The sequence below is a fragment of the Sediminibacterium sp. GW821-FHT12F12 genome (assembly GCF_058806635.1).
On sequence record NZ_JBXAPW010000009.1, the window covers coordinates 1 to 57,671 of the forward strand.

Genomic DNA, 57,671 nt, shown 5'->3' on the forward strand with positions numbered 1-57,671 from the left:
CACTGGATAAATTATTTAAATGGAAGAAAACTGGCTCAGATCAAACATGCTCTGAGTTTTCAATAGCACAACACGTTCAAATTTAATAAATCTCCAAAACCGTATCAAAACGGTTTCAGACCGTTTTAAAACCGTATTAAACAGGTTACCCCGTCCATCCTTTTCAGCTTTGTGGTACAAAATCGCAAAGCACCATGAAAACACAAAACTCAGTTCAGTTAATCGGCTACCTCGGACAGGATCCGGTCCTGCGCACCGCTGTAAACGGCTCCAAACTGGCGCGTTTTACCATAGCCACCGACTACTTCCGCCGCCGTAAGGACGGTAGCATCATAAAAAAAGTTACCTGGCACCAAATTCTTGCCTGGGATTTCCTGGCGGAAAAAGTTCCGGGCAATTTCATCCGTGGAAGCCATGTCCTTGTCAAAGGCGAGATCCGCCACCGCAGCTTTAAAAACAAAGCGGGCGAGATCAAATCCATCACCGAAGTGCGAGCCTCTGAACTCCTGAACCTCGACCGTTGATTCCTCCACGATAAAACCTTGAAAGCCATGCCAGCCAAGCGAAATATTATGCCATACCGGGGCGTGAAAAAACTGTCCGGTTGGGGATGCAGGTTTGATTCCCTCACCGAACTCAAATACGCCATGAGCATTATGGAGGATTACTATTTCCTCCGCTCACCCGTGTCCATTTATTATCATCCCGGAACAAAAATCACCCTTGACAAAATCCGAAGATGCCACCTGCGGTATACGCCCGATTTCCTGGTGCGCAACAAGCAGACTTTCGAAGCGCATTTGATCGAGATCAAACCGCGTGTTTTTCAAAACCATCCGCAGCTCGACTTACGAAAAGCGGTTGCAGAGAATTACATCGCCCGTAAAAACCTCGACTGGAAATACAAAATTGTTTTCGATGATGAGATCATTCTGGACGAACAGCAACTACATGACTTCGAATGCGCAGCTTCCTTAAATACCGTTGCAGAAGTAACGCAATGGTTCAATGAATACTGCCGCCGCATAGGTCATGCTTTTCCGGATAATTTATTAACCGATCTCATCATCAGTGGCCGGCGTCCGCAGAACCCAAAATGGAAACAGATGCGTTTACTATAAATTTTTAACACCATGTTCAACCACTACCAATATAAATCCCAAACCGTTTTTTACAACGGAAATATCCTCGACTCATTGCTGGAGTTCCGCTTTGTATTGATGATCGAAGAAACACATGCCTGGCTGCGGAACGGTTTTGAAATGTATTACAATCTTGATAAGCTAACACCCGGCATGAAAGAGGACCTGCTTTGTTATCGCCCTGATTTTTTTAACCGCAATTGGCAGACCGGCAAAGCCGAATTGATAGAACTAAAACCTTTAGGTTTCATCGACGATCACAAGAAACGTAAGATCCGCATAACCTCCTGCTTTATCAATGAATTTCAATACGACTGGACCTACCGTTATATGAGCGATGCGGACATTCAACTTTCGAAGACACAGCAGCGCAAATACCGAACGGTTCTTCGCGAACAAAACACTTGGCAGCACAAACCCTGCAGCAGCTTGTTACAGAATACTTCCTCTCTCGATGATACGGACTACAGGCGGTTTGTAATGAGTGGGTTGTTACCGGCCACTGTACATCCATCAGTCTTCGTTGCGTCGCACTCTTGTACTTCCTATTCCCTGTTACCGGCTACCCATTAAATACGATCACAGCCGGATGCTTATCAACCCCTCCGTTTCACTTGCGCGAGGGGATTGATAAGCCCCCTCGCGCCCATCATTCACTATAAAATATTTGAATGAGCAACATCATCGAGCACACAAAAACATTTTCACAATATCCAAACGGGCGCTTATACAGGCGTCAATTCTTTCCACAGCAAAAACGGCTGGTGAATCGGCGGTTTCTTATCAACCCCCGCTGTTTCACTGTGCGCGGGGATTGATAAGAAAACCCCGATTGCAAATTATTAAACAAAAAAAACAAATGTTATGGAATTCACAGGAAGGATCACTGCAGACGCAAAAGTAAACACAGTAAAAGGAGACAAAGAAGTTGTCAACTTTTCAGTAGCCATCAATGATCGCTACCGCCCGAAAGGATCAACGGAAACAAAAGAGTTTGTTACCTACATCAACGTAGCATGGTGGATGGGAACAGGCATCACAAAGATCTTACGCAAAGGAGCCATCGTAACGGTTTCCGGTCGCGTGTACGCCAATGCCTACAATGATTTGCAAGGAAATGCAAAGGCAAGCATCAACTGCCACGCCAGCGAAATCAAACTCGTTCACTCGAAAAAAATGGAAGCCGCATCTACAGCTACTGCCGCAGAGATTACCGAACCGGTAGAAGACCTGCCGTTCTGATTTGCTTACACAACATTATTCATTTAAAAAATTACGACTATGGCACATCAACTCCATTTCAACGATGCCACCGGCAAACACAGTTTCTTCTCCGTAAAGGAAAAAGCATGGCACGGACTGGGAACAATCGTAGATCAGTATCCGAGCAGCAGGGAAGCGCTGCAATTTGCCGGGCTTGATTACACAGTAGAGAAGCGGGCGATTTTCACTTACGATAATGAGAACCAGAACGCTGACGATGAAACCGGTATCAAAATTCCTGAAATACAGGTTCCGGATTATTTCGCAACGATCCGCACGGATAACGAAACAGTCCTCGGTGTAGTCGGCAAGGATTATGAAATCGTGCAGAATGTAGACGCATTCTCCTTCTTCGATTCGATCGTCGATGGTGAAGGTATCATGTATGAAACTGCTGGAGCGCTGGGTAAAGGAGAGCGCATTTTTATTACGGCAAAACTGCCCGGCTATATCCGCGTTGGAAACGATGATTGCCTGGAGAAATATTTATTTCTCACAACATCTCACGATGGCTTCGGTAGCATCATGGCAGCATTTACACCGATCCGCATTTGTTGTAATAATACGCTCAATGCCGCATTGCGCAATAATACCGGTGCGATCAAGATCAGGCATACAGCTAATGCCAAAGAGCGCTTGGAACAGGCGCATAAACTGATGGGCATCAGCAACAGGTTGTCTGCGGAAATGGAAGAGATCTTCAACCAATGGACTAAAGTGACGGTATCAGATAAACAGATAAAAAGTTTGATACAGCAAACACTTGTACCAAATAAAGAAGCACTCGCTGCATTGCAGGCTGGTAAAAACGATGAGTGTTCCACCTATTACCAGAATATGTGTGACAGCGCTTTTACATACGCGATGGTCAATGACACACAACAACTGGAAACCACGCGCGGAACACTCTTTGGGGCCTACAACGGCATCACCGGTTATTTCCAGAATGTCCGCAAATACAAGGACGATACCGCCAAAATGAAATCAGTATTGTACGGAGGCTTGGCGCAGCAACGCGGACAGGTGGCATTCGATCTCTGCAACAGTTTCGCTAAAGGTGAACTAATCCTCAATTGATCACAAGGGCGGCGATCAACATCGCCGTCCTTAAATATCTTTTTATGCACATCATAGATAGCAACGGTAAAAAAATAACGATTACGAACCTGCACGCAGCCATCGATCAGGCAAATGTATTTGTCGGCTATTTCGAAACGGACGAAAGGTTCCGTGATTTCGAAGAGGTTCAGAAATCCTATTGGATTGACATTCTCGAAAAGCTACAGGAGTTGGCAAAACTCAATTAACCAATTGTTCAATTCTAAAAAGAATAACGATGAAACACGACTATGAAGAAAGAAAACGCAAACGTATAGAAAACGCAAAAAAACAGGCGGATAAAAATGAAAAGTTATCAGGCGAACTTTTCGATAAAGCAAAACAAATGGCATCCATGATTCCATTTGGACAACCGATTATGGTAGGCCATCACAGCGAAAGTTCAGATCGCAATTACCGGAGCAAAATTCACAACACGTTCGGTAAAGCATTTGAGGCGGAAGACAAAGCAAAGTATTACCAGGAAAAAGCGGAAACCATTGAGTCCAATGATGCGATCTCGTCCGATGATCCCGACGCGATTAAAAAATTGAAAGAAAAGCTGGCAAGTCTTGAAAAAAATCAATTGTTCATGAAAGCTGCCAACCAGTGCCTTCGTAAAAAAGATAAAGCAGCATTTCTGGCACTTGATATGGGTACTGAAACCATGTGGGAGGAATTGCACCAGCCGAACGATTTCGGTTTCGCGCACTACAAATTTTCGAACAATTCAGCAGAGATCAGGCGGGTAAAGGATCGCATTACGCACCTCGAAAAACTTCAGGCGCTTGAAACCAAAGATATCCGCATCGGAGATGCCCGTATCGTCATTAATGTGGAGGCCAACCGGGTGCAGATATTATTCGATGCAATTCCCGCAGAAGAGATGCGAAAAAAACTCAAATCAAATGGCTTCCGTTGGTCGCCTTCACAAGGCGCATGGCAGCGCCACATCACCAACAATGCCATCTATATCGCAAAGCAATTACTGACTCCTCCAACTGACCAACAAATTATAAACCAATAAACCTCGTTGTATGCAAACCAATTTCTTTTCTACACTCGCATCACTGAACCTTGACGGTAATTTTCGCCTGAACATTCAACGTCAACCGGATAATAAAATGCTTGTCTCTGTCTTACTTGTACATGATGATATCAAAGACAAGTCTGTTAAGCAGATACCAGCCCTTGTACTCGCTGGTTTTACCGATGATCTGGACAAGGGATTTTTCGATTCTATTGGGCAACCTGTGCAAAAACAGAACACACTCCTTTGCAACCTGTCCGCCCACGAAAAAGCACTGGACAAAACGAAGAAGGATAATGAAACAAGGAATAACGTCACCTCGACTGGTTCAAGTGGCAAACGTAGAAAATTTGATGAACAGATGAAGAAAGTGACTGAACTGGAAAAACAACAAAAATATGGTCAGGCTATCGCACAGTTACCAAAAGAAAAAGAGTATCCTGAATACGCTGCTGAAATCGCCAAAAAGACGCAGGAGCTGAAAGGAAAACACGGGTCACTTTCCCTCTTTGGCGCTGACGAGGAGGTAAATCCGGAACATGACGCAAGCCAGGAAGAAAACAATGAGGACAGCGATGAAGACAATGACAAAGAGGATCAGGATGAGGAGGATGCCGGTGAGAATGAAGAAGAAGAAGAAGAAGAAGAGGACAACAACTAATCATTAAAATTTTAAAATGAAACGTTATGTTATTAGCAACACAACTGCCACGAATATTCAGGTTTGATAACAAAGGTAACGAAGTTGAATTGCCGGATCCCGAACCAAATTTTACACCGGAATCGGTTTTAAACTTTTTCTCCGGAGCATATCCCATTCTCACTACTGCTAAAATTGAAGGGCCTGAAATCGCCAATGATCGTATAGAATACAAATTTGTAACCACGCTTGGCACAAAAGGATAAAGATGAAAAAACGAAAACAAAGAACATTGATTAAGGAAAAACAAAAAGAGCTATGGAAACAATACAGACAGATCGCAGACTGGGCAGAAAGACTGGATTACTTAGGCGACGCCGCAACCATAAGAAAAACAAAACAGCAAAGCCTGCCGCCATCGATGCTTCCTATGCTTTTTTAAAACAGGAGTTTACTCCGGTAACACACCTTGCACTAAACAACAAAGTGACAATTGCTGCAATCGAAACGTCTTACTATGCGAGCCTCGATCATTTGTCAAAACTTTATCACTTCAGGCCAAGACGATTCCTGAATCTGCCATATCCTTCTAACATCGCCAATTCTTTTGAACATGCCAAACAACGACTGGCAAAAAAAGACCGCTTACTTGAATTGGTGATCGTTTCCAAAATTGATGGATCAGTATGCCTCGCCACTGCCCGTGAATACGACACGAACTTAACACTACTGATGATGCCGATGGACGCACTCGGCCGCTTACATCATGCCAGGAATTTTCAGTCTTTCAGATTGCTGTTATCGTGTTACGCTTACCTGTACCAAAAAACAGGCATGGAACTGTGTGATCAGGGGAGTTATGTTTTTGGTTGCTATGAAACCAACCAGGAGTGGATCGAGAATGAAGAATCATTCATGGAAGAGGAAGAATACAAGGGATATTACCTGCTCTATGCCTACATGAAACGTTGTTTAAAAATCCTTAACCGGGAGGTTGAAAAACCGATTCATCTTGATCAGTTTTCGCAGCGCATTCTATCCTTTGAACCGGTCAATGAATTTGATAGACGACTTCTCAGCTCTGCTCAAACGCTGTTTGATTTGTACACGAAATATCCTGACCGTTCATTTACAGATAATAGCAGCGGAAAATTTCTACACTCAGAGATCGAAGAAATGGGTTACCTGTACCAGTATTTTACTTTCTGCTGGTCCACTGAAGGCATCCTGATCGACCAGTATACAGAATATGTGAACTCGGACCTTCAGGAGCGCGAAGCATTGGATCAACCAATGGCGTTGCAATTATTTGACACGGAGCAGGAAAAACAAATACATGATTTTTCATTTGAAGAAGCATTACAGGATGCGATCGGTTCTCTCGCAGAAATCTTAAATCAATTGACATGAAAAATATTTCAACGCGTTTTACAAAGGAATATCTTCCTTTTAAATCAATCGTCATCTACCAGTCGTCAGGGCGAAATAAAGAAAGCTTCGTCGAAGCCTATGATTTTTCACCTGAGAACAGGATGATTAATGCACATCCATTGAGCCTTCGGGAAAGCCAGAAACTGGGCAAGATACTTTCCTCCGGTCTCGAAAAACAAACTCATTGTTTCGAACCACTGGGAGTCCTGCCAGCTAATATACTTTATGTACGTTCAAAAGGAGACGGCATGGTAGTATGGTACACGCAGTCGGGTAAACGTGAACTGCTTTTCCGTAAGTCACTTGGGATTGCTTCCCAGGCCTATCATTTGCCCGCACTACTTTGGAAAGCAACAAAGGATCACCTGTATGTCTTTGCGTTGAAATCAAATAAACGTCCGACTGATAAAACACATCTTTTCAAAGCTCCTTTTTTCAATATTCATGAAACAGGTCAGGTATGCATGGGAACAGTAGACATTGCCTTAGAAGAGGTAGATAATTTACAGTCGCTGATTAATACTTGGGAAAACTATTTTTTCAACAGTCACTTCTCGCACCTGATCGGCGAGGTTTCACCCGTCAAAGGCAATATCATTCAACTCTACCATACGCTTAGCAAACCCGGAGCAATCTTTCCTGTCAATGAACTTCTTCCATTTAACGAAACCGTAAAAAATACCATCAATGAAAACCAATAAACACTCAGTCCATTTTACGGCTAAATACCTGCTCGCACCAACCAATCCGGTATCAGTAACGCTGATAGGTGTAGGCGGAACGGGAAGCAAAGTATTGACCGAATTGGGCCGGATCAATTATTCGCTCAATGAACTGGGCCATCCTGGCCTTTTTGTAAAGGTCTACGACGATGATATCATTACCAACGCGAACCGGGGCAGGCAGAATTTTGCGCAGTCGGAAGTCGGCTTGCCGAAGGCCGTTGCGCTGATCAACAGGATCAACCGTTTTTATGGTACAAACTGGAAAGCTTTCCAGCACAAAGTTTCAGCGAACGATCACCATAATTGGGGTAACATTATCATTACCTGCGTCGATACAGCAAAGGCGCGTTTTGAGATCGCTGCAATGCTTTCCAAATGCAAAAATTACAACCATCGAGATCGCTCTTTGTACTGGATGGATTTTGGGAACAGCCGGTTCACTGGTCAGGTTGTTCTCGCCAGCGTTTCAAAAATTGAACAGCCAAAATCCAGGAAGTTCAAAACGGTTTGCAACCTGCCATTTATTACGGATGAATACCGGGATTTACTCATCGAAGCAGACGACAGCAATGAACCCAGTTGTTCGCTGGCGGAAGCATTAAACAGGCAGGACCTTTTTATCAATAGCAGCCTGGCTTCCATCGGCGGATCTTTATTGTGGTCTTTGTTCCGCGAAGGAATGGCATCTTACCGAGGCTTTTTCCTGAACCTGAAAACCTTTTCAACCAATCCTATACCAATTGTATAACCATAAAATAAAGCCATGAAAAATCTCGTATTCATGCTCATGGAAATCGATCCAAATGATCCGCCCGATGATGGTCCGTTTTATGTCATTAAAAGGTTCCACGAACCTGCTTTTGTTCTGGACGAAAACGGTGATCTGAAATCATTTGACACCTACCTTGAAGCAGCTGCCGAAGCAGCCGATTGCCAGGATGGTTATGTGCTCTCATTTTAGCAATTTTCTCCGCTTAGACTTATCTCCAATCCGCGTTAATTTTTATCCCACCTGCCCGAAATTCAGGCAGCTTGCTCCACATCTTTTTATCTTCAATAATTTTATAGTATCAATTCCAGTGAGCTTTAAAAAAGCTGCCTGAACCTCGTTCATCTCAGCCGTCTTGGCGCCGGCTGCAAGATGTACAAACGTTACACGTTTGGGTTCATCGGCACTCACTCGGAACTCGTTCGTGCTTGAAGAAAAATAAAATATGTGAAGATGGATAAGACGAGAAAAGTGCGCGACCGATGGGTCAACGTGCGCATGAACCAGGAAGAATTCGATAAACTCGAAACAAACCGCAAAAAAACAACAGAGCGAAACAACAGCGACTACATCCGCAAAATTGCTTTCGATCAACCCGTAAAAATTCTCACGCGTGATGCATCGCAGGATGCTCTCACCAACGAGATCATCCGCCTGCGCAAAGAACTCAATGCCGTCGGTCAGAATTTTAACCAGGCCGTACGAAAACTGCACACCTTAAAAATGATCCCGGAGTTCCGCAGTTGGATCAATGAATACGAAGGCACACGCAAACAGATCACACTAACTGCCGAGATCATCTGCACAACGATTCCAAAAAACAACGCCTGATGGTCGCACGCATCACCACACCTGCGAGTATGCAGGAAACGCTCAATTACAACGAACACAAAGTGAAACGTGGCCTGGCGATATGTATTGCAGAAAACCATTTTCCACGCGCTGTCAACCAATTAAATTTTTATGATAAACTTTATTGGCTGCAGGAGCGAAACGATCTCAACAACAGGGCAACTACCAAAACACTGCACGTCTCGCTGAATTTTGATCCCTCGGAAACACTCTCCAATGAACGTTTGACAGAGATCGCAAACGACTATATGCAGCGCATGGGTTTTGCAAATCAGCCTTATCTCGTTTACAGGCACGATGATGCAGGTCACCCGCACGTCCATATTCTTGCCACGCTGATCCACGAAGACGGTTCTCGAATTGACACGCACAACATCGCCCGCGATCGTTCCGAACCTGCCCGCAAAGCGATCGAAGAAAAATACAATCTCGTGCGCGCAGAAAATAAAAAAATACTGAATGAAGTTTCTCACACTCCATTGATGAAAGCAGTGTATGGAAAGAACGACACCAAGCGCACGATCTCAAATGTACTGAAGCAGGTAGTGAACGTTTACAATTATACATCGCTTGCCGAACTCAATGCCGTGCTGAAAGGTTTCGGTGTGGTGGCCGACCGCGGCAACAAGGACAGTTTTACTTATCGCAAAGGCGGCCTGTTGTTCCGCCTGCTCGACCGGGACGGAGCGCCCGCCGGGGTTCCCATCAAAGCGAGCACCATCGCCGGGAAACCAACACTTAGCCACCTGGAAAAACGATTCGAAGAAAACAAATCGGATCGCGAACTACCGCGTTTATCGTTGCAGGTGACACTCGACAAAATACTGAACACGCATCCACCCACACTCAATGCCTTGATCGCTGCACTCGAACGAGAAAACATTACCACGGTACTTCGTCAAAACGCAGAGGGCCGTATCTACGGTATCACTTTTGTCGACCATCGCAACCGTAGCGTATTCAATGGCTCCGAAATCGGAAAATCGTACAGCATTGCAGGATTGTACAAACAGTTATCCGAACACTCAAAGGATCTGCACATCGTAGCGAACGAACAGCATTTATCAAACCATCCTTCTTTACTGGAACAAATGCTCTTACCCGAAAACGAACTCACTAACACGCCGAAAGAACTATTGAACAAACGAAAGAAAAAGAAACGAAAACTATAACCTAAAAATCAATCATTATGTCAACTGGAGAAAACGAACAGGACTTACGCAAGATATTGGACATGACCAGGTGGCTCAGCATTGCTGTATTGCTGCTGAATTTTTATTACTTCTGTTATGGTGCATTCGTGCACTGGGGTCTCTATTCAGAATTTTCTGATAACCTGCTGCTCGGCGTTGCACGGACAGGATTGTTTGCTGACCTTCAAAATGCAAAGATCATCTCGCTGATTTTACTCATTGTTTCTTTATTAGGTGCGCAGGGAAAGAAAGATGAAGACAGTAACATTAAAATACTCTTGGCATTGATAGCTTCCGGGCTGCTGATTTATTTCTTAAGCAGTTTCATTTTAAAAATCAATGGGCAAAAAACAACCATCGGTTGTGCATACATGCTCACCACTACTCTGGGCTATTTTCTTTTTATGGCAGGTGGAACACGCGCATCCCGGCTGATTCAGCAACAGTTAAAAAAAGATGTATTCAACGAGATCAACGAAACCTTCCCGCAGGAAGAACGATTGCTGACCAATGAATTCTCGATCAACTTTTCAGGAAGCTACCGTTTGCAACATGCAGTACGCAAAAGTCGCGTTAACATCATTAACCCTTTTCGCGGCCTGCTCGTTACAGGAAGTCCGGGTGCAGGTAAGAGCTGGTTCGTGATCCTGCCACTGATCAAACAACAGATCCAAAAAGGATTCGGTATGTTCATTTATGATTTTAAGTACGATGATCTTTCCAGGGCTGCTTACAACTGGTTGCAGCAAAACCAATCGGCGTATGTAAACCCACCAACTTTTTATGCCATCAATTTCGATAACCTGCTTTGCTCACACCGCTGCAACCCGCTTGACCCCGAATCCATGTACGACATTACCGATGCAACAGAATCCGCACGAACGATACTCTTGGGACTGAATCGTGAATGGATCAAAAAGCAGGGAGACTTCTTTGTAGAATCACCTATCAATTTTGTTACGGCTGTGATCTGGTTCCTGCGCAAATTTGAAGATGGCAGGTATTGTACGCTGCCTCACGTGATCGAACTCATGCAGGCGCAGTACGATGATCTCTTTCCTGTGCTCAATACCATTCCCGAAATTGAAGTGCTGGTGAACCCTTTTATTACCGCCTTCCAGAACGATGCGATGGAACAACTCGAAGGCCAGATCGCAAGTGCCAAAATTGGAATGGCGCGTCTTGCATCACCTCAGATGTACTGGGTTCTATCAGGCAATGATTTTACGCTCGACATAAATGACCCTTTCAAGCCGAAAGTAATTTGTGTCGGAAACAATCCTGAAAAACTTTCGACCTATGGCGCAGTATTGTCGCTGTATATTTCAAGGTTGATTAAGATCGTAAACAAAAAAGGAAAACAGAAATGCTCGCTGGTCTTTGACGAGTTTCCAACTATCTTCTTTAACAATATGGATGGACTCATTGCAACAGCGCGAAGCAATAAGGTAGCAACAACACTGGCCATGCAGGACTTCAGCCAGCTTCGCAAAGATTACGGGAAGGAACAGGCAGATGTGATCACCAATATCTGCGGGAACATCATTAGTGGGCAAGTGACGGGTGATACCGCCAAAATGTTATCGGAACGTTTCGGAAAGATCGTACAGCAAAAGGAAAGTATGTCCATCAATCGCACTGACACTTCGACAAGTAAATCGTGGCAGTTAGAACATGCCATGCCTGCTTCAAAAATTGCAGCACTTTCCTCAGGCGAATTTGTAGGTATGGTGGCAGATGACCCGAATGAAAAAATAAAACTGAAAATGTTTCATGCAGAATTTGTTCAGGATACCGATTTGATCAATGCAGAGATGAAAGAGTTTAAGCCTATTCCAAAAGTGTATGATTTGTCTAACCAAGATGTGCTCGATAATTATTTCCAGATCAAGCTAGACATCAAGAACCTGGTGGAAAATGAAGTGGACCGATTGATAGCGGAAAGAGATGCACAAAGAATGATGCAATAGATCGCTGGAGGATGTATTTTTCCTTGTCAAACACCCTAGGGGGTTTTTACGGGTGGTTGCCAAGGAAAAAACAAGGGGGCAGGATCGTATAAAGGGACGTTGGCGGTGCAGCCTGTTGAAAGTGCGGTTGTCTGCTCCGGGTTGGTTAAACGGAATACGCATAGTTGATGGATAATTTGTAAATTGAATTCAGTGAATCAGCCATTGTACATACCACCGACACGTAAAGCAGTATTGATCGGCTCGCCCGGTCGTGGTGAGGACAGGCTGCATGGGGTTGAAAATGATATTGAGAACTACTACCAGTTCCTGCTTTCTCCCCGTGGTGGTGCATGGCGCGAGCCAGAAATAATTGTGTTGGCGGATCCAACAATGGATGAAGTCCTGAATGCAATTCATAGTAGTTACGCAGATTATCAATTCGTTTATTTTTCAGGGCATGGCAACCAGGATATTTACGGTAACAATTTCATTTGTTTGGACGGAAATGATTTGCAAGATGATTACCTCTTTAATGCAGCAGGTCCAAGACAATTTTTATTGCTGGATTCCTGTCGTAAATATTACCATACCATCAGTGGCTTCCCGAAAGAAATGGAGCGGTGGAAACATGCGGATGGTTACTCAGCTGCGCGTGAAATGTTTGATCGTTACATCCTGAACTCGCCTCCGGGTAAAATGAAAATGTATGCAGCTTCTCCGGGACAAGTTGCGATTGATAACCGTGACGGACATGGTGGTGAATTTACACTTGCACTATTGAAAAGCATTTACAACGTCAATATAGACAGTGGCTACCACGCCATTTTTCCTGGCGCAGCTTTGAATGATGCAAAAAGAATTTTACAGTCGGAAAGGCTCAAACAAATTCCAGAGCTGGTGAATATTGAGGGAGATTTACAGATTCCATTAGGTATTGCTTCACCTCAATTCATTTCGAAGGAGTTGGTGGAGCAACGCAGGCATCAAATGAACATTAGACAGCAGTTCGAACGATCCCGTAAACGTCAATCGAATCAAACTGCTGCAGGTTTTATCATCGCAGGACTCCTTATTTGGGGCTTGTCGAAATAATAGTCTTATAACAAATTAGATAACGTGTTTTGATCGGGCAATATTCCCTTTAATTGGTCAGGCATTTTCTTCGAGGTACTGAACGTTGCTGCACCCATTCCTTTTTCTACGTTCCTGAAAGCATATTCAACTACCGTATTGTTTTTTTCTTTGCAAAGTATCACGCCGATACTTGGATTTTCGTGTGGCTTCTTTTCTTTTTCATCCAGTACATTTAGATAGAAATTCATCTGCCCTGCATGTTCGGGTCTGAATCTTCCTGTCTTGAGTTCAAATACAACCAGTGCGTTTAAGACACGATTGAAAAACAACAGGTCAATAAAAAATTCTTCACCAGCCAGTTCCAGCCTGTACTGATTACCAATAAAACAAAAACCTTTTCCCAGTGCCATGATCGTATCACGGATCTGCGAAACCAGTTTGCCTTCAAATACCCGCTCGGTATCTGATTCTTCCATCTGGATAAAATCAAACAGGTAATTATCCTGGAAAACATCGAGCGCGTTCAATTTGGAATTGCCCTCTAAAGATTGGTTGAAATTGTTGGGTAATTGTCCGCGCTGTTGAAATAAACTGGCTGCTATATGATGTTCAAGATCCCGTTTTGACCATCCGTTAGTTGCTGCATTTTGTATATAAAACCAGCGTTCTTCACTGGATTTTGCTGCTGTAATGATAACATAGTGGTGTGTAAAACTTATAGCAAAAAACAATTCAAAGTCTTGATTATTACTTTCTTGTAATTGGGCCGCCACTGACGGCCCAATTAGGGAATTTCTTTCTCCCTTTAATTTGTTCCCCACTGGGGAGCAAATTGGCAAGTCATGGTAAATCTCATAAAACAGCCGCATTTTTCGCATGCTTCCATAAGAAAACCCTTTCAATCCTGGCAATTGCTTCTGGAGATCGTCCGCCAGTTTCTGTAATACATTTTCACCCCAGTTTTCCGATTTAACCTTTTCCGATAATGATTTGCCGGCATTGAAATATAGAAGCAGTTGTTCCCTGTTTACCAATTTAGCCGCATTGTAGCGGCTTTGGATGATTTGTTGTTTGATGTCCTTTATAAAATTGATATAACTGTTTTCCATTGTTGAAGTTTTTGAAATAATGAATGACCTAAACCGCACGTAGTTGTTTCGCGCGGAATTGGTCGCGTTTTTGATCGAGCCTTTCTTCGAGTCTGCCGAAGTCGTCTATGATCTTTTCTTCATCTACATCCGCATAAATCTGTGTAGTCGTAATCTTTGTGTGGCCCATAATCTTCTGTATAGTTTCCATCGGAACGCCGTTTTTCAATGCGACTGTTTTGGCAAATGTGTGCCGCGCCACATGGAAAGTCATAGGTGTCGTGATCTCGCAGGCGTTCTGAATGACATGCAGGCAACGGTTCACATATTGATTGGAAAGGAACGGGAAGATGGTATTCCTTTCCTGGAAGGTTTCCTTGTTACGGTATTTATTCAGAATCCGGGTAGCCGTTTTCAGCATTAAAACCCGTTGCAATTCGTCTGACTTTACACGGTATTTCAGGCACCATATTTTGTCGTCCACGGTAAATTCAAAATCTTCCTCTGTCAAAGTCATTACATCGATGTAAGCGAAGCTGGTATAGCAGGAGAAAATAAAAAGATCACGCACATAGTTTAAGTTCTCGTCCTGGAAATGTTTGCTTTCCAGTTGCAGCACTTCCTGCATGGTGAGTTTTTTACGGTGCGTTTTTTTGACCGGGCATTTATAATGATCAATTTCATTGATCTTGACCCATTTGATTTCTGCAGCCCAATTCATAATTCTTTTGAAACGCTGGATATGTTTGGCAACACCATTGCCGAGGCAGGGATCAAATTCCTTTAAAGGCTGGTTGCGGATGTAAAATTCAAGATCCGTTGCAAATTGCATATCAACCTGTTTTAAGTAAACGGTTTGATTATCGAATTGCTGGTTAGCAAACGCTTTGATATATGCGACGGTTGTCTTATAGTTTTTGAACCCGCCGTGTTTTAATTTGTCTTCAAAGATTTTCGAGAAGTAATCCAGGAGGTCGAATAATTGTTTGCCTTTCTGTGGAATGGCTTCTCCCAGGTAATATTGTTTAACAGATTCTGCTGTGATGTCAATTTCTTCCGCTCGCATCCACCGGTATTTATGCTTGATGCCATCCCTGGTTTCAGCAATCGCATTATTAATTGATTTTACTCGGAGAGTTTTACCGGTAACGGTTTCTGTTTTGCTGTCCCATTCTGAAACGGCAATACTTTCTTTTAATGAAATTTCTTTGGCTTCTCCATCCACTGTGATCCGGGCATAGATCAGCGCTTTTTCTTTGTCAGATTTGTTGCGGCGGATGATAATATCAACCGCAAAAGTGTGTGTCGTTGTCATGACAGGCTTTTTTGAGTTTCGTTTTGAAATGATTTGATGCTTTCTGCACATTTTCTACGTGTCCCGCAGGTTCGAATCCAAGTCGGATTACGCCTAATCAAGTCAAATAAAATTTCCTTAATTAGTTGCAAACCAATCTGTTATCGAAAAATCCTTGAGTTCAAGTTGTGTGCCTGAAACGGCTCAAGGATTTACTCAAATCAAGCCTGATATTTTTTGATATTTTCTGCCATTCTTATGCAGAAAAATCAAGTTGATATTAACATTTTGTAAGAGGAGAAAGCCAATTTGTCGCAAGGAAAAAACAAGACGAATTGGCTGAAACACGCGCTGGATAAGGGTTCCAGTACATGCACGAATCACTGACTTCAGGAAATAAAAAAAGACCAATCTTTCGATTGATCTTCTCTTTGGTCGGGAAGACAGGATTCGAACCTGCGACCCCCTGGTCCCAAACCAGGTGCGCTACCGGCCTGCGCTACTTCCCGATTCATCCGCCCGAGCGTCAGCATAGGTGGATCTCTTACTTCCGGTACCCAATCCGCCTTCGCTGAAGCTTTGGCGAATGAGAGCGGTGAGGGAGGGATTCGAACCCTCGGTACAGTTTAACCCGTACGGCAGTTTAGCAAACTACTGGATTGAGCCACTCTCCCACCTCACCGTCCTTCTCTTTTCAGAGAGGGTTGCAAAAATAGGTTGCCAATAGTTAACTGCCAAAAATGTATCCCAAAAACCTGAAAAATAAACATCCCGAACGTGGTTACGCCCGGGATGTTTTTATAATGCGTTGTATAAATATGCTTACATAGCCGCCAGCTGCACTTTCTGGGTCAGTTCCATCACGTTTTCGCGGAAGATAGAATCTGTGTCCATCAGGTCTTTTACGGTCTGGCAGGAGTGGATCACCGTGGTATGATCGCGGCCACCAAAATGCTCTCCGATGGTTTTGAGGGAGTTTTTGGTAAAAGCTTTGGCCAGGTACATCGTGATCTGTCTCGCCTGCACGATCTCACGTTTGCGGGTTTTCTGCAATAATTTGTCGTAAGACACATCAAAATACTCACATACCATTTTCTGGATCGCATCGATAGTGATCTCTTTGCTGCTGGTCTTAACAAAATTGCGGAGCACTTTTTTAGCCAGTTCTACATCAATGTCTTTTTTATTAAGGGAGGACTGGGCCAGCAATGAGATCAATGCCCCTTCCAGTTCACGAACATTGGTATTGATATTATAGGCTACATACTTTACTACTTCTTTGGGCATGTCAAGACCATCGTTTTTCATCTTCTTTTCCAGAATCTCAATACGGGTCTCGTAATCGGGGATCTGCAGATCGGCACTCAATCCCCAGCGGAAACGGCTCAGCAGCCTTTCCTGCATGCCATCCAGGTCTTTCGGTGGTTTGTCTGACGTTAATACCAATTGCTTGCCGCTCTGGTGTAAATGGTTGAAGATGGCAAAAAACGCATCCTGGCTTTTTTCTGCGCGACTGAAGAACTGCACATCATCAATGATCAGTACATCTATCAGCTGGTAGAAATGAATAAAGTCGTTGATCGCGTTATTACGGCTATGATCCTGAAACTGGTTAATAAATTTCTCACTGCTTACATACAGCACTACTTTGCCGGGATGCAGTCTTTTCACCTCATTACCGATAGACTGGGCCAGGTGGGTCTTACCCAGACCTACACCGCCATAAATCACCAATGGATTAAAGGAATTGGCACCGGGTTTTTCTGCCACCGTTTTACCGGCTCGGCGGGCTACACGGTTACAGTCGCCTTCGATGAAAGAATCGAACACATACATATGGTTCAGCTGCGGATCGATCTGCATTTTTTTCAGGCCCGGAATCACAAAGGGATTCTTAACAGGATTATCGATCACCAACGGGAAATTCATCTCGTTGTTATTGTATGTTTTCATGTTGCTGGCAGGTACATCCATAGAGCCATTGCGTCCATTGGTATTACCGCTGTCAACCATGATCCTGTATTCCAACCTCGCTTCTTTTCCAAGTTCCCTTTTTAATGTTTTTGCCAGCAGGTTCACATAATGCTCTTCGAGGTATTCATAAAAGAACTGACTGGGAACCTGTATCATTAAAACATTTGCTTTTAACTCAACAGGTGTTATCGGTTCAAACCATGTTTTAAAATGTTGCCATTCTACAATGTCTTTGATGATCTTTAAACAATTGCTCCAGACTGATTCAGCGTTCTTAGCCATACAAAAAGAAAGAATTTATAATGAGTTATACTATTCTGCTTTATTACTTATCCCAAGCCTTCAAGTTATCTATTTTTTTCCACATGTGGATAAGTAAAAAAATAAATTGGGGCTGCGAATATGTAGACTTTATGTTGAAAAAAAAATTTTTTATTCCCTTGTTTTTTTCCCTATAACTACAGTATGGGCATTAGACAGATTTTTCTTTTTGTAGCCTGAAAAACTGTAGTCCAGCCGCCCCAGCTGAATCCCCGCCCAACCTACCTGGTTTACCACGGTATCTCCCCCTCTCCGGTTCCGGTATTTACGGGGTTCTGTGAAGAAACGGTGGGTATGGCCCCCGATAATCAGGTCTATATCAAAGGATTCTTTGGCCAATATCTCATCACTGACCTTATCATCATCGTATTTATCGCCGAGGTGTGAGAGGCAGATCACCATATCACAGCCTTGTTTACGTAACAGATCCGCTGTTCGGTTGGCAGATTCTATGGGATGCAGGTACACCGTTTTTTCATAGAGGGTCTCAGGCACCAGCCCTTTCAGTTCTATTCCCACACCCAACACACCGATCTTCAGATCGCCTTTCTGGAAAATTTTATAAGGTTGGAACTTTGATTCCATTACCGTTCCCGAAAAATCGTAGTTACAAATGATTATCGGGAATTGTACATGGCGTAATTGGGTGGCAAAATTTTCCAGTCCTGCATCAAAATCATGGTTACCCATCGTAGCTGCATCGTAACCCATTTTCTGCATGGCTTTCATTTCCGGCTCTCCCTTATACATATTAAAGTAAGGGGTTCCCTGAAAGATATCACCTGCATCCAGCAACAGCACTTCTCCTCCTTCGTCGCGGATCTCCTGTATCAGGGCTGCCCGGGCAGCTACACCACCCAGTCCCTGGTTACGGCTGCCATCCATCGGAAAGGGATCTAACCGGCTATGCACATCATTCGTATGTAAAATGGTAATTCGTTTTACCACCGGAGGTTCCGCCTTGGCTAATAACGGCGAAATTGCCAGCGCACCACCCGTGATGGCGGCCTGTTCTAAAAATTTTCTCCTGTTAATTGACATTGACAACCCTTTTTTCGATGGAATAATCCAGTGGTTTCCCCTGGCGGGTAAGGTCTGATACAAATTCGATCAGCGCATCCCGTAAAAGATAACCTTTGTTCTGCTGGGGAATCCGGCGCAACATCTCACAATCACTCCCTCCATTGGCCACATAATCAGAATTAGCTATCAGGTAAACTGCTGCCGGGTCGAGTGGTTTGCCGTTGATACTGACATTGATCGCTTTTTTATCCCTGATCTCCATTTTTACGCCTGCGGATACCGGCCAGCCACCATCGGCAGCCATTTTATCAAAGAACTGCTGCATCACCGAACCCTTCACTTCTTGCAGAACCACAAGGTTATCAAAAGGCATCAGTTCAAAGATCTTTCCAACAGTAATATTTCCCTTGGGGATATAGGACCGGATGCCTCCCTGGTTAATAAACCCTGCATCTACCTTTTTCCCGTATTTCTTTTCAGCCATTACGCGGATTCCATCTGCCATAAAATTGCCCAGACCACTTTCCGGCTGCCTGACATTCATTTGAGTATTGGAGAAACCGATCACTTTGTTCATGGTAATATCCATGTTTGTTCTGTAGGGAGCCAACATACCGGCTAACGCCGTATCTGTTCTGGCTTCTTTGGCTATCCGGTAATCGCTAAAAGAAAGTGAGGTAACAGGCTGAATACTGGTGCAGGAACTGATACCAAAAAAGAGGAAGGAAATAAAAGCAAAAATCCTGCGCATGGGTAAACGGGCTTATTCTCCGAAAGGTACAATATTAATGCAGCCATGAAAGCGTTTTTTTTGAAACGAAAGCAGATTTTAATCCTACTTTTGGACACTTTAAATAATCAGACATGTCTTACGAAATTGTTGGAAAACTGGTAGCTGTATTTGAGATCGTACAGCGCAAGGAAACGTTCAAAACACGCGAATTTGTGATTGAGAAATCAGAAGATATTGGTGGGCGTGTAATTACCAATTATGTAAAGTTCCAATGTGTGCAGGATAGAACTTCTATGCCCGATAGGTTCAATCTGGGCGATGAGGTAAAAGTGCAGTTTAACATCAAAGGAACCAAATGGGTAAAAGATGGCAGAGAGAATTATATCACCAATCTGGATGCCTGGCGTATGGAAACCATGAAACTGAGCCAAACCAGTGGCAGTAATGATTCGGTGAATTACAATGACATGCCACCGCCATCGGATAATATTGACGATTTACCATTTTAAACAACTTTTGGGAAGTTTTAAAACTTTCCAAAAGTTCCCTGCTTTTTAGGATAAACACCTAACAGTATGCAAAAAGATATCACCCTCAAACTCAAGCCGGCCGAAGCTGCCGATGATACAACTATCCGGCAGTACATAGCCCAGTCATTGGGTTTACCTCAAGAACAGGTTACCGGCTTTTACAAAAGCAAACAATCCATTGATGCCCGCAGTCGCAGCCAGGTATGGATCAACCTAACGGTCAGATCCTTTGTAAACGAACCTTTTGAACAGCGGAATAGTTTACCCATTCATTTTCCCGATGTTAGCAAGGCCAAAACCAAAGTTATTATCATTGGTGCCGGACCGGCAGGTCTCTTTGCTGCCTTGCAGCTGATAGAAGCCGGCATACAACCCATTGTGCTGGAGCGAGGCAAAGATGTAAAAGCCCGCAGGCGCGATCTCGCTGCGCTCAACAAAGAAGGGGTGGTGAATCCCGAAAGCAATTATTGTTTTGGTGAAGGAGGCGCCGGCACTTACAGCGATGGAAAACTGTATACGAGAAGCAGCAAAAGGGGTGATATTAACCGTATCCTTCATCTTTTCTGGCGTTTCGGTGCAGATGAGCGGATTCTATATGAAGCACATCCGCATATAGGCACCAATAAATTACCCCATATCATTACCGCGATCCGCGAGCAGATCAGGGAATGCGGAGGTATTTTCCTGTTTGAGAAGAAAGTAACGGATCTCATCATCACAGATAATACACTAAAAGCTGTACGCACAGCTGATGGAGAAACGATCAACGGCGACGCGGCGATACTGGCTACCGGCCACTCTGCCAGAGATATTTTCCAGCTGTTACATCACAAAGGTTTGCTGATAGAACCCAAACCCTTTGCACTGGGTGTTCGGATTGAACATCCGCAAACATTGATCGATACTATTCAATACCATTGCACAGTCAGGGATGAACATCTGCCACCAGCTTCCTACGGACTGGTAGAACAGGTGAACGAAAGAGGGGTGTTCAGTTTCTGTATGTGTCCTGGTGGTATCATTGCGCCGGCAGCCACCAGTCCGGATGAATTGGTGGTAAATGGCTGGAGTCCCAGTAAAAGAAACAATCCTTTTGCCAATAGTGGCATGGTGGTACAGCTAGAAATGGCGGATGCACTGGCTTACCTGAACCATCCAAACCGAAAAGATAAGGTAACGGAAAAAGATCCGCTGGCTCTTTTATATTTTCAGCAGGAAATAGAAAGAGCTGCTTTTAAGGCTGGTGGTGGAAAATTGCAGGCACCCGCGCAAAGAATGGAGGATTTCTGTAACAAGAAAACATCGGCCAGCCTGCCCAACTGCAGTTATTTGCCCGGGGTCGTATCCGCAGATCTGAGAACGGTACTCCCGGGTTTTATTTACCAAAGTCTGCAAAAAGGATTCCAGGCTTTTGGTAAAAAGATGCGGGGGTATCTGACCAATGAAGCCATTGTAGTAGCTACAGAAAGCCGGACTTCTTCTCCGGTTCGCATACCGCGTGATGCGGTGGGTCTGTCTCATCCCCAGGTATTAAACCTATATCCCTGCGGGGAAGGTGCCGGTTATGCCGGTGGCATTATCAGTGCGGCCATGGATGGAGAAAGAGTGGCACAGGTAATTATACAAAAAGAGAGGTAAAACCTCTCCTTTCCAAAAACAATTGAACAGTTACTTGCCGAACTGAAGAATTGATTATCCAAACTAATGAAAGAGGCAGAAATAGCGGTTCCAAATTCCCCCCGGTATTGGGCCGCTACTTCTGCTTAACGGGCAAAATGGGTATCCTGCCTGTATACTTCTCTTTATGCTGTAAAACTAAGTAGTGAATTCGAAGTGGCATACGGGAAAAATCCCGTTTTTTTTGAACCGGAATTACTTTATAACTGAATAAATCCGTTTTTGAGGGCAAACACAACAATACCCACCCTGGAAGTTACATTCAGCTTCCTGAACAGTGAATCTCTGTAACCATCTATGGTTCTGGGACTTACCTGCATTTCTGCTGCTATCTCCTTATGTGTCAGGTCGGTACAGGCCCATCGCAAAAAAGTGATCTCTCTCGTACTGAGCGATGTGTGATTGTGTAAAAGGCTCTGGGCTTTGATACCCGGCGTAAACAGTTCATTATAGTAATAGCCCGTTTCGTAAACAGCATTGATGGCAGTGATCAGTTCGGATGGTTCGCAGTCTTTAAGCAGGTACCCCCTGGCTCCTTTTTTAATGAGCTGAATGATAGCAGGATCACTTTTGAGCATGGTTACTACGAGTATCTTGATATCTGGATATTCCTGTTTCAACCAACGGGCGGTTTCGCCACCATCCATGCCAGGCATGGTGATATCGAGCAGAATGATATCGGGTACGGGTTTTTCCTTTAACTGTTTGATTAGATGCAACCCGTTATCAGCCTCGAACACAATTTCATAGCCGGGTATTTTTTCCAGCATGATACCCAGGCTGTTCCTGAGTACCACATGATCATCAACAAGTGCTATCCGGATCATAGATTTTTTTGCTTAAAAATAAAATTGACAGTCGTTCCTTCACCCGGAATGCTTTTTACTTCTGCCCGCACATTTATCATGGCTGCTCTTTCCTGCATACTGTTTAAACCGATACCAGGTTTAAAAGTCTGATCGGTAGGATTGAAGCCTCTGCCGTTATCCCGCAAGGTAATATATACTTCTTCACCCTGCGAATAGATAGAGAGCCAGATCTTGTTGGCGCCGGCATGTTTTACAATATTATTCAATGCTTCTTGTAACATACGGTATAAAAAAATCATTTCATTCTTTTCAATATTCAACTTTTCAAATTCCGACTGGAAGGATGTTTCAAAAAAACCGGTTTTCTGCAATTGGTTCAGTTGGTTTTTAGCCGCAACGATTAGTCCCTGTTCGGCTAGTTTATCGGTATGATAGGTGGTACCCAGATCGCGCAACTCTGCAATTGCTTTTTTAGTCTGTTCGCTGAGTGTGGCAACAATTTCATTTCCTTGCATTTCAAAACCCAGCAGATTCACATTCAGCTTGATCAATCCCAGGATTTGCCCGATATTATCATGGATCTCCTGGGCAATGGATCGAAAGGTATGTTCCTGCATTTCCATTTGGGCATGCATCAGTTCTTTCTGGAAGGCTGCTTCCCGCTCGATTTTCTCCTGCAGTAATTTACGCTTGCTACGTACATAATTGACCACTACCAGAAAGGCAATGCAACCAAACAGCAGTATAAACAAGGTACCACTTATGATGGCTATAACGAAATCCTGGCTTTCTTTTTGCATAGAATGATGGCAGTTGAGATACTGAGGTATAATAATACACATAGTGATTGAGGAACTATATGGTATAACTTAAATCCCAAAAGAGTAAGATTATGCCGTACGCTAAAGTCATGCAGACTAAAAACAACACTCACACCTGAAAAAAATAAAGCCACTCCAAATGCCACCCAGAAACCAGGTTCACCTAACAAATTGGCAGCTTCATCACTAACAAATTTCGAGTAGATATACGTTAATGATATAAGAGAAAAGAAGATTGATAGAAATATCAAGTTTGTATACATATATGAAGGATTGTCCGATAACAGAAAGAAAAAAAATATGCTAATTAAAATATTAAATATAGATATGACAAAAATTATCTTTCTTGAAATCTCCTTCAGAGTTATTGTATAAAAAAAATATCCATAAAACACCGACTCTACTATTGCAATAGATCCATATATTTTTATATTAGATATATTAGAGTTACCTAAAGCATACCCAATATTTTGCGCATACATTTCACTTATCGTGACAAACGCCAAAAAAGGTAGAACCCATTTCATCACCGAGTTCTTCAGGTAAGGATAATAGATGATGGCCACCACCAGACTAAACAACTCTGCCAGATTATTGATATAAAATTTCATAGGATCATTACAATTTTCTCCAAGCCGGAACTAAAAGCTCCTCAAAATAAAAAAACGGTTACCGCCAGACAACCGTTTTTACACCCTATTTTAGTAAGTAATTCTACCTGCTTATTCGCCTGTCCTCGTTTCTGATTTTTTGGAAAGTAACAGTTTGTTTTCCAACAGTTTATTTTCGTGGAAGGCCTTTAATTCTGCCTCCACTTGCTGTCGTAAAGCTGCAGACCATCCCGTATTGATTCGGGAAAGATCGGGTTTACCGGCATCTACCCAACTGGTATACCAGAAATCGGCGATCAGGTCTGCCGAACTGCGTAACTGCTCATTAATGGTAGTTCCCAAGGCTGCTGCATAGGCCCTGGCAAAAGCAGTTGTATAACTCTTGGTTTCTTTGCCCCGTCGGATCTGCACCCGGAACTTCTGTTCCTCCGTAAATCCTTTACTCACTTCTTTTTCCTTCAATAACATATCCGGCACCATACCCGCTGCCTTCCGAACTGCCTGCCAAATCGTTTCGGCCGGTTTTTTCAGATAAGTAGCTTTGTGTGTGGAATACAAAGAATAGTTACCGATCTCAAGTTCCGGGATCATCGATTCCCACAAACTATGTAACCCTTTCTGATCAGTTAACTGACCATCATAATTAACGGTGGTATGCAAAGGCACATGGGCATCCCCGATATAATGCCCCAGATCAGCCGCATAAAACAGGATACTGTCTTTGTTTCCCTGCCGGAATGCTTCTGTCAGCTTTCCTTTCATATATATAATATGATAAGGTACATAACCATATTTAAGCAGACTGTCGGCTGTATATTTTTGAATGGCGCGGTTCCAATCTAAAGGCATTTTATTAGCAGCCCTTTCTCCAAACATCTCTAAATCTATAAAGTGTTTGGTCGCTTCTGTACTGTCTTCATTCCGGCGCATATCCGGCCGTGGGGCATGAGTTACCAGGTAGTCCATCTGCTGGTAGAAAAAAGGCAGCATGGTTTCCGGCAACTCATACACGGCTAACTGATGAACCGTTTTATGAACCAGAAATCCCCAGCCGGTAGAAATAATCAATACACTAGTAATCAGTACAGTAAGAGCAAACTTCTTCAACATAGCTTATCCATTATTTAAATGACGGCAAATGTATCGTTTTTCCGGAGCCAGCTGTAATAATTAGGTAAAACCGGCTACTAACCAAGCAGAAAAATATACCCTACATTTGAGTACAACCCAACCCTTATGAACAAGATCCTTGAACTCAGTAACCTGAAGAAGTATTATGCTACCCAGAAAGCGGTAGATGATATCAGTTTTTCTATCGAAAAAGGAAGCATTTTTGGCCTGCTCGGACCCAATGGTGCCGGTAAAACCACCCTGTTGAGAATGATCACAGGCATTTTTTACCCGGATAGCGGCGATATCCGTTTTGATGGCAAAACATTTGATCCGGAAAATGATATCATCAAAATAGGTTATATGCCCGAAGAGCGGGGATTGTACAAAAAGATGAAGATTGGCGAGCAGGCACTTTATCTGGCACAACTGAAAGGCTTGAGCAGAAGCGAAGCCATGACCAAGATCAAATTCTGGTTCAAACGCCTGGAAATGGAAACCTGGTGGAACAAAAAAGTAGAGGACCTGAGTAAAGGTATGAGCCAGAAACTGCAGTTTGTTACCACTGTTTTACACGAACCCAAACTCATTATCCTGGATGAGCCTTTCAGTGGACTGGATCCGGTAAATGCCAACCTGATCAAAGATGAGATCTATGGACTGGCACAGAGAGGCAGCACCATCATTTTCAGTACCCACCGTATGGAGCAGGTAGAAGAAATCTGTGATCATATTGTGTTGGTGAACCTCGGTAAAAAGATCCTCGACGGTACCGTGGCCAATATAAAACAACAATTCAAGGAAAATAAATTTGCGATCCAGCTCGGAGAAGTACCGGCCAGTCTTACTGCCGCTTCCTTTGAAATTGCCGATCAGAAAGCAAATCGCTTAACCGTAAAGATCAAAGAGGGCTACCGGAGTAATGATGTATTACAGCATTTACTGCAACAGAACCTGACTATTGAAGCCTTCCATGAAGTACTCCCTTCGCTGAACGAGATCTTTATTAACCTGGTAGAAGGCACCCGCGCTACCAGCAGGGCTTTTCAACCGGTAAATCCATAAATTTCTTTTCACCCAACCATCCTACAAACTGCATTTATGAATAAGACATTACTCATCATACAAAGAGAATACCTCACGCGGGTAAAAAATAAACGTTTTGTACTCACCACTATTTTAATGCCCCTGCTGATTGTGGCATTGATTGCCGGAACCACTTTTCTTTCGATCAAGGGGAAAGATGAACGAAAGATTGCTGTCATAGACCAGAACGGTTTTTTCAAAGGCAATATCAAAAGTACCAAAGCACTGGCTTTCGAGTTTCCTGCCGATGTGGATACCAGTAACTACCTGCAGAAAGGATATTCAGATATCATTCTGATCCCCAAATTGGATGCTACCGGTGGCAAAATGAACTACCTTATCCGCTCAAAAAAACGGATCAGCATCACCACCGAGAGTGCTATTTCAGAACGTATCAATGCCGCTATTGAAGATAATATGCTGCAAACGGCAGGTATCGATAAGGCACAACTGGATTCCATCCATATGCAATCGCAATATGCCGAACTGAAAGCGGTGGAAGAGAACGGAGAAGGTGTTAAAGAAAGCAGCGCGGGTTTATCGTACGGTATTGGCTTTGGTAGCGGTATGCTCATCTATATCACTATGTTCATTTATGGCGCCATGGTAATGCGCGGTGTAATGGAAGAAAAAACCAACCGTATTGCAGAAGTGATGGTCAGCAGCGTAAAACCCTTTCAGCTGATGGCGGGAAAGATCATCGGCATCGGCGCTGTTGGACTAACCCAATTTCTCATGTGGATCATACTCATAATTGGGCTCACTACTGCAGCTCAGGCCTTTGTTCCGCATGATGTGATGGAACAGGTAAAAACCCTCCAACAGGCCAACGGCCAAATGCCGGGAGGTGGTATGGCGCAGGCAGGTGATGCTGCACAGCAGATCTATAAAATGCAACACACATTCAGCACTGCCAACTGGCCCGTAATTATCCTTTGTTTTATCTTTTATTTCTTAGGCGGCTACCTGTTCTACGCGGCTTTGTTTGCAGCGGTAGGCAGTGTGGTGAATGAGGATCCGCAGGATGCACAAAGTCTGATGCTTCCCATCACCATGCCCATCATTTTCTCTTTTATTATCATGACCAATGCCGTACAGGATCCCAGCACACCGATGGCGGTTTGGGCCAGTATCATCCCTTTCAGTTCGCCCATGGTAATGATGGCAAGGATCGCTTATGGTATCCCCGGAACCGTTCCTTACTGGCAATTGGGTCTGAGTATGCTGTCGCTGATAGGTGGATTTCTGCTTACTACCTGGCTCAGTGCCAAGATCTACCGTACCGGTATCCTGATGTATGGCAAAAAAGTAAGCTGGAAAGAAATGTTCAAATGGGCATTCAGAAAAAACTAAACATTCGCTGTTGGTTTCGTTAATAGCGAAACGCTATAAAAAAATCTCTCGACGGTTTGTACTTAACAAACTATCGGGAGATTTCTTTTTGTGGCAACGAATCCATTATGTACCCACCTAAATAAAGCTCTTTTATTTTACTGCGCCAGCGAGATCCGCACATTAATACCCGCTTTGGTATTTGTAATCGGGGCGGATGTGGAAATATACGGTATCACTTTCCGCTGATCAAAGAAGAACTTGATATTGATCCGGTTATTCAATACATAATCGACAGAAGGTTGAATAGAGATCTCTTTTTGTCCGCCGGTACCGTAGGCATTGGCCTGGTCAAGGCGACTGTTACTCGTTGCTACATCCCGCATAGAAAGATCGAGACGGATATTCAGATCATTCTGTAATGTTTTGCCTTTTGAACCCGGCAACCTGAAAGGTAACTTCACTCCTTTCTGACGCAGTCCGGCACCAAATACCCACTCTGTACTACGGCTTTCACTTAACTGATAATCGATCAGGCTCAGACTTAATTGTCTGCTCTTACGATATTCGAATTTTACATTTAACTGGTTAATCGTGGTTACATCAATTCCGATCAACGGTTCAAAACCTTCTTTGATGGTTATATTCGGAACAAGGAAGAAAGGAATAAAATTGCCGCTAACCGTATCAATAAATCCGGGGGCGCTGAACCTGAATGGATCCTGATACAATAGCGCACTGTTAAAGCTGTTCATGCTCAGGTTACCATTATAACCGTGTGTGATCACAATATTGCTGAATACAGAAGCCAGCGCCGGATATTTACTCAACCCCGTATAAGTCATTTTCCAGTTTGGCTTTGGCAAAATACCGCTGAATGGATTAGAGCTGATCTTAGTATTGGATTGTTTGATCAAAGCAATACTATTCGGATCCTTTTTGGTATACGCTGCCAGAAAAGCCGGCACCAGTACATCCTGTGCATACCTTCCATATCCTTTGGCATATCCATCGGCCGTAAATTTCTGTCCTGCCGGTAATGCCTGCCAGTAAGGATTCTGCTCCGCCACTCGTTTACTTACAATCAGTCGGTTGGCTTCGAAGGTCCGGAAAGTAGTAGAAATCTCGTTCGGGTTCTGCTGACCAAACAAAGTACCAAATGAAATATAAGAAACATTAAATCCGCCGCTGGCCAAAGGATTCAGGTGACTGAGTCCCGCGCTGCCGGTGGTATCTTTATATAATTCTGAATACTCTTTGGTAAAAGATTTATCCAGGTTAATATCGATCACAAATTCCCTGATCGGTTCCAGTTGCGCGGTTATGCTGAAACGTTGTTCAAAGTTCTGACGGAAAAGGAAGTTGAAAGTACTGTCTCTTGTAATCAACCCCTGTGATCCTTTTTTATCAAGCCAATTAGCATCAGGCTGTTTACCAAATACATAATCCAGTCCAGGCGCCATACTGCTCCAGTTCTGTCCTAAGTACTTAGAGCTGTCCATATAACCAGGCAAACGGCTCCGATAATTTTCCGAGTATTGAACATTCACATTTCGAACCATCGTAATAAACTTACCGATAGAACGGGTGAAGCCGTTTAATTCTGTTGGTTCATTAGCTTTCAATAACCTTTCTGCTATCCGGGCATCCCTTTTCATGGCACGCCATTTTTTCAGGGCTTCTCTGCGTTTTTTTCCTTTGAGTCCTTTTACCACTTCAGCTTTGGTAGGGATATCCGTACCCAGTGCATTTTTCTGATTAACATCTTTTACCACGGCCGGTCGTTTAGGATCGGGTTTGGGTTTAGGTGCCGGAATATTATCGAGTGCCCGCAGCCACTTGGATTTATTATACAGGCTCGCAAAATTGAATTGGGCATTCAATGTGTTCTCCTGCGAGTTCTCGATGGTGTTACCGAGATTCATCGCCAGCCGGCTGGCACCAATCCAGTTATAAGAAGTTGCGTAGGTATAACGGGCCGTGATCCAATCTGTGAGCGGCAACTTATTCAGTGGTAATGTATAGCCCAACGTGGCTTTCTGCTGGTATAGCGTATTCCTTCCCCCTTTAAAGAAATTCTCGCGAACCGTATCTTTCTTGGCTTTGGTATCCAGTCTGCCATACGGTTCATCAATCCGTGCATTATTGGTAGCATTAAAATCGAAATTCAGCGAACGGGAAAGATCCCAGCGCATGCCATAATAACGGTCAAAAGTAAAATACTTGTCGTAAGTAGTATCTACCCTCTCCACTTTGCTATCGATGGTGTTCACAATACGCGGAATAAATTCTCCAAACTGCCGGTTAATGTCGGCCCTGAAACTCAGGAAAGAAGGGCGGAGATTAAAATTGAAATCACGGAACAGTGCTAACCAGGGCGTTTGTGTACGGATGATTTTTTTAAAAGGTTCTATATAATTAGATGACCCAACGAATGTATATCCCACCCCCCCCCGCTGTTTTGTTACAGAATTCTGGAGTATCACCGGACTGCTTTGTGTGATCTGCGAATAAGAATAACTGAAATCAAGATTACTGATATTCAACAGCCCCGGTTTGGCATTACCCGGCAGGAAACGCACATTGGTAAAATTGATGGTTTTGATAGTGGTCTGGTCCAATGCCACGTTTTTGATCGAATCTCTTTTTTCTTTGGAAGAGGAGTTCAGTTTTTCTTTATAGCGAACATCCAGATCATACGGATCAAACTGTGGAGTAAGAATGGTTCGGTTAATGCTGGCATATACAGGCACAGAGATTCTCGCCTGTTTAGGAATCAGTTTACCGGCATCAATGTTGGCCGCTGCATCAAACTGTACCAGGTTTTCTTTGGCGCGCTCGTTTACACGCTGTTCAATGGTACCGAAACCCTGTGTATGGGTATTGGCCGAAACAGTTAACGTACCGAGATCAGCAAGAGTAAGGTCTACCCTTCCCAATGCGGCCCATCCGCCATTTTCATCCAGCTGCGACAAACGGAGCTCATTGGCCCATACTTCTGTTGTAATAATGGCCCCATCCTGTTTCAATGGGTTTTCGATCGCAAACAAAATACCTCTTACTTCTCCCAGGTTAGGATTTCCTAAAATGGAAATGGTTTTATTATCGATGGTTTGCCTGAATATTTTGGTAACCGTTGCCCCTGCATTGTTCCGCATTAATTTCAGATCGATCAACGAACGTAAACTGAAATCAAGATTATTCTCCGCCGGCCAAACCTTTTCTTCCTGTCCGCGCGGATAATTGCCCGGAGGGGTAACCTTCAGCGGGATCTTGATCTCATAATAGTTATTCAGGAAATCCTGTCCGATGCGGATAATCGCATTCAGTTCATTATCCCTCACCGGCCGTTGACCTGGTACTGATTCTGCATGTACATACATCGACAGTTTACCATACTGCCGTATATCGAGGTTCATGGTTTTAAATACACCACGTGCATCTCCACTCTGCAGGTTACTGATCTTCAAACTCATCGCCTGTTCATTCTGCTGCAGGTTCACACCATTGTTACTCAGCAGTTGCACCCTTTCTACACCGGGAGGCATCAGGTAGTTAACCGGTTGCCTGCTGCTGTTTTCTTCGAGGTTTACAGCTAATGTGTTTAATACCGTACCTGCCGCATTGTTGATAGGCGTATATGATCCCGTAGTATCAATATTATAAATGAACTGGCGCCACTGGTTACGCACCAGGTCCAGACGTGCCAGACGAAGTACTACAGAATCTTCAAAATCTGTCAGATATAATCTCGCAAAACGGATCGATTTAAAATCCGGAATACTACCGATCTTTCTCGCATACCCTTTAATCGGAATACGGAACAGGAACCAGTCTTCGGTTCGGCGCACACCATCCGGAGAATTTACATTCACCGTTCTCTTGTCCGTAACAAAAGGAGTAACACCCACAGCCATACCCGGCTTCAGCTCAATCTCATATTCGTAATACGATTCTGTTTCATTCAGTGTATTATCTCTGTTAAGGTCTTCATTGTCGGGATACAGGGTAGCAGCGGAAGTGAACTGTCCGCCAGTGGTTGCAATCGGTGAATTGCCTTGTGGATTATTAAAATTTTTATACCTGCCCAGGATACCCGTACCCAATGGATCAAAACTCGGATCCCGATACCACTTATAGTTATCACCCGCCGGATCCGCCAATGCTTTCTGGTAAACAGGAGAAGCGGTTCCGAAATTAGCCGCAATCTTATTCAGCACATATCCCTTCTTTCTTCTTTCTGCATCATCATCCAATCCATCCAGTCCTACATCCTGGTAAGGCCGATCATTAGGATCATTACTGAATGCCTGCGTGATCTGTATCGGATTCACGGGTGTTTTACCCCATGTATTGGTACTATCTACCGCCGAAGGAATATTGGGCGTATTCATTCCATTCTCGTAAAAACGCTTCCCATCCTTTAAAATATCTTCACTTACATTACCCAGGTTCAGGAATAATTTTCCTCCTTTGCTGGTGGGGGTTTTGATAAATGGATTCTGTACCCAGAATTCGATATACTCAATATTACCTGTTTCAAAATCTGTCTGATCTATCGAGCGCATCAAACCTCCCCAACGGTTGGCGGGGCGTAATAATTTACCGTTCGCATCCAGTTCTGTTCTACGCGTTTCGAAATTATAGGGACCTTTTTCTGTAGGATAATAAGCAAGATCAAAAGTAGATGCCTGCACATCGGTAATATTGGTGGTACGCTGTGGAAACAGTTCGTTGGTAAATACCTGTCTTACGCGCGGATCACTCAATTCAGTAAGATCGCGGCGCAGGGGATTATTGGGACTGTTCCTGTCCTGCAGGTTGGGTTCAATATTATACCAGGCCAGTTTAGCACGGTTGTAATTGTAATCCAGCGTATCATTTAAAGTAGCTTCCGGAAATTTAGGATTGCCCTGTGGGGTTGATGCCAGCGCCCAGGCAACCAATGGAAAACGCAGATCAATACTGGTGCGTGTACCTTCAAAATCATCCACAAAGATCAACCCGTTATCTCCCTTACCGATTTGTGATGGGTGACCCGGTTTCAAAATCGCTGCTTCACCATAAGCGGTGATACTGGATTTAGCTTTGGTAGAATAAAAAGGAAGTTTATCCAGCATTCTGGTAAGACCCGGCAATTCTGAACGATAGCTTACATCAAAGCCATACATGCTGTTACTGATGGGATCATCTCCATACCCCATTTTGGTGAAGAAGGGTCTTTCAGACAAACGCATAAAAGTGGTACCCAGTGTCAGTTTTTTATTGGCCACATAATCCAGTCGCAGACCTGTAAAATTGCGCTGCTGTATACCGAATCCGGCATTGTTTTCGAAGGAAACTTTCACAGGAATATTTGAACTGAGGATTCCAGCATTCAGGATCTTCACTACACCCAGGTTATAATCGATCGTATAATCCAGTCCTTCGCGCAGCACCTGTCCACCGGCCGTTACCGTTACCGATCCCTGTGGAATATTAAATGCGTTCAGGTTAATCTCTGAACCACCGGCACTTCCTTTTACCTGCCCCTGCATAACAAAACGATTCAGGTTGGCATAGGTTTGTGCAATGGCTTTAATAGAATCGTATAACTGGTAGTATACGTACTTCCTTTTCATGGCAGTGGGCTGCCCCGCAAAAGCCAGCGAATCCAGGTCGCGGCCAAAGGGTTCCAGTACCGGAAAAATCACCCGCCCCATCTGCGGCAAAATGGTAAAACCATCTATGTAATCAAATACCCCATCCGGCTGCGGATCGTTCCGGTTATTCAGCCTATCCAGATTCAATATCCGTAACAATGATTTTCCATCTACTGCCGGAGCGCTTTCAGGTAAATATCTTTTTAAACCGCCACTGGGTTCTTCATACAACACGTTCAGTTGAAATCCATCCTGCTGAATACCTCCAAACAGATCCAATGAATACACGTTTTTCATCATCCATCCCCAGGTAGGCAATTCCACCCGCTGCGATGTGGCTTTCAATAATTTCAGGAACAATACTTTCTGTACCCCCCTGGTAGAATCCAGCGCCACATCCTGCGACAACTCACCCACCTGGTATACGCGTCCGTTATACGTGTATTGGTAGGCTACTGCCAACACTTCATCAGACTGTAACTGTACATTGATGGACACAAATCCCGCCTGCGGATTAAAATAATATTCAGATGGATTCAGTTTACGTGCAAAAGTTTTTTCAAAATCATCTACCGGCCGCAATCCCTTCGACAATAACAATGAATTTACTGCGGCGGGATTTCTCGCAGAAGGATTGGATACCAGCGATGCATAGAGATCATTGGCGCCGTTGGCAAGTAAGGGATTGGTGGTAAGGGATCGTATATTGGGGTTGTAGGGTTTGGCCTCAGCCAAATCCATCAAACCCACAATATCCCTGGCATCTGTAGTGGCGCCGGTACGGTTGGTAATCCATACTTCCATTTTCTGGATCTGCACCTGCGAGTTCACCACTGGCAGCTTGGCCATGGTTTTGTTATAATTATCCCGGAAATATTGTCCTAAGAGAAAGTGTCGGTTCTCCTCATAATCATCCAGCTTTTTATTGAAATTGGTAGTAGCTGCACCGCCCTGCAATCCTACCGACTGCCGGGTAGACCGTTGGTTAGCGATGGCACCTGTTACAAACAACTTACCAAACTGCAACTGTGTTTTTACTCCGAACAGATTCTGCGCACTCGGCATCAGGGTGCTTCTTGATTGAAAAGAAATATTACCCGCTTCGAGGCTTTTGATGATCTCATCATCCATTCCTTTATAATCCAGTTTCAGCTGGTTATCAAAACCGAAATTAGAGATAGTGCTGTAATTGATAGGGAACTTCAGCTTGTCGCCTATATTGGCATTTACATTCAGCTTGGCGTTCATGTCAAAATCAAAACCACCATTCTTTCTCGCCCGTTCGGGTAAAGTGGGGTTTTTGATGTTCTGTCCCTGGTAACCAGCCATGATATTCACTTCACCGGTTGGCCGGATATCCACTTTCAACCCATTGGCCGAAGTTCCGAAAATACGGTCGAACAGTTTGTCATAGATCCGCATTTTGGGCCTTGGCGATTTCAGATTGAGGGTGGTTAAAGCTGCTGCCCGTTTTTTGAAATAATCTTCTTCCGCTTTGCGCGACTGGATACGCCAGAACTCATCATACGTTAAAACAGTAGGGGTACGGTAATACTTGCTCCCGATCTTTTCGATCACATAATACTGTTTGGTTTTGGGATCGTATTCGATCTCCCTTTTGATCAGGGAATTATCGCGGATATCAAAAGGGTTCTTGCTCTGGTTCGACAATGGATCGCCCCTTCTGTCGCTGATAGGATAGTGCACAGAATCTTTCTGCTGGGAATACAGGTTAACACCAGCAGACAGCAGGAACAAAGGGATCAGTAAATGACGAATAGCCTTCAAACAGTTACGCTTGGTTAAGTACAGGTAGAAACGATAGATTCAATTAACTGGTTAGGTAGAAATGGAGGCGATAGACTATAGGTTTTTAAGTGCTTGTTTAATGATATCTTCCAATGAAGAATCTTGTGTTTGTGTTGTCATTGTTTTTTTCACTGCCTGCTCTGCTACGGCTTTACCGATTCCCAGTGCCACCAGCGCGTTTACCGCATCCGCATCCACCGATTGGAAAGCAGACACCGGAACCGCAGGATCCAGTGACAGTTTGCCCAACTTATCCCGCAATTCAACGATCAGTCTTTCGGCCGATTTCTTACCGATACCTTTGATCCCTTCGAGCTGCCGGGTGTTGCCTTGCACAATGGCACGGGCAATTTCATCGGGCCGCATGCCGGAAAGCATCATCCGGGCAGTGGATGCACCTACCCCTGATACACTGATCAGGTGCAGGAACATTTCTTTCTCGGCCCATTCGGCAAATCCGAACAGGGTTTGTGCATTCTCGGTAATATGCAGGTAAGTAAAGAGCTGACCGCTTTCTTTGTTACTGACGGCAGCATATGTGTTCAGGCTAACCTGTAACTCATATCCTACCCCATTTACATCAACCACTACCCGGGCAGGGGTTTTAACGGCAAAATGTCCTCGAACAAAAGCGATCATAGCTTTTTCAAAAATATGTTAAAAAAGGTTCTGCCAGCTAACTTTATTACCCAAAACGGGCAATTTCTACCCCCATCCCAATCCAAAAAGCCACCGGATCCGGAGAAGCTGTATTTCGCTAACAACTGTTAGAATCTGCTGAATTTCAAAGTCGGAAAGCGTATTCTCCTGCCGCAGAACGAGATAATATGAAAATCTTATAGATATTTGCGCCAATCTTAGCAAAATATATGACTACAATCAGAGCAGCTATTACCGGCGTAGGCGGTTATGTACCAGACACTAAACTCACCAATTTCGACCTTGAAAAAATGGTAGATACCAACGATGAATGGATCCGTACCCGCACCGGCATTGAAGAAAGAAGAATTTTAAAAGAGCCGGGCCTGGGCAGCAGCGATATGGCTGTACCGGCCGTGCAGGAACTGTTACGTAAAAAAGGCCTCGCCGCTACCGATATCGACTGTTTGATCTGCGCCACCGTTACCCCGGATATGGTTTTTCCCGCCACGGCCAATATCATCTGCGATAAAATTGGTGCCTCCAATGCCTGGGGATATGATATGAGCGCCGCCTGTAGTGGTTTCCTCTTTGCCCTAACCACCGGCGCCATGTATATTGAAAGTGGCCGTTATAAAAAAGTAGTGGTAGTGGGAGTGGATAAAATGAGCGCCATTGTAGATTACACCGACCGTGCCACCTGTATCATTTTTGGCGATGGTGCCGGGGCAGTGTTGCTGGAACCATCTACAGACGAAAACGGGATCCTCGACAGTATTTTACGTACCGATGGCAGCGGCCGCCAGTACCTGCACATGAAAGCCGGTGGTTCGGTAAAACCCGCCACTGTTGAAACTGTGCTGGCTAAAGAACACTATGCTTACCAGGATGGACAACCCGTATTCAAATTTGCCGTAAAAGGCATGGCCGATGTAAGCGCCGAACTTCTCGAACGTAACCATCTAACCGGCGATGATATTGCCTGGCTGGTACCCCACCAGGCCAACCTCCGCATCATTGATGCCACCGCCAACCGGATGGGATTATCGAAAGAGAAAGTAATGATCAATATCCAGAAATACGGCAATACCACCGCTGCCACCATCCCCCTTTGTTTGTGGGAATGGGAGAGCCGCCTCAAAAAAGGCGACAACCTGGTACTCGCCGCTTTCGGTGGTGGTTTTACCTGGGGGGCTACCTGGGTTAAATGGGCCTACTAAACTTCTATTGTATCGAATAAAAATACCCGCCTTCTTGAGGCGGGTATTTTTTATATCCTGTATTCTTTAGACTAACGTCGGGCATACAGGATATAATCCGTCTGCGGTATTGCTACTGCCCCTACCTGCCGCAGCATGGTTACCAACTGTCCGCGATGATAGGTTCCATGGTTATTCAGGTGCAGCATGATATCCTTCACCGGTTGCTGATGATGTTCGCCTTTCATCGTTTTATAAGGGAGAAAGGCTTCCAGATCCGCATCGGTACACGCTTCCATCCACTCTATCCATTGATCATTCTGGTGTAAGATCCCGTTCTCAATATCTTTCATGGAAGGATGAAAACTGAGGCTGGGCACCATGATCTGTTCGTGCCGCTGCAAACGCTGCCACCAGATGCTGGATGCATCCCACACATGCATACAGGTTTTCTGAATAGAAGGGAAACTGCTTTGTATTTCCTGTTGCTGCTGTTCTTCTGTAAGCGTACAGATAACATCCAGCAGCTGTTCATTGGCCCATCTTTCGTAACGGGCAAAAGAGGTTAATATTTGCTTCATGTTAAATCCTACTTTTGAAGTGGCTGGCTGTTTTGCCAGAATGATAACCCTGACTTTGTCAATCTAAATATAATGAATAAAAAAATTCCCTTTACCGGTATCAGTTCTGTGGCAATGCACTCGTCTGGGCAGGAGAATGCCGACTATGCGCATCTCACCCCCATCTATGCCACTTCTACTTTTACGTTTGATTCTGCACAGCAGGGCAGCGATCGTTTTGCCGGTGCCGATAAAACAAGGATATACAGTCGCTGGGGCAACCCTACTTTTACGGTTGCAGAAGAAACCATTGCAGCTCTGGAAACCTTTGGCCTGAGAGATGCCAATGGTAACCCTTTGGAAGTGAAAGCCTTATTACATGCCAGCGGACAAGCCGCCATGAGTACCCTGTTTCTCAGTACCCTGCAGGCCGGCGATACAGTGCTCTCCCATTTCTCTTTATACGGAGGCACCCATGAACTGCTGAACAAATTAATGGCCGATACTGGTGTAAAGGCCACCATCATTGATATGCGTAACCTGGCACTGGTAGAAGATGCTTTGAAGAATGACCCGAAAATTAAACTGGTACATATTGAAACGCCGGCCAATCCCACTATCCAGTGCGTGGATATTGCAGCGGTTACCCAACTCGCCAAACAATACAACAAACTGGTTTCAGTAGATAATACTTTTGCCACGCCTTACCTGCAGCAACCCTTCCGGTATGGGGTTGATTTTGTGTTTCACTCCACCACTAAATTTCTCAACGGACACGGCACCGCCATTGGTGGTGTATTATTAGGAAAGGATCTGGAATATATGCGCACCAAGGTATGGAAATGGCATGCCCTGTTGGGTGGCAACAGCAATCCCTTCGATGCTTTTCTCTTAACACAGGGCATGAAAACACTCGAACTGCGCATGGAACGCCATTGTGCCAATGCGATGCAAGTAGCTGAATTTCTCGCTAAACACCCGGCTATAGCACATGTGAATTACAATGGTCTTACTTCTCACTCCGACTATGCTCTTACCCAGAAACAAATGCGGCATCCCGGTGCTTTGATGAGCTTTGAAGTAAAAGGGGGGCTGGATGCCGGGCGCCGGTTCATAGACAGGTTACAGATGTGCGTGAGAGCCGTATCACTCGGCACAGTGGACACTTTATTATCGCACCCGGCTACGATGAGTCATGCCGGACTGAAAAAAGAAGAACGTGCCCAATATGGTATCACGGATGGACTGATCCGTTTAAGTGTGGGAATCGAGAATATTGCCGATATCCTGGCTGATATGGATCAAGCCCTGCAAAAAGTATAAGCATTTAAAGAACTTAATTGCATTTAGCCCGGTAAGTGTTTACATTTATCGGGCTTTTTCATACCAAAACTAACCACATGAAAAAAATTGTACAGGTACTCTGCCTGATGACCCTCGCATTTTCCTCCACTGCACAGAAGAAAAATAAAACCGCAGTCGTACTTGACCGTTTTGCCGGATTGGATACGGCATTTGAGCGGGTACTCAAAGACTGGCACGCAGCAGGTTTTGCCGTAGCCGTTGTAGAGAAAAACAAAGTGATTTACGCCAAAGGATTTGGCTATCGCGATGTTGAGAAAAAACTACCTGTTACCCCTAATACTTTGTTTGCCATCGGAAGTTGTACAAAAGCATTCACGGCTTCCTTACTGGGGCTGCTGCAGAAAGAGGGCAAACTGCAGTACGACCAACCCGTCCGGAATTATTTAACCGATCTGAGGTTTTACAATGACGAAATGAACAACTTCGTTACCGTACGGGATATGATGAGCCACCGTACCGGTTTACCGAGGCATGATTTTTCCTGGTACGCATTCCCAACTACTTCGCGCGATAGTCTGATGAAGCGGATCCGTTTTATGGAGCCCACGTATCATGTACGCGAAAAATGGCAGTATAACAATTTCATGTTCCTGCTGCAAGGTATGCTGGCCGAAAAACTGATGAGCAAAAGCTGGGAAAATGCCGTTCGCGACAATCTTTTCAAACCATTGGGCATGAACCGCTCTGTTTTCTCAGTTAAAGACATGGAAAAAAGCGATGACGCTGCTATCGGGTATGGTCTGAAAAAAGACAGTATCATCAAAAAAATGGACTATTATAATATTGATGCCATGGGACCTGCCGGCAGCATCAACAGCAGTGTTACAGAAATGGCTAACTGGGTAAGCACCTGGATCAACGGCGGAAAATTTAATGGCAAAGAAATTTTGCCGACTGCTTACACCACCGAAGCCATGAGTGCACAAATGGTGATGAATGCAGGTTTACCGAGCAAAGAAAAACCAGATATACATCTCTCAGGTTATGGTTTTGGCTGGATGGTATCTTCTTACAAAAGTCATTTCCGTGTGGAACATGGTGGAAATATTGATGGATTCTCTGCCAGTACCAGTTTTTATCCAACCGATAGCATTGGTATTGTGGTACTGACCAACCAGAATGGATCTGCGGTTCCTTCAGTGGTACGAAATCTGATCTCAGACCGGTTATTGAACCTGCCTTATTTTGACTGGAACACAGATCTGAAACGTGCCTCTGAAAAAGCCAAAGCAACCGCCAAAGAAGCAGAAAAAACAAAAAGCAGTAGCCAGAAAACCAATACGGCACTTTCCCATCCTTTGAAAGATTATGAAGGCATCTACCAACATGCGGGATATGGCAGTTTTGAAGTGTCACTGATCAATGACTCACTGTTTGCCAAAGTAGGTAAAGACCTGTTATGGCTGCGTCAATATCACTACGATATATTTGAACCCTTTGAAAAAACAGCCGGAGAACCAATGGATACTACCGAAAGAAGCCCGGCCCGCTTCCAGTTTCACATGAACGAAGCAGGAGAGATCTCCATGGTTACACAACAATTCGAAGCTGGACTGGAGCCTTTCAAATTCCTAAAAACACCCAAACCCAAAGCCATTACCAAAGAAGAACTGGAAAAATATGTGGGAGAATATAGTTTGGGGGCTGCTACGGTGAAAGTATATATTAAAGACAATAAAACGTTGTATGTATTGGTGCCCGGTCAACCTGATTACGAACTGGTACCTGTTGACAAACACAAATTCGCCTTAAAAGTAGCCAACGGATTTTACTTGCAGTTTGAAGTAAATGAAAAAGGCGAATCAACAGAAGCCACTTTCATCCAGCCCAATGGAAATTTCAAAGCAAAGAGAAAATAAAAAATTGACCTATATAATCTGCTATCATGCGTAAACTTATCTGCCTGCTGATCCTTACTGCCCTGTTCACTTCCTGCGGTAGTAAGAAATTTGATACGATCATCCGTAACGGCCTGGTGTACGACGGTAATGGTGCGGCTCCTTTTACAGCTGATATCGGTATCAAAAATGATACGATCGCCTTCATTGGCGACCTATCGAAGGAAGCTGCCAACAACGAAGTGGATGCCAAAGGAATGGCGGTTAGCCCCGGCTTCATCAATATGCTGAGCTGGGCACCGGTTTCGCTGATTGAAGATGGCAGATCGCAGGGAGATATCAGACAGGGGGTAACACTCGAAGTATTTGGAGAGGGCGAGAGTATGGGTCCGCTGAATGCAAAGATGAAGTCGGATATGCAGAAAGACCAGTCGCTCATCAAATATGAAGTAGCCTGGAACACCTTGGGCGAATACATGCAGTGGATGGAGAAAAAAGGGATCAGTACCAATATTGCTTCATTTGTAGGCGCCACAACCATCCGTACTAATGTGATCGGCGAAGACAACCGCGATCCTACACCTGCAGAAATGGAGCGTATGAAAGACCTCGTAAAACAAGCTATGGAAGACGGAGCATTGGGCGTGGGCACTTCGCTCATTTATCCACCGGCTTTTTTTGCCAAAACACAGGAACTGATCGAGCTCTGCAAAGCGGCTGCGCCTTATGGCGGTGGCTATATTTCACATATGCGCAGCGAAGGAAATAAACTTACGGAAGCAGTAGAAGAACTGATCACCATCGCCAAAGAAGCAGGTGTGCATGGAGAGATCTATCACCTGAAAGCTGCCGGCATCAGTAACTGGGGCAAAATGGACAGCGTGATCAGGCGGGTAGAAAGGGCGCGGAAAGAAGGTATTGATATCGCGGCCAATATGTACACATACACCGCTGGTGCCACCGGCATGACAGCCGCCTTTCCCCCTTCTTTACAGGATGGCGGATTCGGCAAACTCTGGCAACGCCTGCAGGATCCCCGAACAAGGGAAGCTATGAAAAAAGCCATGAAGACCAATGCGCCCGACTGGGAAAACCTTTATTATGGCGCAGGTTCTGCTGACAAAGTATTACTGCTGGGTTTTCGCAGAGATTCTCTTTTTAAATACGCAGGAAAATCATTGGCAGAAGTAGCCAGGCTCAGAAATACCACGCCCGAAGATGCCGCCATTGACCTCATCATCCAGGATAGCAGCCGCGTAGAAGTTGCTTACTTTTTAATGAGCGAAGAAAATGTTAAAAAACAGGTAGTACTTCCCTGGGTCAGCTTTGGATCCGATGCGGCTTCTATGGCTACCGAAGGTAAGTTCATCAAACAGAGTTCTCATCCCCGCGCCTACGGCAATTTTGCCCGGGTAATTGGTCAGTATGTTAGAGAGGAAAAACTATTGCCACTGGAACTGGCCATCCACAAACTGGCTAAAGTAGCTGCCACTAACCTGCATATTCAAAAAAGAGGAGAATTGAAAGTGGGTAACTATGCCGACATCCTTATTTTTGATCCCGCCAAAGTAAAAGACAAAGCCACTTATGAAAACCCACACCAGTATGCCGAAGGCATGCAGCATGTATGGGTAAATGGTGTGCAGGTGTTGAAAGAAGGAGAACATACGGGTGCCAGACCGGGGCGGTTTGTGAAGGGAGGGGGGAAACAATGAGAGAATGAGTGGATGAGTGATTGAGCGAATGTTTTTTAGGAAGTATAAAATAGAAATATGGAAATATTGATTCGAAGGGCGGAGAGAAAAGACTGCGTTCGTTTACTGGAATTGATTCAGGAGCTGGCAGATTACGAAAAAGCACCGCAGGAAGTAACGGTAACACTGGCGCATTTTGAAGAAAGTGGCTTTGGCACTAATCCGGTGTGGTGGGCATTCGTGGCCGAGATCAACGGAAAGGTGGAAGGCTTTGCCTTGTATTATATCCGCTACAGCACCTGGAAAGGACAATGTCTGTACCTGGAAGATTTTCTGGTTACCGAAAAATTACGGGGTAAAGGAGCAGGTAAATTATTGTTCGACCGCATTATTCAGGAAGCAAAGGACAAAGGATTTAAAAGAATGGTTTGGCAGGTACTGGAATGGAACGAACCCGCCATCAACTTCTACAAAAAATACAACGCCACCCTCGATCCGGAATGGGTGAATGGTATCCTCGATTTTTAGCAACCAGCGTAACGAATTAAAAACTAGCAATTAAAAATTAAAATGTACTAAACCAATTTTTAATTGCTAATTTTTAATTACTTCAATTCACTCCTGCTACTACTGCTTCTTTATAAACTTTCTGCACCAAACCCTGCAGTACTTTTCCGGGGCCGGATTCGGTAAAATGCGTGGCCCCATCTGCTACCATGGCTTGTACGCTTTGTGTCCAGCGAACAGCACCGGTTAATTGATCGATGAGGTTTTGTTTGATTGATGAAGGATCTGTTACGGCTTTGGCAACCACATTCTGGTAAACAGGGCAAGTAGCCGGGTGGAAGGTAGTGGACTCAATAGCTGCAGCCAGTTCTTCTTTGGCCGGCGCCATTAACGGAGAGTGAAAAGCACCTCCTACCGGCAATACCAATGCCCTTTTGGCGCCAGCAGCTTTCATTCTTTCGCAGGCGATCTCGATGCCTTTTACCGAGCCACTGATTACCAGCTGGCCTGGACAATTATAATTGGCCGCTACTACTACTTCACCGGTTTCTTTACTTACTTCGGCACAGATCTCTTCCACTTTTTCATCTGCCAGTGCCAGCACAGCTGCCATGGTAGAAGGTTTTACTTCGCAGGCTTTCTGCATGGCTTTGGCACGGATGCTTACCAGTTTCAGTGCATCTTCGAACTGCAGCACCCCATTAGCCACCAGGGCAGAGAACTCACCCAGGGAGTGACCGGCTACCATATCAGGTTTCACATTATCCAGCGTTTTAAAAGCGATCACAGAGTGAAGAAATACTGCAGGCTGGGTAATATTGGTCTGTTTCAGTTCTTCATCCGATCCGGTAAACATCACGTCACTGATGCGGAACCCGAGGATCTCATTGGCTCTTTCAAACAGTTCCTTCGCAAGCGGATTGATATCATACAGGTTTTTACCCATTCCACTGAACTGCGAACCCTGACCGGGGAATATATAAGCGTGTTTCATGTGTGTTTGGTTTATTGGTCTATTCGTTTATTGGTTTACTTGTTTATTCGTTTACTGGTTTATTCGTTTACTGGTTTATTCGTTTACTGGTTTATTCGTTTCATGATATTCCTTTTTACCTAATTAACCGTTTACCTAATCGCATCACCTATCTACATTCTTTAGACTTCCAAAACTAGTGATGAATATTGTTTTTCAAAACCTTAATATATCCATTCAGCTTTCGGTGTATCAGCTCCATTTCCGCTATCAATAATCCATAAGTTGTTTCATTGATCAATCCTCGCTGATAAGATTTCCTGATCCAGCTTTTAGCCTCAAGGAGTGATCCACGAGCATAAAAGCAAAAATGGATATTTTCTTTCACAAAAAACCGTCCATACCCCTCTGCAATATTAGCAGAAATTGAATCAACAGAAGAGGTCAGCTGTTTCCCGATACCAAATTTTTTGAAAGCTGGCCAAGCAATCACTATTTGCCAAATTTCCTCTGCCAATTTTTCAGAAAGCAGATATACTTCCAGTTCTTCCAGAATATAGGGCATAAAAAAGGATTTACGCTTACATAAATCCTAATTTATACATAACAAATAGTTACTTATATCGTATTTGTACGCATTCCGAGTAAATATTTCACCCTCCGTACAAATAAACCAGTAAACGAATAAACCAATAAACAAGTAAAACCAATCCCCCTAATCCAGCTTCTTATTAATCAACTTCAGAAACTCGCTACGCGTAGTATTCTTCAAAAATTCACCGTCAAAAGCAGAAGTGGTTGTTACAGAATTCTGTTTGCCCACCCCACGCATCATCATACACAGATGTTTGGCTTCAATCACCACCGCCACACCTACCGGATTCAGCGATTCTTTGATGGCTTCGAGGATCTGGGTTGTCAACCGCTCCTGCACCTGCAGCCTGCGCGAATACACATCTACCACACGGGCCAGTTTACTCAGGCCGGTGATCCATCCATTGGGGATATAGGCAATATGCGCTTTCCCGAAAAAAGGCAGCATGTGGTGTTCGCACATGGAGTAAAGCTCAATATCTTTTACGATCACCATCTCGCTCACCGACTCCTTGAACTTGGCCGAATTAATGATAGCTATCGGATCCTGCTGGTAGCCTTGTGTTAAAAACTGCATGGCTTTGGCTACGCGTTCGGGGGTTTTTACCAGTCCCTCCCTGTCCGGATCTTCGCCCAGCAAACCCAGTGCTTCGTGGTAATTTTTGATCAGTCCTGAAGTTACTTCTTCATCGTACTTCTCGATCTTGGTGTAAGCCATATCAGTGTTTTTTCTATGATGATTTATGCAGGATACTCTACAAAATTTCTTTCGGTTTCATACAGGCGGATCTGCAGTTCCAGTTTCGCATCAATTCTTGGGCGCAGCAGCTGGTAGATCACTACAGCTATATTTTCAGCCGTAGGGTTCAGGTTGGCGAACTCCGCCGTATCCAGATTCAGGTTCTTGTGGTCAAAACGACTCATCACTTCCTCTTTCACAATATCGCTGAGCAGTTTCAGGTCTATCACATACCCTGTTTGCGGATCGGGTTCGCCGGTTACTTTCACCACCAGGTCGTAATTATGCCCATGGTAGTTGGGGTTATTACACAGCCCAAACACCCGGTCATTCTCCTCGTTCGTCCACGAAGAATTAAACAGCCTGTGAGCCGCATTAAAATGCTCTTTCCGGAAAACCGCTACTTTGTTTGCCATAAGATTACAATTCATGGTACCAGCTTCTGTACAGAACCCAACACCTGTTGCGTCGCACACTTGTACTATCCAACACGGCTGAACTTTATTTGAAACAATGTTCAAGTGGTTCTGTCATTAACTGCCGGCACTGTTTCAGAAGTGTGCTGATCAAGTGGCCGGTCATACAGGAGCCAGGAAATCAATGACTGAGCTTGAATATCTATTCCGATAGTCTGCACTAAGGTACACAGGTTACTAATAACCCGTACACCCTTTCTTTTGTTTACTCAATCCAGAAAAAAGGTTATTCACCGAAATATTCCACGTAAATACGCTGGGTCTCATAGAGTTTGATGCAGTGCAGCTTCACTTCTGCGGGTAAATGGGGGGCCAGCTGCTGCCAGATGGCAATGGCCAGGTTTTCCGTACTGCACATGGTATCTTTCATAAAATCCACGTCCATGTTCAGGTTCTTGTGGTCCAGTTTATCCACCACATATTGTTTGATCAGCTTACTCAGTTGCTTCACATCATATAAAAAGCCGGTATCCGGATCTGGATTACCCTTGATCGTCACAAAAAGGTCATAATTATGTCCATGCCAGTTCTCATTGGCACAAACGCCGAAAACAGCTTCATTCTGTTCCTTGCTCCACCTGGGATTAAACAGTTTATGCGCTGCGTTAAAATGCTCCTGTCTTGTTAAATACACCATCCGCCTCAAAAATTTCGGCAAAGGTAAGGAATAGGAGGAAATCGTGAGTGGTGAGTAGTCTGTAGGTAGTAAAACCCCAAGCCCCCCAACCAAACTCACTACTCACTACTCACTACTCACGATTCACGGTTTTTCCCCACCTTTGTCCTATGCGAGTCATCATCACCGCCGCCACTGTTGCCGAATGGATGCCTTCCTTCCTGGAACTGGACCCACTGTATTCCGGTGAAAGTCAACGTTTAAAAGTGCAGTTTCACCAGAGCGGCGTAGGCATGCTGGCTTCGGCTGTTTCGATTACCCGCATGGTGTATGAAGACAAGCCCGACCTGATCATTCAGGCCGGTATTGCCGGTTGTTTTGATACAAAACAACCCCTGGGAAACGTGGTGGTGATCGCCGATGAACTGGTGGGCGATATGGGTGTGCAGGAAGAGGGCAAATGGAAGGATCTGTTTGACCTGAAACTCGAAAAAAGCAATTACCATCCCTACGAAAAAAGAAAACTGCCCAACCCCTGGCTCAACACGTATAATCTCCTGAAACTACAGGAAGTGAGTGGCATCACCGTTAACGAGATCACTACCGAACCCGAGAGGATCCGGCAGTTATACAAAAAATACAATCCCACCACCGAAAGCATGGAAGGCGCCGCACTGCACTATGTATGCCGCGAAGCCCAGATCCCTTTTATCCAGATCAGGGCCCTCTCCAACTATATCGGCGAGCGGGATAAATCCAACTGGCTGCTCCAACCCGCCATCGAAAACCTCAACCAAACCCTCATCAAATACATCGACAAACTCTACAAACTCAAATAACCATTCTATCATTCATTCACTCATCCACTCATCCACTCATTCACTCATTCCAATGACCCTCGCCTTCTCCCCCTGCCCTAACGATACCTTCATTTTTGATGCATTGGTGAATCATAAAATTGATACGGAAGGACTTTCGTTTGAGGTAGTACTGGAAGATGTACAAACCCTGAACGAATGGGCCAAAGCAGGTAAACTGGATATTTCGAAAATCAGTTACGGCGTATTACCAATGGTGCTGGACACATACAAAGTATTGAATAGCGGAGGTGCATTGGGTAAAGGAGTAGGCCCATTACTGATCACTAAAGGAACACCTGAAAAAGAAGTGAAAGATATGCTCATCGCAATTCCGGGAGAAAATACAACGGCGCATATGTTGTTCTCGCTGGCGTATCCGGAAGCGAAGCACAAACAGTTTATGGTATTTCACGAAATTGAAGAAGCCGTGTTAAGTGGCCGGGCAGATGCGGGTGTCATCATTCATGAAAACCGTTTTACGTACCAGCTCAAGGGCCTCAGCAAGATCCGCGATCTGGGCGAGTATTGGGAAGAAACGGTGAAAGTACCGATACCATTAGGTGGCATTATCATCCGGAAAAATTTCGACAGAGAGTTGCAACATAAAGTAGACAGACTTATACACAAAAGTCTTGCTTATGCGTTCGATCATTACCCGGAACTGCCCGATTATGTTCGCCAGCACTCACAGGAAATGAACGAGCAGGTAATGCGTCAGCATATAGACCTGTATGTAAATTCGTACTCACTAAATTTGGGAGAAGAAGGAAAATCTGCCGTGAACACTATGCTACAGGTGTATCAACAACTGCATGGTTCTTCCACTATTAACAGTTCCTCCCTCTTTGTTTCCTGATACAGCAACGCTTATTACGGATTTAATGCTTTTGCATATACTTCCAGCACCCGCTTACGCGCCATCTCATGCTGTACAATGGGTTTAGGATAATTGAACTCCTGAAACTCAGGCACCCATTTTGTGATATACTTCAATTCCTTATCAAATTTCTCTGTCTGCAGCGTTGGGTTGAACACCCTGAAATACGGAGCCGCATCACAACCACTGCTGCTGGCCCATTGCCAGCCACCATTGTTGGCTGCCAGGTCAAAGTCGAGCAGCTTCTGCGCAAAATAAGCTTCGCCCCAGCGCCAGTCGATCAGCAGGTGTTTCACTAAAAAAGAAGCCACAATCATGCGCACCCGGTTATGCATATAACCGGTGGCATTCAGTTCCCGCATGCCCGCATCTACAATGGGATAACCTGTTTTTCCTTCGCACCATAACCGGAACTCCGCTTCATTATTGCGCCACTCAATTTTATCATAAGCGGGTTTAAAACTTTTGCCCTTACCTACCTGCGGAAAATGCCAGAGAATCATGTGATAAAAATCGCGCCAGATCAGTTCATTCAGGTAGGTCTCATTCAATGTTTTGGCACGTCGGGCCAATGCACGGATACTGATGGTACCAAAACGGAGATGTACGCCCAATTTAGAAGTGCCGTTCTCCAGCGAAGGAAAGTTCCTCCGTTCTGCATAGTGTTTGATCACTTCATCCGCCAGTTCTTTAGCGGGGAACCTGGGAGCCATTTCTTCAAAACCCATACTTGTCAGTGAGGGAATCTGTAGTGGTGACTGCCGGTAAAAATTAGTAAAGTGTTTCTCAGTTGGAAAAGAACCCAGATCAGCATCCGTCAGTTTAGCTTTCCATTTATTGGAATAAGGGGTAAAAATGGTATAAGGTTTCCCATCATCCTTTGTCACTTCACTCTTCTCGAAAATGACCTGATCTTTACAGGTATGAAATCCGGCATTTTTCGTTTGTAACAAGGCTCCGATCTGTGCATCCCGTTCCTGTGCATATGGCTCATAATCGTGATTGGTGAACACATCAGCGATCACATATTTCTCCAGCAGTTGCTGGTATACCTGTTCGGGATATCCATAGTACACTTCCAGACTGCTACCCAGTTTCTCCAGTGCCACCTGCATCTCACCCAGTGCCGCATGAATAAACGCCACTCGTTTATCCGCTTTATCATCCAGTTGGTCAAGAATCTTTCTGTCGAAAATAAAAATCGGAACAACGGGTTTTCCTGCTGTAAGGGCATGATAAAGTGCTGCATTATCGGCTAACCGCAGGTCGCGGCGGAACCACATGATGGTAACAGAAGTCTTCATGAAAACAAGAACAACTGTTTACGGGAAAGGTTTATTGGTTTACCCGTTTATTGGTAGCAGCTGGTTTGGAGCATGGCTTTTAATCTGTATTGACCGCTATTCCGGTAAACAAATAAACCAATACACCAACCACCCCCAGCAACGGAGCCACAAATTTCTTGTGTAAGAGAGAAGCTAATTGATGTGTATACCCACTCTGGCCTAACTGTTTTACCCAGCGGATGCCATATACGGAGTTGGTAAGGAAGAGTTCTGAAGCCTGTTCCATTTCTTCCAGGGTCAGTTGCCCTTCTTCCACGGGAATATTTTCGTTGCGCATTTTTTCCAGCAGGTAACGGCGCATAACACCGTTCACAGGACCTTCTGATAAGGCGGGTGTTTTTACTTTGCCATCTTGTACCACAAACACATTGGCAATAGTAGCATCTGCCACCCTGCCAAAGGGATTCAGCAGAATCACATCATTCAGTTTCTGTTTTTTGGCCCACATAGCGCCCATGGCATAACCGAGGTAATTATTGCTTTTTACTGGTGAGAAAAGATCGCAGCTTTTTTTGGCATCGCGGTAAATATCGGTTACCAATCCATTTTCGTTCAACTCATTGTTTGCCGGATTCAGTTGCCAGGTCTGTACGAGGTGATGTGGAAAATGATTATCCACATCATACAATCCCCCCTCGCCCCTGAAAATGGTGATGCGCACCCTTGCCTGTTTATGATGGTAATTTTTCTTTGCAAGTAGCCTGATATAATCGCGCAGGTAATCGGGGGTAAAATAAGTGGGTTGCTGAAACTGCAATAATTCCAGGGAAGAGAACAATCTTTCGAAATGATAGTCGTCCAGAATGATCTTTCCGTTCACCATCTTCAGGGTCTCAAAAAAACCATCCCCATACCGGAACGAACGGTTATCGGGCGAGATCAGGGGTTTACCTGTTTTACTGATTTTCCCATTATAAAAAAGAAAGTTCCCGGCTATCATGGTCTCAAAGATAGGCTTCAAAATAAGTTTACCGATTCGTGTTTAAGCTTTTGCATTATTTTTAACCCCCTTATTTTCCCTTATCGCTTTAACCAACCGCTATGCAGCTTCAGGATATCATTCGCGAACTCGAACAGAAAGCCCCCCTTTCCCTGCAGGAAAGCTATGATAATGCCGGCCTGCTTACCGGCAACCCGGCCTGGGAATGCACGGGCGTTCTTTGCACCCTGGATGCTACAGAAGCGGTGATACTGGAAGCCAAAGCAAGGGGCTGCAACCTGGTAGTGGCCCACCACCCGATCATTTTCGGGGGACTGAAAAAGCTGAACGGTAAAAATTATGTAGAACGTACGGTGATTGCGGCCATCAGAAATGAGATCGCCATTTATGCCATTCATACCAATCTGGATAATGTGCTGGACGGGGTAAACGACCAGATCGCCAACCGGCTGGGATTGGTAAACAGAACCATCCTGGCCCCAAAATCCGGCCAACTGCTGAAGCTTTACACGTTTGTACCCCATGTCCAGGCCAATCAGGTAAGGGAAGCCCTTTTTGCCGCCGGGGCGGGCCATATCGGCGAATACAGTGAGGTGAGCTTTAATGCGGAAGGAACCGGCACTTTTAAAGGATCGGAGAAAACCACCCCTTTTGTGGGTACTCCCGGAAGCAGACACGAAGAAAAAGAACTGAAAATAGAAGTGATCCTGCCGGCCTACCGGCAGTCGGCCGTAGTAAAAGCCCTCTGGGAAGCCCACCCTTATGAGGAAGTGGCCTACGATATTGTATCATTAGTAAATGATAATCAATTAGTTGGAAGTGGATTGCTGGGTGAATTGCCCGAGGCACTGGATGAAACCGGTTTTCTGCACATGTTACAAACCTCTTTTGAGCTGAAAATGGTAAAACACAGTCCATTATTGGGCAAAAAGATCAAAAAAGTGGCGATTTGTGGCGGTTCGGGGAGCTTTTTGACCGGAAAAGCCCTGGCAGCCGGGGCCGATGTATATGTTACTTCGGATATCAAATACCATGAGTTTTTTGATGCCAACGACCGGTTGCTGCTGGCCGATATTGGTCATTGGGAAAGTGAACAATTTACCACCGACCTTTTGATTGAGCTTTTACAGGCGAAATTCCCTACCTTTGCCGTCCTCAAATCAGGAGTAAAAACCAACCCGGTTCACTACTTTCTGGGCTGAGGAAGGTTCTGAACCCTGAAGTGAGTGACACAACCGGCGATGCCCAAAAGCCTGCTGCCGGGATAAAAAACTCCAAACAACAAATACAAACAACAAACTAGTTATGGCCGCAGTTAAAGATTTCTCTGTTGAAGAAAAGCTGGTAACCCTGTTACGATTACAGAAGATTGACAGCAAACTGGATGAGATCCAGATCCTGAAAGGTGAACTTCCGATGGAAGTAAGTGACCTGGAAGATGAGATCCAGGGTTTAACCGCCCGCCAGACCCGTATCGAAGAAGAGATCAACGGGATCACCGAATTTATTGAAGGCAAAAAAGCTGTCATCAAAGAAAGTGAAGCCCTGATCGCTAAATACGAGAAGCAGAGTGAGAATGTAAAGAACAACCGTGAGTTTGAAGCGATCAACAAAGAGATCGAAATGCAGCAGCTCGAGATTAAACTGGCTGAGAAGCATATCCGCGATGCCAACGAAGAACTGACCGAGAAGATCAAGAACCTCGAAGTTGCCAAAAAACAGGTAGCGGTGAAAGAAGGTGTGCTGAACCACAAAAAAGGTGAGTTACAGAAAATTATCGCTGATACTGAAAAAGAAGAGACCCATTTCAACAAACAGAGCGCTGATGCCCGTGGGCATATCGACGATCGTTTGCTGTACAGCTACGACCGGATCCGCAAAAGTTACCGCAATGGCCTGGCCGTTGTACCGGTAGAGCGTGATGCCTGTGGTGGTTGCTTTAACTCCATTCCTCCACAACGCCAGAGTGAAATCCGTTTGCACAAAAAGATCATTGTTTGTGAGAACTGCGGACGGATCCTGGTAGATGCTGATCTGAACGACAGTGTAGAAGCCAAATAGGATCGCGGATGACGCTGATTTTTGTATGATTGATATGATTAAGAAAGGGTGCCTTCGGCACCCTTTCTTTTTTTTGCATAATACCGAACGTGCAACTTTTCTTTAAGGAAACTACCTATATCAATTGTCACCCATTCTGTTAATCCAGTGATTACAATCATATTCATCATACAATCCATCAGCGTAATCAGAGATACTGTATTTTCGGTGTATGATCCGACGGTTATTGTTAGTTTCTATTTTAGCCTCCTGCACTATATGGGGTCATGCGCAGAAAGTGTATGACTTTAATGCCACCTGTTTGCAGGCTTACCAGGAGATCACTAAACTGAAGATCAATAGCGGACTGGCGCTGGCCGAGAAAGCCAGGCAGCAGAATCCGAATAACCTGATACCGCTGTTACTGGAAAGCTATGCAGATTTTTATACGCTGTTTCTGAACGAGGATCCCAAAGAATTTCAGCAACGTTATCCGCGTTTTGCAGAAAGAATCAGTCTGCTGCAGGAAGGCCCCAAAAGCTCCCCTTTTTATCTGTACAGTCTCAGCCTGGTAAAAGTGCACAAAGCCGGCGTCGCCATTAAATTCGGGAAACTGTGGGATGCGGGCTGGGATTTCCGTAAAGCTTATCAGCTCATCAAAGAGAACCGGAAGCAATTCCCGGGTTTTGCACCGAATGATCTGATATATGGATCGCTGCAAGCGGTAGTGGGAACCATACCCAAAGGATATAAATGGATCGCCAGCCTGTTTGGGATGCGGGGTTCTTTAACAGAGGGTATGAAGATCGTACGAAACTTCATCAACAGCAACGATCCCTGGGCCAAAGCTTTTTTTAATGAAGCAGCTTTCATGTATCCCTACCTGATGTTCTATATCGAGAATAAAAAAGAAGAAGCGCTGGTCTTTACCCAGCAGCGCAAACTGGACCTCGTAAACAATCACCTGCATGCCTATATGGCGGCCAATCTGGGTATCAATAACAAACAATCGGAGTATGCCAAAAATGTGATCCTTGCCCGTAATAAATCTGATGAATACCTGAAAACCGGTATCTGGGATTTTGAGCTGGGCTTCACCAAAATATACCACCTGGAAACCCAGGAAGCGGCCCGTTACCTGGAAAGTTTTCTCGCCCATTTTAAAGGAAAGTTTTATGTGCGCGATGCTTACCAGAAACTGAGCTGGTGTTATTACCTGCAGGGCAACCAGGCTAAAGCGGAGGAAGTGAGAAAAAACATCCTGAAAAAAGGAGCTACCGATGCCGATGCCGATAAACAGGCACTGAAAGATGCGAAGTCGGGCAAATGGCCCAATAAACTCTTACTCAAAGCCCGCCTCTTAAGCGATGGCGGTTATGCCATTGATGCCGCCGCTCTGCTGCAGGGCAAAACAGAAGATGATTTTGCCGCAGAAGAAGAGAAACTGGAATTTGCCTACCGGGTAGCGCGAATCTACGATGACCTGAACCGCGAAGACGATGCCATTCGCAATTACCTGATCGCCATCCGGCTGGGTGAGCACCGGCCGGAGTATTATGCCGCCCGCGCCGCTTTGCAGATTGGTCAGCTCTATGAAAAAAGAGGACAGAAAGCCCTCGCCATTACTTATTACCAGAAATGCCTCGACATGGATGACCATGAATACAAAGATTCGCTTGACCAAAGAGCCAAGTCCGGCATCGCCCGGTGTAAGGGTGAATAAACGGGGAAGAGCAGGTATTTCTTACATGTATTTGTATAACAGGAATGTCTTGTATAAATTGCGTGAGGAGTGTGAGTCGTGAATCGCGAGACGTGAGTGAAGGCGCTACTCACCACTCACCACTGACGACTCACGATTCACGCTCACGAAAATCTATGCTACGCAAACTCTTCATACAGAACTACGCCATCATTGATGAGATCGGGATCGATTTTTCATCGCAGCTGAATATCATTACCGGCGAAACCGGTGCGGGTAAAAGTATCCTGATGGGTGCGCTCAGTCTGATACTGGGCGAGAGAGCCGACAGCTCGGTGCTGGTGAATACACAGAAAAAATGTTTTATTGAAGGAAGTTTTACCGTAGACCATAAACAGGCGGTACTTGATTTTTTGAAGGAGAACGACCTGGATATAGAAGAAGAACTGGTATTACGCAGAGAAATTACGGCCAACGGTAAATCGAGGGCCTTTATTAATGATACTCCTGCTACGTTGCAGCAGTTAAAAGCACTGGCTTCTTTACTGGTAGATCTTCACCAGCAGTTTGATACACTGGAACTGGGCGATGCCGATTTTCAGCGCGAAGTAATGGATGCGCTGGCGAATAATGAAAGCCGCTTAGCTGCTTATCAGACCATTTTCCGGCAATGGCAGACAGCTGGCAAAGAACTGGAAGCATTACAACAACAGAAAGCTGCTTTTACCAAAGAGCTGGATTATAACCAGTTCCTGTTTGATGAACTGAATGAACTCGGACTAAAAGAAAACGAGCTCGAAGAACTGGACAACGAACTGAAACTGCTGAGTAATGCAGAAGGTATTAAAACCACACTTACCAAAGTTTGTTATGACCTGAAAGAAAGTGAGCAACCGGTGGTTCAGTTATTAAAACAACTACTGAACCAGTTACATGGTTATGCTTCTTTCCATCCGGATCTTTCGGCTGTGATAGAACGCTTACAGAGTACACAGATAGAACTGCAGGATATTGCGGATGAAGTAGACCGGTTCAACGATACGGTGCATTACGACGAGAAAAGAATTGAATGGATTAACCAGCGGTTGATGGATGGCTATAAGCTGATCAAAAAACACGGCGTACAAACTACGGCCCAGTTACTAGAACTGCAGCAGGAACTGGAAAATAAACTTCGGGCCGTTCTGGATATGGACGATACCATTGCCGGCAAGGAAAAAGAAACCAACCGCTTATTTACCGAAGCACAAACACTGGCAACACAACTCTCCAAAGCCCGCCACAAACAGGCCCAACCGCTGGAAGAAAAAGTAAATAACTTACTGGCGCAGGTAGGTATGCCCAATGCCCGTTTAAAAGTGGAACTGAAAGACAATACACTAACGCTTTCGGGTAAAGACCATATTGATTTTTTATTCGACGCCAATAAGAGCAACCGTTTTGAACCCATCCGCAAAGTAGCCAGTGGTGGTGAGCTAAGCCGATTGATGTTATGCATCAAATCGCTGGTGGCTCAATCCATCGATCTGCCCACTATGATCTTTGACGAGATAGATACCGGCATTTCAGGTGAAGCGGCCAAACAGGTAGGACTGATCATGAAAGGGTTGGCCAGCAACCGGCAGATCATCTGTATTACCCACCAGCCCCAGATAGCCGGTAAAGCCAACGCCCATTTTTTTGTATACAAGGAGATCAAAAACGATGCGGTAAAAACGAATATCCGCCTCCTGAACCCCGACGAACGCATCACCGCCATTGCCCGTATGCTGAGCGGAGAAAAGCCCACTGCCGCTGCGATGGAGAATGCGAGGGAGATGATGAATTGAGTTAGGAGTCTGGAGTTGGGAGTGATTTTTTGTAACTCCAGACTCCTAACTCCTAACTCCTAACTTTTCTATACTTTTACCAACAGTATTCATTCTAAACTAACGAACACTATGGCCTACAACTTATTAAAAGGAAAACGCGGCATTATAACCGGTGCACTGGATGAGAATTCGATTGCCTGGAAGGTAGCAGAGAAAGCACATGAGGAAGGTGCCACATTCGTATTAACCAATGCCCCCATTGCCATGCGTATGGGCGAGATCAAGAAACTGGCCGAAAAAACCGGTTCGCAGATCATTCCGGCCGATGCTACCAGTGTGGACGAGTTAACAACCCTGTTTACCCAATCGCAGGAGATCCTGGGCGGTAAAATAGATTTTGTACTGCACTCCATCGGTATGAGCGTAAACATCCGCAAGAATATTCCGTATACAGAATCCAACTACGATTTCTTTATGAAGGGCATTGATGTATCTGCTATGTCCTTTCACAAAATGCTGGCCGTTGCCAAAAAATTAGACGCCATCAGCGAATGGGGCAGCGTAGTGGCTTTAACTTATATGGCCGCACAGCGTACTTTCCCTTTTTATACCGATATGGCCGATATCAAAGCCATGCTGGAATCGATTGCGCGTAGTTTTGGATATCACTACGGTCTGGAGAAAAAAGTGCGGATCAATACCGTATCTCAGTCGCCCACCAAAACCACTGCCGGTACCGGTATCAAAGGGTTTGGCGATTTCTATGATTATGCCAATGCCATTGCGCCTTTGGGCAATGCTACCGCAGAAGATTGTGCCAACTATTGTATTACCCTGTTCTCAGACCTGACAAGGATGGTTACCATGCAGAACCTGTTTCATGATGGCGGTTATTCTACTACCGGTGTGAGTAATGAAGTGATGCAGAAACTGGGGATCGGGGAATAATTTTTTCAGCACAGCAATCATTAAATACCAATCACATGGCTCCATTATTAGAGATACCGGCCAACCTTGTAGAATACATAGGGTATTTCGGGTCGTTCCTGACTTCGATCACGTTTATTCCGCAGGTATATAAATCCTGGCAGTCGAGAAGTGTGGGTGATCTGAGTATCTGGATGATTTTGATTGTAGTAACCAGTACCATCGTTTGGCTTACCTACGGTTTTGCCATTCACAGCGGACCGGTAATTGTGGCCAATACGGTAGTGCTTGTATTAACGTTGGTATTGCTCTATTTCAAATACAGTTTCAAAAAACAATAAAGCTGCCATACTTACTTATGCACAAGTGAGTGACACAACAGGTGTTCAATGGGTATTCTGCAGCCGGCCCACAAAAAAGCCATCACGCTATAAAGCATGATGGCTTTGTTACATATACCGGTTACCAGACTCCCAGAAGGATGGTAAGGATTAATATTCGTCTTCGTTGAACATGAAGTCTTCCTGGCTCGGATAATCAGGCCAGATATCTTCGATGCTCTCGTACACTTCCCCTTCATCGTCCAGCTCCTGCAGGTTCTCTACCACTTCCAGCGGTGCACCGCTACGGATAGAATAATCGATCAGTTCGTCTTTTGTTGCGGGCCAGGGGGCCTCTTCCAGGTAACTTGCCAATTCTAATGTCCAGAACATATTTTACCTTTTAATTTTTTGCAAATGTAGCCGTATAAACGAAACCACCAAATGGGAGTTTTGCAGTCTGTGCAAAGAAATGTTCAAAAATTGGCCTTTAACCCGCCCCCTGTTGTAGGTTTGTAACCAAAACAGGACCTTTCCGGATGCTGAAAGCAGAACATATTACCAAGAAATACGGCAGTTTACAGGTACTCAAAGGCGTGGATATCACCGTGCAAACCGG

The 57,671-nt window shown here is 44.6% G+C and carries 54 protein-coding genes and 2 tRNA genes (1 of these 56 running past the window's edge); 35 read left to right on the forward strand and 21 right to left on the reverse strand.

Annotated features, from left to right (window positions below):
* Positions 1–194: 194 nt before the first annotated feature.
* From AC1RNB_RS12845 to AC1RNB_RS12925, 17 genes are all read left to right on the forward strand, one after another.
* Positions 195–524: a single-stranded DNA-binding protein gene (locus AC1RNB_RS12845; protein WP_493083366.1), complete on the forward strand. Its 330-nt coding sequence runs from the start codon at positions 195–197 to the stop codon at positions 522–524.
* Between the two features lie 27 nt (positions 525–551).
* Entirely contained in the window at positions 552–1,121 is a 570-nt protein-coding gene (locus AC1RNB_RS12850; protein ID WP_493083368.1) for a TnsA endonuclease N-terminal domain-containing protein, read from the forward strand.
* A 12-nt stretch (positions 1,122–1,133) separates the two neighbouring features.
* Positions 1,134–1,715, forward strand: coding sequence for a hypothetical protein (locus AC1RNB_RS12855; protein ID WP_493083370.1), 582 nt, complete (start codon positions 1,134–1,136; stop codon positions 1,713–1,715).
* 291 nt (positions 1,716–2,006) lie between these two features.
* Complete coding sequence (locus tag AC1RNB_RS12860; protein WP_493083372.1) at positions 2,007–2,384, forward strand: single-stranded DNA-binding protein; 378 nt, start codon at positions 2,007–2,009, stop codon at positions 2,382–2,384.
* Between the two features lie 39 nt (positions 2,385–2,423).
* Entirely contained in the window at positions 2,424–3,482 is a 1,059-nt protein-coding gene (locus AC1RNB_RS12865; RefSeq protein ID WP_493083373.1) for a DUF932 domain-containing protein, read from the forward strand.
* 44 nt (positions 3,483–3,526) lie between these two features.
* Positions 3,527–3,712, forward strand: coding sequence for a hypothetical protein (locus AC1RNB_RS12870; protein ID WP_493083375.1), 186 nt, complete (start codon positions 3,527–3,529; stop codon positions 3,710–3,712).
* Between the two features lie 29 nt (positions 3,713–3,741).
* Positions 3,742–4,530, forward strand: a complete 789-nt coding sequence (locus AC1RNB_RS12875; protein WP_493083376.1) for a DUF3560 domain-containing protein — start codon at positions 3,742–3,744, stop codon at positions 4,528–4,530.
* 10 nt (positions 4,531–4,540) lie between these two features.
* Entirely contained in the window at positions 4,541–5,194 is a 654-nt protein-coding gene (locus AC1RNB_RS12880) for a hypothetical protein (protein WP_493083378.1), read from the forward strand.
* A gap of 26 nt (positions 5,195–5,220) precedes the next feature.
* Positions 5,221–5,439: a PRTRC system protein C gene (locus tag AC1RNB_RS12885; protein ID WP_493083380.1), complete on the forward strand. Its 219-nt coding sequence runs from the start codon at positions 5,221–5,223 to the stop codon at positions 5,437–5,439.
* 52 nt (positions 5,440–5,491) lie between these two features.
* Positions 5,492–6,583: a hypothetical protein gene (locus AC1RNB_RS12890; RefSeq protein WP_493083382.1), complete on the forward strand. Its 1,092-nt coding sequence runs from the start codon at positions 5,492–5,494 to the stop codon at positions 6,581–6,583.
* Positions 6,580–7,305, forward strand: coding sequence for a hypothetical protein (locus tag AC1RNB_RS12895; protein WP_493083384.1), 726 nt, complete (start codon positions 6,580–6,582; stop codon positions 7,303–7,305). Before AC1RNB_RS12890 ends, AC1RNB_RS12895 begins: the two co-directional genes overlap by 4 nt.
* Positions 7,292–8,077: a PRTRC system ThiF family protein gene (locus AC1RNB_RS12900; protein ID WP_493083386.1), complete on the forward strand. Its 786-nt coding sequence runs from the start codon at positions 7,292–7,294 to the stop codon at positions 8,075–8,077. The genes AC1RNB_RS12895 and AC1RNB_RS12900 overlap by 14 nt, the downstream gene beginning before the upstream one ends.
* Before the next feature lie 15 nt (positions 8,078–8,092).
* On the forward strand, positions 8,093–8,290 hold the full coding sequence (locus AC1RNB_RS12905; RefSeq protein WP_493083388.1) for a hypothetical protein: 198 nt from the start codon (positions 8,093–8,095) through the stop codon (positions 8,288–8,290).
* A gap of 261 nt (positions 8,291–8,551) precedes the next feature.
* Positions 8,552–8,929 (forward strand): plasmid mobilization protein, encoded by a 378-nt coding sequence (locus AC1RNB_RS12910; RefSeq protein WP_493083390.1) that lies wholly within the window; start codon positions 8,552–8,554, stop codon positions 8,927–8,929.
* The gene (locus AC1RNB_RS12915; protein ID WP_493083391.1) at positions 8,929–10,122 is read left to right on the forward strand and encodes a relaxase/mobilization nuclease domain-containing protein; all 1,194 of its coding nucleotides are present in this window, start codon (positions 8,929–8,931) and stop codon (positions 10,120–10,122) included. Before AC1RNB_RS12910 ends, AC1RNB_RS12915 begins: the two co-directional genes overlap by 1 nt.
* Before the next feature lie 17 nt (positions 10,123–10,139).
* Positions 10,140–12,113, forward strand: coding sequence for a conjugal transfer protein MobC (gene mobC / locus AC1RNB_RS12920; RefSeq protein WP_493083393.1), 1,974 nt, complete (start codon positions 10,140–10,142; stop codon positions 12,111–12,113).
* 192 nt (positions 12,114–12,305) lie between these two features.
* Positions 12,306–13,187: a caspase family protein gene (locus AC1RNB_RS12925; protein ID WP_493083394.1), complete on the forward strand. Its 882-nt coding sequence runs from the start codon at positions 12,306–12,308 to the stop codon at positions 13,185–13,187.
* A 5-nt stretch (positions 13,188–13,192) separates the two neighbouring features.
* Here the strand turns inward: AC1RNB_RS12925 and AC1RNB_RS12930 are convergent, their stop codons facing one another.
* The 7 genes from AC1RNB_RS12930 to AC1RNB_RS12960 form a co-directional block, all read right to left on the reverse strand.
* Positions 13,193–14,278 carry a PDDEXK nuclease domain-containing protein gene (locus AC1RNB_RS12930; protein WP_493083395.1) on the reverse strand — a complete coding sequence of 362 codons (1,086 nt, stop codon included), beginning with the start codon at positions 14,276–14,278 and terminating at the stop codon, positions 13,193–13,195.
* A gap of 28 nt (positions 14,279–14,306) precedes the next feature.
* Entirely contained in the window at positions 14,307–15,572 is a 1,266-nt protein-coding gene (locus AC1RNB_RS12935) for a site-specific integrase (protein WP_493083396.1), read from the reverse strand.
* Positions 15,573–15,983: 411 nt separating this feature from the next.
* Positions 15,984–16,060: transfer RNA gene (locus AC1RNB_RS12940), tRNA-Pro, on the reverse strand.
* 84 nt (positions 16,061–16,144) lie between these two features.
* Positions 16,145–16,233, reverse strand: a tRNA-Ser gene (locus AC1RNB_RS12945).
* Positions 16,234–16,373: 140 nt separating this feature from the next.
* Complete coding sequence (dnaA, locus tag AC1RNB_RS12950; protein ID WP_493083398.1) at positions 16,374–17,807, reverse strand: chromosomal replication initiator protein DnaA; 1,434 nt, start codon at positions 17,805–17,807, stop codon at positions 16,374–16,376.
* Between the two features lie 150 nt (positions 17,808–17,957).
* The gene (locus AC1RNB_RS12955) at positions 17,958–18,887 is read right to left on the reverse strand and encodes a bifunctional metallophosphatase/5'-nucleotidase (RefSeq protein WP_493083399.1); all 930 of its coding nucleotides are present in this window, start codon (positions 18,885–18,887) and stop codon (positions 17,958–17,960) included.
* Positions 18,877–19,620: a 5'-nucleotidase C-terminal domain-containing protein gene (locus AC1RNB_RS12960; RefSeq protein WP_493083400.1), complete on the reverse strand. Its 744-nt coding sequence runs from the start codon at positions 19,618–19,620 to the stop codon at positions 18,877–18,879. The genes AC1RNB_RS12955 and AC1RNB_RS12960 overlap by 11 nt, the downstream gene beginning before the upstream one ends.
* Before the next feature lie 113 nt (positions 19,621–19,733).
* On the opposite strand from AC1RNB_RS12960, the gene AC1RNB_RS12965 reads away from it, so the two are divergent.
* Positions 19,734–20,111 (forward strand): DUF3127 domain-containing protein, encoded by a 378-nt coding sequence (locus AC1RNB_RS12965; RefSeq protein WP_493083401.1) that lies wholly within the window; start codon positions 19,734–19,736, stop codon positions 20,109–20,111.
* A 66-nt stretch (positions 20,112–20,177) separates the two neighbouring features.
* Positions 20,178–21,770: an NAD(P)/FAD-dependent oxidoreductase gene (locus tag AC1RNB_RS12970; RefSeq protein WP_493083403.1), complete on the forward strand. Its 1,593-nt coding sequence runs from the start codon at positions 20,178–20,180 to the stop codon at positions 21,768–21,770.
* Positions 21,771–22,009: 239 nt separating this feature from the next.
* On the opposite strand, the gene AC1RNB_RS12975 is transcribed toward AC1RNB_RS12970, so the two are convergent.
* The 3 genes from AC1RNB_RS12975 to AC1RNB_RS12985 form a co-directional block, all read right to left on the reverse strand.
* On the reverse strand, positions 22,010–22,636 hold the full coding sequence (locus tag AC1RNB_RS12975) for a response regulator (protein WP_493083405.1): 627 nt from the start codon (positions 22,634–22,636) through the stop codon (positions 22,010–22,012).
* A complete protein-coding gene (locus AC1RNB_RS12980) occupies positions 22,633–23,418 on the reverse strand; it encodes a sensor histidine kinase (protein WP_493083407.1) in 786 nt (261 codons plus the stop codon). Before AC1RNB_RS12980 ends, AC1RNB_RS12975 begins: the two co-directional genes overlap by 4 nt.
* A 743-nt stretch (positions 23,419–24,161) precedes the next feature.
* Positions 24,162–25,160, reverse strand: a complete 999-nt coding sequence (locus tag AC1RNB_RS12985) for a zinc dependent phospholipase C family protein (RefSeq protein WP_493083409.1) — start codon at positions 25,158–25,160, stop codon at positions 24,162–24,164.
* A 126-nt stretch (positions 25,161–25,286) separates the two neighbouring features.
* Here AC1RNB_RS12985 and AC1RNB_RS12990 point away from each other — a divergent pair, with 126 nt between their 5' ends.
* On the forward strand, positions 25,287–26,225 hold the full coding sequence (locus AC1RNB_RS12990) for an ABC transporter ATP-binding protein (RefSeq protein ID WP_493083411.1): 939 nt from the start codon (positions 25,287–25,289) through the stop codon (positions 26,223–26,225).
* A gap of 36 nt (positions 26,226–26,261) precedes the next feature.
* Positions 26,262–27,599: an ABC transporter permease gene (locus AC1RNB_RS12995; RefSeq protein ID WP_493083412.1), complete on the forward strand. Its 1,338-nt coding sequence runs from the start codon at positions 26,262–26,264 to the stop codon at positions 27,597–27,599.
* A 137-nt stretch (positions 27,600–27,736) separates the two neighbouring features.
* On the opposite strand, the gene sov is transcribed toward AC1RNB_RS12995, so the two are convergent.
* Together sov and ruvA are read right to left on the reverse strand one after the other, a co-directional pair.
* Positions 27,737–35,008 carry a T9SS outer membrane translocon Sov/SprA gene (gene sov / locus AC1RNB_RS13000; protein ID WP_493083413.1) on the reverse strand — a complete coding sequence of 2,424 codons (7,272 nt, stop codon included), beginning with the start codon at positions 35,006–35,008 and terminating at the stop codon, positions 27,737–27,739.
* Between the two features lie 75 nt (positions 35,009–35,083).
* On the reverse strand, positions 35,084–35,668 hold the full coding sequence (gene ruvA / locus AC1RNB_RS13005) for a Holliday junction branch migration protein RuvA (protein ID WP_493083415.1): 585 nt from the start codon (positions 35,666–35,668) through the stop codon (positions 35,084–35,086).
* A gap of 230 nt (positions 35,669–35,898) precedes the next feature.
* Here ruvA and AC1RNB_RS13010 point away from each other — a divergent pair, with 230 nt between their 5' ends.
* Positions 35,899–36,888 (forward strand): beta-ketoacyl-ACP synthase III, encoded by a 990-nt coding sequence (locus tag AC1RNB_RS13010; protein ID WP_493083417.1) that lies wholly within the window; start codon positions 35,899–35,901, stop codon positions 36,886–36,888.
* Positions 36,889–36,959: 71 nt separating this feature from the next.
* Here the strand turns inward: AC1RNB_RS13010 and AC1RNB_RS13015 are convergent, their stop codons facing one another.
* Positions 36,960–37,448, reverse strand: coding sequence for a DinB family protein (locus tag AC1RNB_RS13015; RefSeq protein WP_493083419.1), 489 nt, complete (start codon positions 37,446–37,448; stop codon positions 36,960–36,962).
* Between the two features lie 72 nt (positions 37,449–37,520).
* On the opposite strand from AC1RNB_RS13015, the gene AC1RNB_RS13020 reads away from it, so the two are divergent.
* From AC1RNB_RS13020 to AC1RNB_RS13035, 4 genes are all read left to right on the forward strand, one after another.
* Positions 37,521–38,750, forward strand: coding sequence for a trans-sulfuration enzyme family protein (locus AC1RNB_RS13020; protein ID WP_493083421.1), 1,230 nt, complete (start codon positions 37,521–37,523; stop codon positions 38,748–38,750).
* Positions 38,751–38,827: 77 nt separating this feature from the next.
* The gene (locus AC1RNB_RS13025) at positions 38,828–40,651 is read left to right on the forward strand and encodes a serine hydrolase (RefSeq protein ID WP_493083423.1); all 1,824 of its coding nucleotides are present in this window, start codon (positions 38,828–38,830) and stop codon (positions 40,649–40,651) included.
* Between the two features lie 26 nt (positions 40,652–40,677).
* Positions 40,678–42,345 carry an N-acyl-D-amino-acid deacylase family protein gene (locus AC1RNB_RS13030; RefSeq protein WP_493083425.1) on the forward strand — a complete coding sequence of 556 codons (1,668 nt, stop codon included), beginning with the start codon at positions 40,678–40,680 and terminating at the stop codon, positions 42,343–42,345.
* Between the two features lie 57 nt (positions 42,346–42,402).
* Positions 42,403–42,852, forward strand: coding sequence for a GNAT family N-acetyltransferase (locus tag AC1RNB_RS13035; protein WP_493083427.1), 450 nt, complete (start codon positions 42,403–42,405; stop codon positions 42,850–42,852).
* Between the two features lie 82 nt (positions 42,853–42,934).
* Here AC1RNB_RS13035 and fabD read toward each other — a convergent pair whose 3' ends face one another.
* The 5 genes from fabD to AC1RNB_RS13060 form a co-directional block, all read right to left on the reverse strand.
* Entirely contained in the window at positions 42,935–43,825 is an 891-nt protein-coding gene (gene fabD / locus AC1RNB_RS13040) for an ACP S-malonyltransferase (protein ID WP_493083428.1), read from the reverse strand.
* Positions 43,826–44,000: 175 nt separating this feature from the next.
* Positions 44,001–44,369 (reverse strand): four helix bundle protein, encoded by a 369-nt coding sequence (locus AC1RNB_RS13045; RefSeq protein WP_493083430.1) that lies wholly within the window; start codon positions 44,367–44,369, stop codon positions 44,001–44,003.
* A gap of 150 nt (positions 44,370–44,519) precedes the next feature.
* Entirely contained in the window at positions 44,520–45,116 is a 597-nt protein-coding gene (gene folE, locus AC1RNB_RS13050; RefSeq protein WP_493083432.1) for a GTP cyclohydrolase I FolE, read from the reverse strand.
* Positions 45,117–45,139: 23 nt separating this feature from the next.
* The gene (locus tag AC1RNB_RS13055; protein WP_493083434.1) at positions 45,140–45,553 is read right to left on the reverse strand and encodes a 6-pyruvoyl trahydropterin synthase family protein; all 414 of its coding nucleotides are present in this window, start codon (positions 45,551–45,553) and stop codon (positions 45,140–45,142) included.
* A gap of 286 nt (positions 45,554–45,839) precedes the next feature.
* On the reverse strand, positions 45,840–46,250 hold the full coding sequence (locus AC1RNB_RS13060; RefSeq protein ID WP_493083436.1) for a 6-pyruvoyl trahydropterin synthase family protein: 411 nt from the start codon (positions 46,248–46,250) through the stop codon (positions 45,840–45,842).
* 149 nt (positions 46,251–46,399) lie between these two features.
* Here AC1RNB_RS13060 and mqnB point away from each other — a divergent pair, with 149 nt between their 5' ends.
* Both mqnB and AC1RNB_RS13070 read left to right on the forward strand, forming a co-directional pair.
* Positions 46,400–47,068: a futalosine hydrolase gene (gene mqnB / locus AC1RNB_RS13065; protein WP_493083438.1), complete on the forward strand. Its 669-nt coding sequence runs from the start codon at positions 46,400–46,402 to the stop codon at positions 47,066–47,068.
* Between the two features lie 52 nt (positions 47,069–47,120).
* Positions 47,121–47,945: a 1,4-dihydroxy-6-naphtoate synthase gene (locus tag AC1RNB_RS13070; RefSeq protein ID WP_493083440.1), complete on the forward strand. Its 825-nt coding sequence runs from the start codon at positions 47,121–47,123 to the stop codon at positions 47,943–47,945.
* Between the two features lie 14 nt (positions 47,946–47,959).
* Here AC1RNB_RS13070 and AC1RNB_RS13075 read toward each other — a convergent pair whose 3' ends face one another.
* A complete protein-coding gene (locus tag AC1RNB_RS13075; protein ID WP_493083442.1) occupies positions 47,960–49,270 on the reverse strand; it encodes a cryptochrome/photolyase family protein in 1,311 nt (436 codons plus the stop codon).
* Between the two features lie 79 nt (positions 49,271–49,349).
* Entirely contained in the window at positions 49,350–50,252 is a 903-nt protein-coding gene (locus AC1RNB_RS13080; protein ID WP_493083444.1) for an aminotransferase class IV, read from the reverse strand.
* Positions 50,253–50,353: 101 nt separating this feature from the next.
* Here AC1RNB_RS13080 and AC1RNB_RS13085 point away from each other — a divergent pair, with 101 nt between their 5' ends.
* The 6 genes from AC1RNB_RS13085 (at position 50,354) to AC1RNB_RS13110 (ending at position 57,073) form a co-directional block, all read left to right on the forward strand.
* Positions 50,354–51,454: a Nif3-like dinuclear metal center hexameric protein gene (locus AC1RNB_RS13085; RefSeq protein ID WP_493083446.1), complete on the forward strand. Its 1,101-nt coding sequence runs from the start codon at positions 50,354–50,356 to the stop codon at positions 51,452–51,454.
* A 103-nt stretch (positions 51,455–51,557) separates the two neighbouring features.
* Positions 51,558–52,313: a zinc ribbon domain-containing protein gene (locus tag AC1RNB_RS13090; protein ID WP_493083448.1), complete on the forward strand. Its 756-nt coding sequence runs from the start codon at positions 51,558–51,560 to the stop codon at positions 52,311–52,313.
* 211 nt (positions 52,314–52,524) lie between these two features.
* Positions 52,525–54,015 carry a tetratricopeptide repeat protein gene (locus AC1RNB_RS13095; protein ID WP_493083450.1) on the forward strand — a complete coding sequence of 497 codons (1,491 nt, stop codon included), beginning with the start codon at positions 52,525–52,527 and terminating at the stop codon, positions 54,013–54,015.
* Positions 54,016–54,170: 155 nt separating this feature from the next.
* Positions 54,171–55,823: a DNA repair protein RecN gene (recN, locus tag AC1RNB_RS13100; protein WP_493083452.1), complete on the forward strand. Its 1,653-nt coding sequence runs from the start codon at positions 54,171–54,173 to the stop codon at positions 55,821–55,823.
* A 111-nt stretch (positions 55,824–55,934) separates the two neighbouring features.
* Positions 55,935–56,753 carry an enoyl-ACP reductase FabI gene (locus tag AC1RNB_RS13105; protein ID WP_493083454.1) on the forward strand — a complete coding sequence of 273 codons (819 nt, stop codon included), beginning with the start codon at positions 55,935–55,937 and terminating at the stop codon, positions 56,751–56,753.
* 35 nt (positions 56,754–56,788) lie between these two features.
* Complete coding sequence (locus AC1RNB_RS13110) at positions 56,789–57,073, forward strand: SemiSWEET family sugar transporter (protein ID WP_493083456.1); 285 nt, start codon at positions 56,789–56,791, stop codon at positions 57,071–57,073.
* A 150-nt stretch (positions 57,074–57,223) separates the two neighbouring features.
* On the opposite strand, the gene AC1RNB_RS13115 is transcribed toward AC1RNB_RS13110, so the two are convergent.
* Positions 57,224–57,445, reverse strand: coding sequence for a DUF2795 domain-containing protein (locus AC1RNB_RS13115; protein WP_490836289.1), 222 nt, complete (start codon positions 57,443–57,445; stop codon positions 57,224–57,226).
* 146 nt (positions 57,446–57,591) lie between these two features.
* Between AC1RNB_RS13115 and AC1RNB_RS13120 the strand changes: the two genes are divergently transcribed.
* Positions 57,592–57,671: the start of an ABC transporter ATP-binding protein gene (locus tag AC1RNB_RS13120; protein WP_493083458.1), read on the forward strand. Its footprint extends 571 nt past the window's final position; the window shows 80 of its 651 coding nt (coding positions 1–80); its start codon is at positions 57,592–57,594; its stop codon lies off the right edge, out of view.

Excerpts from the sequence above, each read along its gene's own strand:
- AC1RNB_RS12845 (WP_493083366.1), top strand. The coding sequence starts at position 195 with ATGAAAACACAAAACTCAGTTCAGTTAATCGGCTACCTCGGACAGGAT.
- AC1RNB_RS12850 (WP_493083368.1), top strand. The coding sequence starts at position 552 with ATGCCAGCCAAGCGAAATATTATGCCATACCGGGGCGTGAAAAAACTG.
- AC1RNB_RS12855 (WP_493083370.1), top strand. The coding sequence starts at position 1,134 with ATGTTCAACCACTACCAATATAAATCCCAAACCGTTTTTTACAACGGA.
- AC1RNB_RS12860 (WP_493083372.1), top strand. The coding sequence starts at position 2,007 with ATGGAATTCACAGGAAGGATCACTGCAGACGCAAAAGTAAACACAGTA.
- AC1RNB_RS12865 (WP_493083373.1), top strand. The coding sequence starts at position 2,424 with ATGGCACATCAACTCCATTTCAACGATGCCACCGGCAAACACAGTTTC.
- AC1RNB_RS12870 (WP_493083375.1), top strand. The coding sequence starts at position 3,527 with ATGCACATCATAGATAGCAACGGTAAAAAAATAACGATTACGAACCTG.
- AC1RNB_RS12875 (WP_493083376.1), top strand. The coding sequence starts at position 3,742 with ATGAAACACGACTATGAAGAAAGAAAACGCAAACGTATAGAAAACGCA.
- AC1RNB_RS12880 (WP_493083378.1), top strand. The coding sequence starts at position 4,541 with ATGCAAACCAATTTCTTTTCTACACTCGCATCACTGAACCTTGACGGT.
- AC1RNB_RS12885 (WP_493083380.1), top strand. The coding sequence starts at position 5,221 with ATGTTATTAGCAACACAACTGCCACGAATATTCAGGTTTGATAACAAA.
- AC1RNB_RS12890 (WP_493083382.1), top strand. The coding sequence starts at position 5,492 with ATGGAAACAATACAGACAGATCGCAGACTGGGCAGAAAGACTGGATTA.
- AC1RNB_RS12895 (WP_493083384.1), top strand. The coding sequence starts at position 6,580 with ATGAAAAATATTTCAACGCGTTTTACAAAGGAATATCTTCCTTTTAAA.
- AC1RNB_RS12900 (WP_493083386.1), top strand. The coding sequence starts at position 7,292 with ATGAAAACCAATAAACACTCAGTCCATTTTACGGCTAAATACCTGCTC.
- AC1RNB_RS12905 (WP_493083388.1), top strand. The coding sequence starts at position 8,093 with ATGAAAAATCTCGTATTCATGCTCATGGAAATCGATCCAAATGATCCG.
- AC1RNB_RS12910 (WP_493083390.1), top strand. The coding sequence starts at position 8,552 with ATGGATAAGACGAGAAAAGTGCGCGACCGATGGGTCAACGTGCGCATG.
- AC1RNB_RS12915 (WP_493083391.1), top strand. The coding sequence starts at position 8,929 with ATGGTCGCACGCATCACCACACCTGCGAGTATGCAGGAAACGCTCAAT.
- mobC (WP_493083393.1), top strand. The coding sequence starts at position 10,140 with ATGTCAACTGGAGAAAACGAACAGGACTTACGCAAGATATTGGACATG.
- AC1RNB_RS12930 (WP_493083395.1), bottom strand. The coding sequence starts at position 14,278 with ATGGAAAACAGTTATATCAATTTTATAAAGGACATCAAACAACAAATC.
- AC1RNB_RS12935 (WP_493083396.1), bottom strand. The coding sequence starts at position 15,572 with ATGACAACGACACACACTTTTGCGGTTGATATTATCATCCGCCGCAAC.
- dnaA (WP_493083398.1), bottom strand. The coding sequence starts at position 17,807 with ATGGCTAAGAACGCTGAATCAGTCTGGAGCAATTGTTTAAAGATCATC.
- AC1RNB_RS12955 (WP_493083399.1), bottom strand. The coding sequence starts at position 18,887 with ATGTCAATTAACAGGAGAAAATTTTTAGAACAGGCCGCCATCACGGGT.
- AC1RNB_RS12960 (WP_493083400.1), bottom strand. The coding sequence starts at position 19,620 with ATGCGCAGGATTTTTGCTTTTATTTCCTTCCTCTTTTTTGGTATCAGT.
- AC1RNB_RS12965 (WP_493083401.1), top strand. The coding sequence starts at position 19,734 with ATGTCTTACGAAATTGTTGGAAAACTGGTAGCTGTATTTGAGATCGTA.
- AC1RNB_RS12970 (WP_493083403.1), top strand. The coding sequence starts at position 20,178 with ATGCAAAAAGATATCACCCTCAAACTCAAGCCGGCCGAAGCTGCCGAT.
- AC1RNB_RS12975 (WP_493083405.1), bottom strand. The coding sequence starts at position 22,636 with ATGATCCGGATAGCACTTGTTGATGATCATGTGGTACTCAGGAACAGC.
- AC1RNB_RS12980 (WP_493083407.1), bottom strand. The coding sequence starts at position 23,418 with ATGCAAAAAGAAAGCCAGGATTTCGTTATAGCCATCATAAGTGGTACC.
- AC1RNB_RS12985 (WP_493083409.1), bottom strand. The coding sequence starts at position 25,160 with ATGTTGAAGAAGTTTGCTCTTACTGTACTGATTACTAGTGTATTGATT.
- AC1RNB_RS12990 (WP_493083411.1), top strand. The coding sequence starts at position 25,287 with ATGAACAAGATCCTTGAACTCAGTAACCTGAAGAAGTATTATGCTACC.
- AC1RNB_RS12995 (WP_493083412.1), top strand. The coding sequence starts at position 26,262 with ATGAATAAGACATTACTCATCATACAAAGAGAATACCTCACGCGGGTA.
- ruvA (WP_493083415.1), bottom strand. The coding sequence starts at position 35,668 with ATGATCGCTTTTGTTCGAGGACATTTTGCCGTTAAAACCCCTGCCCGG.
- AC1RNB_RS13010 (WP_493083417.1), top strand. The coding sequence starts at position 35,899 with ATGACTACAATCAGAGCAGCTATTACCGGCGTAGGCGGTTATGTACCA.
- AC1RNB_RS13015 (WP_493083419.1), bottom strand. The coding sequence starts at position 37,448 with ATGAAGCAAATATTAACCTCTTTTGCCCGTTACGAAAGATGGGCCAAT.
- AC1RNB_RS13020 (WP_493083421.1), top strand. The coding sequence starts at position 37,521 with ATGAATAAAAAAATTCCCTTTACCGGTATCAGTTCTGTGGCAATGCAC.
- AC1RNB_RS13025 (WP_493083423.1), top strand. The coding sequence starts at position 38,828 with ATGAAAAAAATTGTACAGGTACTCTGCCTGATGACCCTCGCATTTTCC.
- AC1RNB_RS13030 (WP_493083425.1), top strand. The coding sequence starts at position 40,678 with ATGCGTAAACTTATCTGCCTGCTGATCCTTACTGCCCTGTTCACTTCC.
- AC1RNB_RS13035 (WP_493083427.1), top strand. The coding sequence starts at position 42,403 with ATGGAAATATTGATTCGAAGGGCGGAGAGAAAAGACTGCGTTCGTTTA.
- fabD (WP_493083428.1), bottom strand. The coding sequence starts at position 43,825 with ATGAAACACGCTTATATATTCCCCGGTCAGGGTTCGCAGTTCAGTGGA.
- AC1RNB_RS13045 (WP_493083430.1), bottom strand. The coding sequence starts at position 44,369 with ATGCCCTATATTCTGGAAGAACTGGAAGTATATCTGCTTTCTGAAAAA.
- folE (WP_493083432.1), bottom strand. The coding sequence starts at position 45,116 with ATGGCTTACACCAAGATCGAGAAGTACGATGAAGAAGTAACTTCAGGA.
- AC1RNB_RS13055 (WP_493083434.1), bottom strand. The coding sequence starts at position 45,553 with ATGGCAAACAAAGTAGCGGTTTTCCGGAAAGAGCATTTTAATGCGGCT.
- AC1RNB_RS13060 (WP_493083436.1), bottom strand. The coding sequence starts at position 46,250 with ATGGTGTATTTAACAAGACAGGAGCATTTTAACGCAGCGCATAAACTG.
- mqnB (WP_493083438.1), top strand. The coding sequence starts at position 46,400 with ATGCGAGTCATCATCACCGCCGCCACTGTTGCCGAATGGATGCCTTCC.
- AC1RNB_RS13070 (WP_493083440.1), top strand. The coding sequence starts at position 47,121 with ATGACCCTCGCCTTCTCCCCCTGCCCTAACGATACCTTCATTTTTGAT.
- AC1RNB_RS13075 (WP_493083442.1), bottom strand. The coding sequence starts at position 49,270 with ATGAAGACTTCTGTTACCATCATGTGGTTCCGCCGCGACCTGCGGTTA.
- AC1RNB_RS13080 (WP_493083444.1), bottom strand. The coding sequence starts at position 50,252 with ATGATAGCCGGGAACTTTCTTTTTTATAATGGGAAAATCAGTAAAACA.
- AC1RNB_RS13085 (WP_493083446.1), top strand. The coding sequence starts at position 50,354 with ATGCAGCTTCAGGATATCATTCGCGAACTCGAACAGAAAGCCCCCCTT.
- AC1RNB_RS13090 (WP_493083448.1), top strand. The coding sequence starts at position 51,558 with ATGGCCGCAGTTAAAGATTTCTCTGTTGAAGAAAAGCTGGTAACCCTG.
- AC1RNB_RS13095 (WP_493083450.1), top strand. The coding sequence starts at position 52,525 with ATGATCCGACGGTTATTGTTAGTTTCTATTTTAGCCTCCTGCACTATA.
- recN (WP_493083452.1), top strand. The coding sequence starts at position 54,171 with ATGCTACGCAAACTCTTCATACAGAACTACGCCATCATTGATGAGATC.
- AC1RNB_RS13105 (WP_493083454.1), top strand. The coding sequence starts at position 55,935 with ATGGCCTACAACTTATTAAAAGGAAAACGCGGCATTATAACCGGTGCA.
- AC1RNB_RS13110 (WP_493083456.1), top strand. The coding sequence starts at position 56,789 with ATGGCTCCATTATTAGAGATACCGGCCAACCTTGTAGAATACATAGGG.
- AC1RNB_RS13115 (WP_490836289.1), bottom strand. The coding sequence starts at position 57,445 with ATGTTCTGGACATTAGAATTGGCAAGTTACCTGGAAGAGGCCCCCTGG.